The sequence below is a fragment of the Oceanobacter sp. 5_MG-2023 genome, from assembly GCF_030548165.1.
GTDB lineage: Bacteria > Pseudomonadota > Gammaproteobacteria > Pseudomonadales > Oceanobacteraceae > Oceanobacter.
This window is the reverse complement of record NZ_JAUORS010000003.1, coordinates 115,343-173,013: the sequence shown is the minus strand read 5'-3', so window position 1 is coordinate 173,013 and position 57,671 is coordinate 115,343. Positions and strand designations below refer to the sequence as shown.

Below are 57,671 nucleotides of genomic sequence, written 5' to 3'. Positions count from 1 at the left end.
ACGCGCCTGGGGGTGTAATTGACGCACCGAGCGGATAAACGCCTCCGCTGCGGCCCGGTCACTGGCTTGCCCGACAAAGGTTATAAACTGGCTGCGCTTGATTTCCAGCTCAGAGATATGGGGCGTTGGGGTAACAGGGACAGCATATACGGAGGTCATAACAGAACTTATAGGCAAGGAAAACGAGGAAATTCTGACGCCTAATGGCATCAGTGTCGACGAGCAAGTCGCAGTTTCCTCAAGGGGACATATATTTATATCCGGTGCTCACTCTGGGCTACCGGATGGTTTCGAATCACGAAGCCGACTTGCAGGCCTGACGGGTCAAGTCAAACGTCGGCGACACCGAGTCGAGATCATCCGGCAGCCCCCGAAGGGCGCGGGCTACCGCCGTCCAGTGCGGTGTTGACGAATTTGAAAAGGACTCGTCATTTCGCTGCATTCGTCGCCTTGCCCTGAACAACGGCAACACTCGCGCAGAGCCGTGCAGGATTAAGTAGATGTCCCCTCAAGTATTGCCCGTTCCAGAGCCTAGAACGACAGCATCAAACCGGCAGAGACTGCTTGTGGCGACCGGCCTGGCAAGGTGGCCAGCTCATCACCGTGGGTACCGTCAACCCCCTGGAAGCTGGCATTATCTTCGTTATTGGTGCGGGTATAAACGGCGTAGGTTTTGATTTTTTTGGACAGTTTGCGTTCGACACCCAGCGATAACATCAAGGCACCCGTATCTTCGCTATGACGATAGCTGCCTGCTTTCATGACACTGCCAAGCCAGGTCAGCTGGCCGGATTTCCAGGCGCTCTGCAGTGCCCAGGCCTGACGGTCGAGAACGGTGACGCTGTGGTCGTCGGGCTGGTAGCGCAGGTTTTCCATCAAGCCTTGCAGGGTCCATTGCTCGCTCCGATAACGCGCCAGAAAACGCCAGCTGTCCGAGTCACCACTGGCCGAACCAATCGCCAGCTGCTGCCAGTGCTCCGTCGCGGCGGCCAGGGTCCAGTGCGCAGACGACCAGTCTGCCCGAGCACCCAGGTAGAGCCGCTGATTGTTATCGACGTAGCCAGATGACTTCACCGCATCCGGTGAATACTGCACCGCCAGTTTCATCAAACCACTCGCCAGCGGTGCCTGCCAGCGGCCCATCAGCATGTTTTCGACCCGCAGGTCCAGCACATTGCCCGTACCGGAACCGGCCCCCAGGATGGCCCCCCGATCAGCAACCGTATGCTTGAGCAGGCTGTAATCCAGCGCAATGCCCTTTACCAGGCTGTCGTGACGGCCTGCAAGCAACTCGCCCTTGCGTTTTTTATCCTCAGACCAACGCAGCCCCAGGTAAGTATTACGTGTCGCCCAGGTATTACTGCTGCTGCCATCCGGAGTAAGGTTCTGTTCAATCTGATAAAAGCCCGTCAGCCCATCGAGCTCGGTGGCTATTTCGCCTTTCAGGCCAATTTTTGAAGAGTTGAACGACAGGCTGACATCCCCCGACGACAGTTTGTCAGTATTGCTGGCAGAGGCTTCAGCCGCGGATACATCGGAATCGAGATAATCCAGCGAGGCATGCAGACTGCCATAAAAATTAATGGAAGGATCTTTGGATGCCATCGCCGTTACAGTCCATGTGGTACCAAGCAACATAACGCCGGCGGTGAAATACTGGCTTTTTTTCTTCATTTTACATCGTCCTGAATGTCAATTAGTGAGGGTAGAGCGATTTGCAGGCCGGTTTTTCCGGTTGCCTGATTCGCTATATAAGCTAATATACAGCGGACTTAATAACCATATTTTTTATAGGGGTATTTGGCATGATTGCTAAACGGACAGCTTTTTCAACACTCCTCAAGCCGGGTAATGCCCAGCCTGAGAGCCACCCGCAGCGGGCTTGGATCATCCGCCGCTCCGCCCTGATGCTGGCCCTGACGCTGGGGCTGTCGACCGTGCAGGCCGACACGGTATCGGTGGCGGTGGCGGCCAACTTCACAGCACCCATGAAGCAAATCGCGGCAGATTTTGAGAAAAAGACCGGCCATGTCACCCAGTTGTCATTCGGTTCATCCGGCAAGTTTGTGGCGCAAATCAAGAATGGTGCGCCTTTTGAGGTGTTTTTGTCCGCCGACCAGCAAAAACCGGTCGTACTGGAAAAAGCCGGTATCAGCGTTGCGAACAGCCGCTTCAGTTATGCGCTTGGACGTTTGGCGCTGTGGACCATAAAACCGGATACCGACCCCCTCGCCACCCTGCACAGTGGCAAGTTCAACAAACTGGCAATCGCCAATCCACGCCTGGCGCCGTATGGACTGGCAGCCACCCAGGTGCTTGAAGAACAAGGCCTGACCCAGAAAGTCAAAAGCAAATTGGTGCAAGGGGATAACATTGCCCAGACGTGGCAATTTGCCAGCACAGGCAATGCCGATCTCGGCTTTGTCGCGCTGTCGCAGATCAGTTATAAAGGCAACATAAAGGAAGGAAAGGCATGGGTCGTACCGCTCAAGCAACACGACCCGATTCGCCAGGATGCAGTGCTGCTGCAGAAAGGCGCAAACAACCAGGCAGCAAAAGAGTTATTGCAGTATCTGCAATCCGAGCCGGCCCATGTGATTATTCGCCAATACGGCTATGAGATTCCGCAATAAAGCCCGGCACAACCAGCACAGACCAACCTCGGCAACCGGCTTGCCGAGGCCAGCCACCGGCTTTCAGACATCGACCACCAGCACGACGCTGCTGGCTTCAAACAACGCACAAGCTGGTTGTTGTTGCTGCAATGCCAGTGCGTCGAGGCTGTGATTGGAAATCACCGCGCTGATGGTTTTGCCATCCGCCAAGGCCAGCACCACATCGGCATTGACTGCGCCTCGGGTAATGCGGGCCACGGTGCCCACCAACTTGTTACTGGTACTGAGTTGAATATCCAGGTCATTCGACAACATCACTGCCGGAGCCTTGATCAAGGCCACCAGCGTTTGACCCGGGGTAATCTCCAGGCTACTGAAACTTTCGGCGGTAATTTGCGCCGTCACCAGATGATCTGAGGTAATCCGCAGCAAGACATCGCTGTTGACAGCACCAGGAACCACCGCTTCCACGACGCCCCGGAACTGGTTACGGGCACTGGTTTTTAACTGCCCGGCTCGTAGCAAGTCACTGATATCGTCAGTGACATCCCCCAGCGACTGAACTCGCTGACGGATACGCTGCAAGAAGATTTCGTGTGCTTCCTGCAAGATCAAAAAACCGGCTAACATGCGTTCGCCATAATCGGTCAATACCGTACCGCCCCCTCGCGCTCCCCCGGCCGCTCGTGCCACCAGAGGCTGATCAGCCATATTGTTCATGGTATCAATACGATCCCAGGCGGTTTTATAACTGACGCCCACCTGTTTGCCAGCAGCCGAAATGGAACCGGTATCGGCAATGGCCTGCAACAGCTCGACCTGTTCACGGGCAAAGGGACGTTCCTGCCCCTGCATCCAGATGCTGCCCTGCAAGGACGCCGACTGCAGTGGATTTGCCACAGCGCTCGCTGGCTGATCGGAGGTTTTATCAGAAGATTGATCGGGGGATTTCATAGGCGGGATACTATCGGGTAAGGGATTACACGTTATGCAAGACAGTAACATCCGGCGAAGCCATCACCAGAGTCAGCATGCGGGACAGAAGGATGTCCCGCTGCAATCAAATCGCTCGGTCCGAGCGTTTGATAATGTCTTACTCTGAAATGGGCACGGCGTTGGAATTGGTTACATTCGCAAACACGGTATCAAACTCGGCATACGCCTTGCGCATCCAGACCTTGGTGCGCTGACGTTCCATCAGGCTCAGGCTGGCACCGGAGGCATCGCTCTGGTTCACAGCGGCCCAGAAGGACATTTCACGCTTGTTGATCTTGAACATGGTGGGGGCATGCAAGGCTGGCAAGGTCATGCTGATAATACGCGCCAGATCATCCTCTTCGTTCAGGGCTGGCAGTGCTTCCACATCACGGAATACCGTTCCCCGGCCTTCATTCTTGACCACCACACAGTTCATGTAGTACTTGTACTTATCGAGAAATTTTTCCAGCAACTCCAGAGAATCCGGGCTATCGTCCACCACATTCCAGAAGACGATTGGAATATTCATCTCTTCACACATATCCAGCACGCCGTTATCGTCAATCCAGCGATCCAGAAAACGCTGGCTCTGGGCGGGCAAATCCACCACGACCTGTTGATCGGCTTCCAACGCACACTCCATGATGGCATCGGTACTTTCAAACTGATCCAGCGTCAGAGCCTGAGTAAATTCCTTGTAATAACGAGTTGTCGTGGCGTGTGACTGGTCGGCATCCAGACCGGCGTAATGCAGCCCCTTGTCCAGACAATATTGAGATAATAAACGGGCAACGACGGATTTTCCGACACCGCCTTTCTCGCCACCGACAAAGTGAATCATGCTCATGATGAGTTCCTTACAAAAAATGGGTCAGAGCTAACATTTATACCACAGTCGGGCTGTCACACAGCAGACTGGCCATCCGGTTGGCCACATTTCTATAATGTCGCCTTCATTCCTTGATCTGCCCCGGCGACTCCCGGTTGCAGTCAGTCTAACCGGACGAATCCATGAGCAAGAAAAACCGCCGCGCTGTGCCCGAATATCACCGCCCGATTATCGAAACACATTTTCATCTCGACTACCTCAAAGAGGCACCGGCAGACACTATTCTGGCGGAAGCCCGCGCCATTGGGGTTGAACGTTTTATGACAATCAGCGTTCAGCCCGACAATATGCCAACGGCTCTGGCACTGGCGCTGGCCCACGACGATGTCTACGCCACTCTGGGGGTTCACCCCCACGAAGCCGCCTTGTTTGATGACGCCACCGTCGCCTATATGCGTGACCACGCAGCCAATCACAAAGTGGTTGCCGTTGGCGAAATTGGCCTGGACTATTACTACGACCACTGTGACCGCAGCGTGCAACGCCAGGTATTTTGCCGTCAACTGGAACTGGCGATCGAGTTCGACCAACCCGTTGTTATCCATACACGGGAAGCCGATGCCGACAGCATGGCCATTCTGCAGGAGTACGCCCCGCAGATGCGCCGCAAAGGCGTTATTCACAGCTTCACCTCCGGGCTTGAGCTGGGCCAGCTGGCAGTGGAGCTGGGTTTTAATCTCGGCATCAATGGCATTGTCACTTTTAACAAGGCGGTTAATGTTCGCGAAGTGGTCGCCGCCACCCCGCTTGAGCGGCTGCTGCTCGAAACCGATTCGCCTTATCTGACTCCCATGCCGTACCGAGGAATCGAGAACGCTCCCAAATATCTGCCTTTCGTTGCCGAAAAAATTGCCGACGTCAAAGGCCTGCCTGTCGAAACCGTGCTGGAGCAAACCTGGCAGAATGCCATGGCGACGTTCTTTCCAGCAGAGCTGAGCTAACCCTCTGCCCAAGTAATAAACTGACCCAGCAAATATCTGCGGGTCAGTCTTGTCGAGCCGTCACTATTGGCACATGATAACCAACGGCGACTCCAACTATGTATCCCGACGACAGAGTGGCCGCTGGCATACGTTTCCATCGTGTGGCTGACAGCGTTGTTTTATCAATAGCGCGGTATAAACCTGACAGTCACTCCACAATCCCATCATGAAGACATTGAACTGTGGTGCACCCTCTGGCACTCTGGTTCGTTAATTGCCCACGTGCAAGAGCTAGACATGAAACGACCCACCAAAAAGGAAATACGCCAGCAGCTGAACGACGAGGTTGAACAGTATCTGCAAAAAGGCGGAGAGGTCAGCGAAGTGGTTCGCGGAGCGACGGGACTACAAAACGGGCGCTATGACGAACGCAGCATGGCTTTCGAAAAACCCAAAGAAGAACGCACTCCGGTACCCGAGGTCATGCAGGCCATCGACCAGCGCCGGGATTCCCAGCGCAAGCCTGGCCGGTCAGTAACCGCCACCAGCCAACCCCGTCGACGATTACGTAAAAAGATCATTTACGATGATTTTGGCGAACCATTACGTATTATCTGGGAATAACGGCCTTACTCCCCAACGTCCCGGATTCCAGTCTCTTCACGGATAGCCAGCAGAACCATGAGTAACCATTCACTGCTACTGACTCTGGCAGCTACCCTGCTGTTCTACAGTGCCTTTTCAAAACGCATCGACCAATCCGGTATCAGCGCTCCAATGCTGGTCACCCTGATGGGGATTATCGTCGGACCACAACTGCTCGACTGGGTGCCCGCCGATATCCAGGCCAACGAACTGACCATGCTGGCGGAGTTGACGCTGGCCCTGATTCTGTTTACCGATGCCAGCCAGATCAAGCGTGCCCAGCTGGTGCGTTTCGAAATATTGCCGATTCGCCTGCTGGCTGTCGGTTTGCCACTCACCATGCTGGCGGGCTGGCTACTGGCAGTTCCTGTGCTGGAGTTGGCCTGGCTGCCTGCCGCCTGGCTGGCAATTATGTTATCCCCTACCGATGCCGCGCTGGCGCAAGCCATTTTTTCCGACAAACGTATCAGCTTGCCGTTACGCCATACCATCACCGTTGAGAGTGGCCTGAACGACGGCCTGGCATTACCAGTGCTGCTGTTTGTACTGGCGGTAATGAACGCAGGGGATTACGCCTTTCTCGACTCGATGCAGTGGCCGGTATTTGTCACACAGCAGTTTGTGGTCGGCGTATTGGCAGGGATTGTCGTTGGCCGCTGGGGGGGCCGACTGGTGCAATGGGCCGTCGATGCCCACGAAATGATGCCGCTGTTCCAGCGCCTGTCATCCTTGTCTCTGGCATTTCTGGCTTACTCTGGTGCAGAGTCTCTCGGCGGTAATGGGTTTATTGCCGCGTTTATTGCCGGATTGTTTCTGGAGCCGCAACGGATAACCGTCATGAGCCGTTTGCGCGAATTTGGCAAGGCCGAAGGAGAAATGCTGAGCCTGCTGATGTTTTTCCTCTTCGGGTTGATTTTTGTCGCCGAAGCCTGGCCGTTGTTCAGTTGGCCTATGTTGGTATACGCGCTGTTAAGCCTGACTCTGGTGCGGATGATTCCGGTGCTGATTTCGCTGACAGGCAGTGGCTTGTCGTTTGGGCAACGGGTGTTTCTTGCCTGGTTTGGGCCCAGGGGCATCGCCAGTATTCTGTATCTGATGCTGGCGATCCAGCAAATGGGGTATGCCAACCGTATTGCCGCTTACGAGACGGTGTTTGGTACCACGGTGCTGACGGTGCTGCTGAGTATTTTTATTCATGGCATTTCCACCCATGTCTGGAAACGCTGGCCGGGCTAGCCAATCCCTGCTCAACCGGTGGCTTGCCCACATAATGACATCACAGCAACCGGTTTTTGGCCTCGATCCACTGCGACATATAACGGGTGCTTTTCAGGGTATGGTGCCGCAGCATGGCGCCGTAAAAGCCACTCAATCGATGTGCTTCCAGATTGGCTTCCAGCGTTTGCAGGCAAGCCAGCCAGCGCGGTGCATGTTCCGCAAAGGCGAAGCGTTCGGGAGCTAATTGTAATGCCGCCGTGGCACAAGCGTCCCACAAGCTGTCGTTCTGATACAGCCTGACCGCCGAGGTCACAAACGCCGTGGCAGACTCCGCCACCAGCACCCCCTGAGTACCTGGTGTTAACCCACAGCCCCCCTCACACTCGTACATGCCTTCAGCACCTACCGGAGTAGTCACTGCGGGGGTACCGGTAATGGCAGCATCCAGTAATTTGCCTTTAAGTCCGGCTCCAAACCGCAACGGTGCCAGCATTACACCGGCGGAACGCACCACTTCCAGTGCATCGTTTGCCCAGCCGGGCACATAAAAACCCAGTTTTTCATTCTGCAAACTGGTGGCTTTTTTGGGAGGATAAGCACCATACACATGCATTTCGGCCTGTGGTAACTGCTGACGAATCCCGGGCCAAATGGCTTCTCTGAGCCAGCGCACGGCATCCCAGTTGGGCTCGTGACGAAAGTTGCCGATACAGACAAAGTGCTGTCGCTGACTCCGTCGGGTAATGGGCTGCTGCCACTGCTCTGGCGACAACATAAACGGCAGGTAAATCAGCTGGGCCGCCGGTATCTGGAACTGCTGTTGCAGCCAGCGATATTCATATTCCGAGATCACCAACGTCTGGTCACAGCGCAAAATAGCCGCCACTTCCCGTATCGCCAGTTCGGAATAAACATGTTTCAGCCCCGGTTCAACGCCTTCTTTCAAAGCCTGGTGCCGGGCATGCCGCAAGCTGTGTACATCTTCCATATCCAGCACCCGCAGCGCGTTCGGGCAGTTTTCCTCGACCCGCCAGCCAAACTGTTCTTCCATCATAAAGCGGTCGAACATCACCAGGTCCGGCTGCAGCCCGGCGATATAGTGATCAAAGGTTGTGCTGTTAAGCTCCAGCCGGATGGCTTCAACGTTATAGTCTGCCAATGCCACGGCATGCTGGCTCCAATCGGCGGGAGATCCAAACACGATTTGGTAGCCCCCCGATTGCAACGCCGCCACCAGCTGCAACATCCGGCTACCGGCGGCCGATGACGCAGGTTCTGGCCAGACGTAGCCGATAATCAGAGCGGTTTTCATAAAGCATTCCCATAACAAGAAACCATCAACGATCCACCATAAAACGCGGCAGTATAGGCAGCCAATGGCTGGATTGACACAACCAGCGGGCATAACCGATGAACCGGATTACTGGCTATCTAACGGTCGTTGGTTGCCGCTGTTGTCGTCGCCAGATAGTTCTCCAGCTGTCGTTCTCCATCACTGCCAAACAACAGTTGACTGATCCGTGCCAAGGCCGGTGACTGTGCCAGCGCCGCTTTGCCCAGAGTCAGCTCCAGCATGGTACGGCGACGCAGAAAGTCTTCCAGCCGGGTGACCATTTCCAACCGCGCTGCCAGGCGCACTTCTGCCTCGCGCACGTCGTCACCATCCAGCATGGGCTGCAGCCATTCCGGATGGTCAGCCACATCCACCAGTAACTCAAAGGCATCGGTACCGTAACGTCGCCACCAGCGTTGTGGCAGGGTTTCCCGACCGTGTTCACACCAGTGCTGATCCAATCCCTGTGCGGTGGCCTGATGCCAGAAACCTTCCCGGCGGCGCTCGTCCGGTTCTCCAAACCAACGATCCGACAACGGTTGCAGTGATATGCCTAACGCGCACAGTCGCTCGTGAATTTCTTCGCCGACGTTAATACAGTCGGTCAGCTTGCCACCAAAAATACTGAGGTAGCTGGGATCTGCGCTGTGATCAATCGCATGTTTGCGTGACAGGTTCAGCCAGTCGTTATCCCCACGGTCGTCTTGCTGGCTTTCCGGGGAATCAGGAGCCGGACCAACCACCACCAGCGGCCGGACCCCGCAGCGTTCAGAGATGACATCGGCGATTGTCAGAGGCTGAGGCAGGTTCAAGCGTTGATTGACGTTATCCAGCACAAACTGGCGATCCGAATCAGTGACCACCGCCTCAGGCCGCTTAACCCGGGTATCCGTAGTACCCAGGCAGGTCTTGTTGCCCATGGGAATCATAAAAAACAGTCGGCCATCGCTGGCAAAAAATGCCAGTACCCGGTCTTCTTCCACCAACCGGGGAACAATCAAATGAATGCCTTTGGAATACACATGATGATGATTCATCGATTGCTGACTGTGCTGGTTATAATCATCCACCCACGGTCCTGTTGCATTCAACAGTACACGGGAGCGAACCCGTGTTTTCTCGCCACGGTACTGATCAACAGCCCAGGTGTGCCATTCGTCGCCCACTTTTTGCGAGCCTGCAGAAGCCGTATAGTTGGCCACCACAGCCCCTTGTCGAACGGCTGTTCGAATAAAATCAAATGTCAGGCGAGCGTCGTTATCCACCAGCCAGGCGTCGGAATATTCCAACCCACCTTGAGCAATATCGGTGTTGATCAGTGGCTGACGTTGCTGCAAACGCCGTCGGGACAGGTATTCCGGCTTTAATGTGACACCGCGTCCAAACCCCCAGTACAACAAGGCACCCAGATATACCATCCAGGCCGGTTTGCGGAATCCTTTGGGTACTGTTGTCAGAAAGCGGATTTCCCGAATACGGCTGGGAAATCGCTGCATCAGGCGATTGCGACTGCGGCACAGTTCGTTCACCAGCGCCACTTCACCACTTTCCAGATATTTGATCCCGCCCCATACCAGGTTGGAGCTGTTGGCACTGGTGGCACTGCCAACGTCATGGGCATCAATCAGTGCCACCCGCGCACCATGGCTGGCCAAGGCCGCTGCGGATACAGCACCGTTAATGCCACCGCCAACGATCAGTACATCAAAGCACTCACCATCCAGTTGTTTCAGAGTATCTTGTCGCAGGGTCACACGTTTTTCCTTATTGGCAGCAGGGCATTTATTCCAGCACCACACGCTGCACAGCTTTTTGCCAGCCAGCCAGCAGGGCCGTTCGCTGTGGCTCGCTCATGGTGGGTTTAAAGGTCGCGGTGCATTGCCACAAACGGGTAAATTCGTGGGTATCACCGTAGAGGCCGACAGCGCGTCCCGCCAGATACGCCGCTCCCAACGCGGTGGTTTCCAGCAGCGCCGGACGCAAGACTTCGGTATCCAGTACGTCGGCAAGAAATTGCAGCAACCAGTTGTTTGCCACCATACCGCCATCCACCCGCAATGACGTTGGCCGAATGCCTTCTTCTGCCATCACCGCAAACAGATCGGCGGTCTGGTAACACACGGCTTCCAGTGCCGCCCGGGCCAGTTCGGCCTTGCCGGCCCCACGGGTCAGACCAACAATGGCGGCACGGGCATCACTACGCCAGTAAGGTACACCCAACCCGGTAAAAGCGGGCACCAGGTAAACGCCTTTGTTGCCGTCCAGTGCGCTGGCCAATCGTTCGGTATCGGACGCCCGTTCGATAATACCCAGTTCATCTCGCAGCCATTGCACCGTTGCTCCGGCAACAAAAATGGCTCCTTCCAACGCGTAGGTACGCTGGCCATCCAGCTGCAAGGCAACCGTGGTCAGTAATCCATGACTGGAGCTCAGGGGTTGGGTACCGGTATTCAGCAGCACAAAACACCCAGTGCCGTAGGTGCTTTTGACTTGCCCCGGTTCAAAGCAACACTGGCCGACACTGGCGGCCTGCTGATCACCGGCCACACCGGTAATGGCAATGTCTTCAGCACCGGTAAAACACGCCAAGGCGGTGCCAAAATCGCCAGAGCAATCCTGTACCTGTGGCAGCATCGCCGCGGGAATACGAAACAGCTCGAGCAGTTCTTGATCCCACTCACCCCGATGAATATTAAACAGATTGGTACGGCTGGCGTTGGTGGCATCGGTTACGTGCCGCTGGCCACCGGTCAGCTTCCAGATCAGGTAACTGTCGACCGTCCCGAACAGCAGTTCACCGCGTTCGGCCCGTGCCCGGGCACCTTCCACATGATCCAGAATCCAGGCGGCCTTGGTGGCCGAAAAATAGGGGTCAAGGCGTAGGCCAGACCGCACCTGAACGTATTCATCCCCGACCTCTGCCCGCAGCTGATCACACAGCCGGGCGGTACGCCGGTCTTGCCAGACAATGGCCGGATAAACCGCTTCACCACTGTGCCTGTCCCATACCAGGGTGGTTTCGCGCTGATTGGTCATACCGATTGCGGCGACCTGGCAGCCTTGTTCTCTGGCAGCGGCCAGCGCTTGCTGTACCACCGCACAGGTACTCTGCCAAAGATCATCAGGATTGTGCTCAACCCAGCCATCATCCGGATAATGCTGGGGAAATTCCTGCTGTGCCGTGGCAAGGGTTTGCAACTGCTGGTCAAAGACAATGGCCCGCGTACTGGTGGTGCCCTGATCGATGGCAAGAATACCTAAACGGTTGCCCATGTCATTCTCCCGTAACACCTTATTATATTGATCATCTGACCATACCAGTCGCTGTCACCAGGATACAGCCTGAGTCCGCCGAACCGTGGCATGAAATCGGCTCGAAAATATAACAAGTATTTGATTTATAAAGATAATTCAAGAATCATCCTCACTTGATACGAAGCGACACAAGCGGACACTCCCGGCACCAACCCACCTCTGGCAATGCAACAGCCAGATACAAAAACGCCTCCCGAAGGAGGCGATTAGGTGGTGCGGCAATCACTGACAGATCAGATATGTTCAACCTGATCAATTTCATATTCCACAGTACCACTTGGAATCTTGACGACAACGGTGTCGCCTTCTTCCTTGCCAATCAACGCACGCGCTATCGGCGATGACACCGAAATACGGTTAGCCTTGATATCGGCTTCGTCATCACCAACAATTTTGTATTTCACTTCTTCATCGGTATCGACGTTAATAATGGTAACGGTCACACCAAACAGCACCTTGCCGGTACGAGGAATGGAGTGAATATCGATCACCTGGCAATTGGATAGCTTGCCTTCAATTTCCTGAATCCGGCCTTCAATAAAACCCTGCTGCTCACGGGCTGCGTGATACTCGGCATTCTCTTTGAGATCGCCGTGTTCACGGGCATCCGCAATCGCCTGGATAACGGTCGGACGATCAACACTTTTCAGGCGTTGCAACTCATCGCGCAATGCCTTTTCCCCTTCTAGGGTCATAGGAAACTTCTGCATTTGCATTGACTCCTGATAACTTGGTTTATTGGCCGATGCTGGCATGCAGATCTTGCAGACGATGAACGTCTTTCAGACCTTCTGAACGCAACGCTTCCACAATCGCTTCAGCACCTGCCAGTGTGGTGGTGTAATACACCTTGTGTTGCAATGCGCTGCGACGAATATCTGCTGAATCTGCAATAGCCTGGGCACCGTCTGTGGTATTGACGATCAGGTCGATGCCATCGTTCTTGATGGTGTCGACAATGTGCGGCCGGCCCTGGGTCACCTTGTTGATACGACTGGATGGCACTCCGGCCTCTTCCAGTACCCGTCGGGTACCGTCGGTACAGACCAGTTCAAAGCCGCATTCCACCAGCCCACGAGCAACCGCCACCAGACCGGCCTTGTCAGCTTCACGAACCGACAGGAAAGCAGTGCCACCTTCTGGCAAATCTGCTCCGGCTCCCAGCTGAGCCTTGAAGAAGGCTTCGCCAAAAGTGGTGCCCGCTCCCATGACTTCGCCGGTCGACTTCATTTCTGGCCCAAGAATCGGGTCAACACCCTGGAACTTGTTGAACGGGAATACGGCTTCCTTGACGGAGAAATACGGTGGAATAATTTCCTCCGTAAAGCCCAGTTCCGCCAATGTCCGCCCCATCATGACCTTGGCAGCAACAGCGGCCAGCGATACACCGATACACTTGGAGACAAAAGGCACGGTACGTGATGCGCGAGGGTTCACCTCAATCACGTAGATTTCACCATCCTGCCAGGCCAACTGGGTATTCATCAGACCGACAACTCCCAGTTCCAGCGCCATGGCTTTCACTTGTTCGCGCATCAGGTCTTGCACTTCAGCCGGCAAGCTGTAAGGCGGCAGTGAGCAGGCGGAATCCCCGGAGTGAATCCCGGCCTGTTCAATGTGTTGCATGATGGCACCAATCACGACCTGTTCGCCGTCACAAACGGCGTCAATGTCCACTTCAATGGCGCGATCCAGGAAGTAATCCAGCAGTACAGGGGAATCGTTGGAAACCCGTACTGCTTCGTTCATATAGCGGCGCAGGGATTTTTCGTTGCTGACGATTTCCATCGCACGGCCACCCAGAACATAGGATGGGCGCACAACCAATGGATAACCGATTTCGGCGGCACGGGTGACAGCTTCTTCCGGAGAAGTCACGGTGGCGTTAACCGGCTGTTTGAGACCCAGACGCTGGATCATTTGCTGGAAGCGCTCGCGGTCTTCTGCACGGTCAATGGCTTCCGGCGAGGTACCAATCACCGGCACACCACAGGCTTCCAGTTCGTTGGCCAGTTTCAATGGCGTTTGGCCACCGTACTGGACAATGACACCCTTGGGTTTTTCTTTCTCGACGATTTCCAGCACATCTTCCAGGGTTACCGGTTCAAAGTACAAACGGTCAGACGTGTCGTAGTCGGTCGATACGGTTTCCGGGTTACAGTTGACCATGATGGCCTCGTACCCTTCTTCCTTCGCTGCCAGCGCCGCGTGTACGCAGCAGTAGTCAAACTCGATCCCTTGGCCAATCCGGTTAGGCCCGCCACCGAGTACAATAATCTTGTCACGATCGGTCGGATTCGCTTCGCACTCTTCCTCGTAGGTCGAGTACATATAAGCGGTATCGGTCGAAAATTCAGCCGCACAGGTATCAACCCGCTTGTAAACCGGGCGAATATTCAATTTCTGGCGATGCTTGCGGAAGGCTTTTTCAGAAATGCCCAGCAAGGTTGCCAGACGTTGATCAGAAAAGCCTTTGCGTTTCAGGCGATAGACAGCGCTGGCATCCAACGCCGTCAGGCTGCTGGCAAAAACGGTGGCTTCGTCCTTGATCAGGTCTTCTATCTGTATCAGGAACCAGGGGTCGATTCCGGAATACTGGTAGATCTCATCAATGGTCAACCCCATGCGGAAAGCATCACCTACGTACCAGATACGTTCGGCACCCGGCGTGACCAGTTCGGAGATCACTTTGTCGCGAGCTCCTTCGTCTGCCGGGTTTACCTTGGGATCCAGGCCGGATGCGCCAACTTCGAGACCACGCAGGGCTTTTTGCAAGGATTCCTGCTGGGTACGGCCAATCGCCATCACTTCACCCACGGATTTCATCTGGGTGGTCAGACGGCCATCGGCCTGAGGGAATTTTTCAAAGGTAAAGCGAGGGATCTTGGTAACCACATAATCAATCGACGGCTCGAACGATGCCGGGGTTGCACCACCGGTAATATCATTCTGCAATTCGTCCAGGGTGTAGCCAATCGCCAACTTGGCCGCCACCTTGGCAATCGGGAAACCGGTTGCCTTGGACGCCAGTGCCGAAGACCGGGACACCCGTGGGTTCATCTCGATCACGACCATACGACCGGTTTTTGGATCCATACCAAACTGCACGTTGGAACCGCCAGTTTCAACGCCAATCTCACGCAGTACCGCCAACGAGGCGTCACGCATGATTTGATATTCTTTGTCCGTCAGGGTTTGTGCCGGTGCCACAGTAATGGAGTCACCAGTGTGAACCCCCATGGCATCAAAGTTCTCGATGGCACACACAATGATGCAGTTGTCGTTTTTGTCGCGCACGACTTCCATCTCGTACTCTTTCCAGCCAATCAGTGATTCATCAATCAACAGTTCGCTGGTTGGCGACAAGTCCAGACCACGGGTACAGATTTCTTCAAATTCTTCCTTGTTATAGGCGATACCGCCACCGGTGCCACCCATGGTAAAGGAAGGACGGATAATACAAGGGAAACCCAGTGATTGTTGTACTTCACGGGCTTCTTCCATGGTGTGGGCAATGCCCGCACGTGGACACGCCAGACCAATCTTTTTCATCGCCTGGTCAAAGCGATCACGGTCTTCTGCCTTGTCGATGGTATCGGCATTGGCACCGATCATTTCCACGCCGAACTGTTCCAGAACGCCGGCTTTTTCCAGGCCGAGGGCACAGTTCAAGGCGGTTTGACCACCCATGGTCGGCAACAACGCATCCGGGCGTTCTTTCTCGATAATTTTGGCCACCGCTTCCACGGTGATCGGTTCGATATAGGTCGCATCCGCCATCGATGGATCGGTCATGATGGTGGCGGGGTTTGAGTTGACCAGAATGACGCGGTAGCCCTCCTCGCGCAGGGCCTTACAGGCCTGGGCGCCGGAGTAGTCGAATTCGCACGCCTGGCCAATCACAATGGGGCCAGCGCCGATGATCAGAATGCTGTTGATATCAGTACGTTTTGGCATTACTCAGTCAGTCCTGTGGTTATCCGTTGGCCTTGGCTTTGGCGGTTTCAATCAGATCAATAAAGTGGTCGAACAGCGGTGCTACGTCACGAGGGCCAGGGCTGGCTTCAGGGTGTCCCTGAAAGCTGAACGCGGGCTTGTCGGTACGGGCAATGCCTTGCAGCGTGCCATCGAACAGTGACTTGTGGGTTGCCTTGAGGTTATCAGGCAACGAACTTTCATCGACCGCAAAGCCGTGGTTCTGACTGGTAATCATGACCTTGCCGGTGGCCAGATCCTGTACCGGGTGATTGGCACCGTGATGGCCATGACTCATTTTCAACGTGGTTGCACCGGAAGCCAGTGCCAGCAGTTGATGCCCCAGACAAATACCGAATACCGGGATGTCGGTTTCCAGGATTTCCCGGATCGCTTCTATGGCGTAGGTACAAGGCTCCGGGTCACCCGGGCCGTTGGACAAAAAGATGCCATCCGGATTCATCGCCAGTACATCGGCGGCTGACGTTTGTGCCGGTACAACGGTCAGTTCACAACCGCGCTCAGCCAACAGGCGCAAGATGTTGTACTTGACGCCAAAATCGTAAGCGACAACCTTGAATCGGGTTTCGCTCTGTTCGCCATAACCTTCTCCCAGAGTCCAGTCGGTCTGGGTCCACTGGAAGGGTTCACTGACTGTGACTTCCTTGGCCAGATCCATCCCTTTCAAACCCGGGAAAGCCTTGGCTTCGGTCAGAGCCTGTTGTTGGCTCTCGTCACTCCAGGCATCTTCCGCTGCAATCAGACAACCGTTCAGAGACCCTTTTTCACGCAGGATACGGGTCAGGCGGCGGGTATCGATATCCGCCAGTCCGACCACGTTGTTGGCGCGCAGGTATTCATCCAGTGCTTGTTCGCTGCGAAAGCTGGAGGCCATTAATGGCAAGTCGCGAATAATCAACCCTTTGGCGGCAATACCAGCGGACTCAACGTCTTCGCTGTTGGTTCCGTAGCTGCCAATATGTGGGTAAGTGAGTGTAACAATTTGATTGGTATAGGACGGGTCAGTCAGGATTTCCTGATAACCGGTCATGGACGTGTTGAAAACAACCTCTCCAACAGACGTTCCCAAAGCACCGATACTGGTGCCCTTAAACAAGCTGCCGTCTTCAAGAGCTAGAATGGCTGGCGTAGACAAAACTGTATCCCCGAGCAAAGAAAAACAGGCGAAGCGAGGTACTAGGCAGGTACCCCATGCGTAAAAAAGCGGAATGCTGATCCGCTCATCGGCATTCCGCTAATTTCAGAAATTTTGTAATGGTCGGTGACTTCTGCAGGAGAAGCTCCGAGCTTTGATTAACCGGGAATTATACGCAAAAGACGCTTTTATGTCCATGGCGCTGAAGGTGTTCCGGGCGGTGTTCAGGTTATCTGCCCGGAATTCCGATAAAGCCCTTTTACATAACCGGAAAACACACCAGCCAGAACTCGCTTACACATTGTTACATACAATTTGAAACGGTATTTTGCTTCCAGAAACAGGCGATTTATTTACATAGTGACTATGGGTAGCCAGTTGCTGAACAGCTTGTCAGTTTTTTGCCGCGTATTCACCCGTACGGTACAGGCATTCCTGTTTGGCTTCAGGCGCGTAATGATAGAACACAAGAATGAGGGATTTTCATGCCTGTTGCTGTTGATGGTCGCCGACGGCTTGCTCCGGAGGAGCGCAAACGGTTACTACTCACACACGCTGTTGAGGTTTTTTCCCGGCGCGGTATCGGTCGTGGAGGCCATACAGATATCGCCGAATTGGGAGGGGTATCGGTAGCCACTGTTTTTAATTATTTCAAAACCCGTGACTCCCTGGTTATCAGTGTCCTGGATGAAATCGCCCGCTTTATGCTGGCGATGGCAGAAGAGGCTTTTACTGCAGAAGCAACCCCTCTGGCGCGCATTCGTGACTACTTCCAGCGCTTTTTACAAGCGTGTGAAGAACAGCCGGATTACATCAAGGTCTGGCTGGAATGGAGTGCATCACCAAGAGAAGTCGTCTGGCCTCGCTATTTGACACTGCAGTCAGAGTTGCTGCAGCAGTTATCCACCCAGATAGAAGCTGCCATCAGACAGGGTGAGCTGGAGCAAGGGTTAGCCGCAACAGAACGGGCCCGTTGGTTATGGGGTAACAGCCAGATGCTGACCGGGATGATGTTTGACCCACAAGGAAAACCCGACGATATCCATCGCATCGTCGATCAGGCGCTGGATCATTTACTGCGAGTAAAACACCAGCGAACCGAAAAGACTGCCCGACCTGCCACGGCCGCCATGACGGCCTGAAAACCAGAGCCAGCCGAGTATCACAGGCAACCAACAACATCCGGTTGCCTGCTCTCACAGTCAGAAACCCAGCACATCCTGCATATCGTACAAACCAGCCCCCTGAGTGGGAATCCACAGAGCTGAACGCACCGCACCTCGAGCGAAGGTCATACGGCTCTGGGCTTTGTGAGTAACTTCAACCCGTTCACCTTCGGTAGCAAACATGACCGTATGATCCCCTACCACATCACCCCCACGAATGGTTTCAAAACCAATTTGCTTGTGCGGACGAGCACCGGTTTGGCCTTCCCGGCCGTAGCAGGCTACTTCTTTCAAATCCCAGCCCATGGTTTCTGCCACCACTTCTCCCATACGCAGAGCGGTACCGGATGGCGCATCGACCTTATGACGGTGGTGCATTTCAACCACTTCAATATCGCTCTCTTCGCCCATCACCTTGGCTGCCATACGCAGCAAATTCAGGCACAGGTTAACCCCTACCGAATAATTCGGGGCAAATACCACACCGGTGTGTTTTGCCGTGTCGGCCAGGATGGCTTTTTCAGCGTCACTGAAACCGGTTGTACCAATCACAATGCATTTGCCGTGGTGCTGGCAAAAGGCCAGGTTGGCCAGTGTCGCGACCGGAGTCGTAAAATCGATCAGCACATCAAACTGGTCAGCCACTTCGTCCAGGCTGGCGACGGCTGAAATACCCAGATCTTTCCCCAAACCGGCAATGGCGCCGGCATCAATGCCTAACATTGGGTCGTCGTGGCGTACAATTACGGCACCAATATCTGCGCCTTCCGCGGCATCAACAGCCTGAATCAGCACTCGTCCCATACGTCCGGCCGCACCGGTAATGGCAATTCGTGTCATGGTTGAATTCCTGATAAGAAAAAGCCCGAGGTGGCACAAGGTGCAACCGCGGGCTGTATTTGAATGTCAGCTTTTAATGGCCTCTAACGCCATTTCAAACGTCTTCGAAGAACCGTTTCACACCTTCAAACCAGCTCTTTTTTTGTGGCGCGTGTTTTTCGCCTGTCAGTGATTCCTGGAACTTCATCAGCAAGGCTTTTTGTTCATCGTTCAGGCTGACAGGCGTTTCAACCTGCACTCGACAGAGCAAATCACCGGCACCACCACCACGTACTGGCGCAACACCCTTGCCTTTCAGGCGGAACAATTTACCGCTTTGGGTTTCAGCTGGAATCTTCAGGCGTACCCGTCCATCCAGTGTCGGCACTTCCATTTCGCCACCCAATGCCGCATCCACAATACTGATCGGCACGTCGCAATAAAGATTGCGGCCGTCGCGATGAAACAGTGCATGTTCGCGCACACTGACCTGAACATACAGGTCACCAGCGGGTCCACCCATGGCGCCAGCTTCGCCTTCGCCCGACAGGCGAATACGGTCACCGGTATCCACACCTGGAGGAATCTTAACCGACAGGGTTTTGGTTTCTTCTTTTACACCACGGCCATGACAGCTGGTACACGGATCTTCAATGATTGTGCCCTGGCCATGACAGGTCGGACAGGTTTGCTGCACCGAAAAGAAACCTTGCTGCATCCGCACCTGGCCAACCCCATTACAGGTAGGACAGTGTTTCGGAGTGGTACCTGGTTTGGCACCACTGCCGTGACAAACTTCACAGCTGACCAGTGTTGGAATCCGCACTTTCTTTTCGACACCGCGAACGGCTTCTTCCAGCGATAATTCCATGGTGTAGCGCAGGTCAGAACCACGCTGCGGACCACCACGGCCACCGCCGCCAGCACCACCAAAAATATCGCCAAACACATCGCCGAAGATATCGCCAAAGCCTGCAGCACCAGCACCGCCGTATCCGCCACCACCCGCATTGGGATCAACCCCGGCATGACCGTACTGGTCATACGCTGCGCGTTTCTGGCTATCATTCAGGATTTCGTAGGCTTCCGTTGCCTCTTTGAATTTGGCTTCGGCATCCTTGTCATCCGGGTTACGGTCCGGGTGGTATTTCATGGCCAATTTACGGTAGGCCTTCTTAAGATCCTTGGCATCAATATCTTTTGATACACCAAGAATCTCGTAATAATCTCGTTTGGACATCGTCTTTCTTGCCTCAGATGGGAGCTATTGATCCAGCCATGTGAGACGCAAGACGGGAGTCAGCCCACCAGAGGTTGGCTGACTCCCGTCTCCCATCTGTCGTCTTACTTGTCTTTGACTTCTTCAAATTCAGCATCAACGACATCGTCATCCGCTGAAGAAGAGCCTGCATCAGCAGCACCGGCTTTTTCAGCTTCGGCCTTCTCGGCATACAGCTTTTGCGCCAGCGTACCAGAAGCTTCTGTCAGAGTGGTGGTTTTAGCTTCAATGTCAGCCTTGTCATCACCTTTCAGTGCTGCTTCAAGTTCAGTAATCGCTGTTTCAATGGCTGTTTTTTCTTCTTCCGTTGCCTTGTCACCGGCTTCTTCCAGCGTTTTCTTGGTCGCGTGGATCATGCCATCGGCGGTATTACGAGCCTGAATCAGTTCTTCAAAATGTTTGTCCGCTTCCGCATTCGCTTCCGCGTCCTGAACCATTTGTTCAATCTCTTCATCGCTCAGGCCAGAAGAGGCCTTGATCACAATCGACTGCTCTTTGCCGGTCGCCTTATCTTTGGCGCTAACGTTCAGAATACCGTTTGCGTCGATGTCGAAGGTAACTTCGATTTGTGGCGTGCCACGTGGCGCAGGCGGAATATCAGCCAGGTCAAAACGACCCAGTGACTTGTTCTGGGCAGCCTGTTTACGCTCACCCTGTACTACATGGATCGTTACGGCAGTCTGGTTATCATCTGCAGTAGAGAACACTTGTGATTTCTTGGTAGGAATCGTGGTGTTCTTGTCGATAACCGGTGTTGCCACACCACCCATGGTTTCGATACCCAGAGTCAGAGGGGTAACATCCAGCAACAGTACATCTTTCACATCACCAGACAGAACCGCACCCTGAATCGCAGCACCAACGGCTACCGCTTCGTCCGGGTTAACGTCTTTACGTGGTTCTTTACCAAAGAAATCGGCAACGCTCTTCTGTACCAGCGGCATACGGGTCTGACCACCGACCAGAATCACTTCGTCAATTTCACTGGCACTCAGACCAGAGTCTTTCAGGGCCATGCGGCAAGGATCCAGTGAATTCTTGACCAGCTCTTCCACCAGGCTTTCCAACTTGGCACGCGTCACTTTGACGTTCAAGTGCTTGGGACCAGTGGCATCCGCCGTAATATAAGGCAAGTTCACATCGGTTTGCTGGCTGCTGGACAATTCAACCTTGGCTTTTTCAGCGCCTTCTTTCAGACGTTGCAGAGCCAATGGATCGTTGTTCAGGTCGATGCCGCTGTCTTTCTTGAATTCATCCGCCAGATATTCAATCAGGCGCATATCGAAATCTTCACCACCCAGGAAGGTGTCACCATTGGTGGCCAGCACTTCAAATTGTTTCTCGCCATCCACATCAGCGACTTCGATAATGGAGATATCGAAGGTACCACCACCCAGGTCATAGACAGCAACAGTCCGGTCGCCACCTTCCTTGTCGATGCCATAAGCCAGCGCCGCTGCGGTTGGTTCGTTGATAATACGCTTGACTTCCAGACCGGCAATTTTACCGGCGTCTTTGGTCGCCTGACGCTGGGAGTCGTTAAAGTAAGCAGGTACGGTAATCACTGCTTCGGTAACGCTTTCGCCGAGATAGTCTTCAGCGGTTTTTTTCATTTTTTTCAGGATTTCAGCAGACACCTGTGGGGGAGCAAACTGCTCGCCACGTACTTCAACCCAGGCATCACCATTGCTGGCTTCCATGATTTTGTACGGTACCATTTTGATGTCTTTCTGAACCACATCATCCTTGAAGCGACGACCGATCAGACGTTTGACCGCAAACAAGGTATTTTGTGGGTTTGTAACGGCCTGGCGCTTGGCAGATTGACCAACCAGTACTTCTTCGTCAGCGTAAGCGACGACAGACGGTGTAGTACGATCACCCTCTGCATTTTCAATAACTCTGGTCTTATCGCCATCCAGGATCGCCACACAGGAGTTGGTGGTTCCCAGGTCAATACCAATAATCTTACCCATGATAAATCTCTCCAAAACTCGAGCAGTGATCACTGCTTGCTTGTCTTTAACCGATTGCAACGAGGAACGTTGCGATGTATTTGCCTATGACTTGTATATGTGTCCGAAGCTGGCGCTTTCAAGGCATGCCATTAAATTTTTGCAACCTGCCATTCAGCTTGCAGAGCTGCCTTTACTCACAACAACCATTGCAGGACGTAACAAGCGACCGTTCATCAGGTAGCCTTTTTGCATCACAGCAACCACCGAATTGGGTTCGGCATCCGCGCTTTCGACCATGGTCATGGCCTGGTGGTGTTCAGGGTCAAACGGATGACCAACCGGATCGACCACATCGACATTAAACTTGGCCAGGGCCGACAGGAATCCGTTCAGCGTCATCTCGATGCCGTCACGAATGGCTTTGGTCGCCTCTTCTTCCGGTGCGGCCGCCAGGCCACGCTCCAGGTTATCCACGACGGTAACCATTTCGTTGGCAAATTTTTCCAGACCGAACTTGTGGGCTTTTTCCACGTCCAGTTCAGCACGACGACGTACATTTTGCATTTCGGCCTGAACGCGAAGAACCTGCTCTTTCAGATCAGCGATTTCTTGCTGGGCTGCTGCCAGCTGTGCTTCAACATCTGGCTGATCGGTGGCTGCCGCTTCTTCAGCCTCTCCGGTCTCAATACTGGCATCAGCTTGCTGATTTTCGTTTTGCAGGGCTTCGTCCTGATTTTTTTGCTCGTCTGACATGAAGTACTCCTCTCGTCGAAAAATGGCGCTCGCAGCTATATGGGGTTCCGCTCGTCGGATTCAAGGGTATAACCGTAAGAGAATTCAACTTGTCACTTGACAGTAACAAGTACTGTATATAAAAACACTGGTTATACATTCAGATAAAGGCGTTATTTTCATGCTCACCCATCTGTCTATTCATCAATTTGCCCTGGTTGAACATCTCGAACTGGAGTTTCAGCGCGGCATGGCCGTCATCACTGGAGAAACCGGTGCTGGCAAATCCATTCTGCTGGATGCTCTTGGTCTGGCGCTGGGTCAACGTGCCGATGCCGCCATGGTGCGACAAGGTGCTGAACGTGCGGAAATCTGCGCCAGTTTTTGCCCAACACCCAAGGCTCGTCAGTGGCTGGCTGGCCGCGATATTCCTGATGAAGAAGACCTTGTCTTGCTGCGGCGGGTTGTTTCGGCCGAGGGCCGCTCCCGCGGCTATATTAATGGCCGCCCCGCGTCTGCCAACGATTTGCGTGAGTTATCACAACATCTGATCGAGGTTCATTCCCAGCACGCCCACCAACGGCTGATGGAAAAAGACGCCCCTCGTGACATCGTCGATGCCTTTGGCAACCTGAAACCATTGGCCACCAGAGTCGCCAACTGTTTTCAGCAATGGCAACGTATGAAAAAACGCCTGCACAAGCTGCAGGAAGTCAGTAGTGAAGTCCAGGCTCAGCGTCAATTACTCAGCTATCAGGTAGAAGAATTACGAGAATTGTCTCTCGGCGTGACGGAGTTGGCGGATCTGGAGCTGGAGCATAAGCGCCTGGCCAATGCAGAATCCATGTTACTGGGCGGACAACAGGCACTGGCCGCCAGCACAGGTGACGACGGTGACAGCCAGGGAGCAGCCCAGATGGCCTGGGTTGCCTATCAGCAACTCTTGCGTATTGATGACCAGCACACCAGCCTGACAGAAGCACGTGACTTAATGCAGCAAGCCCAGATACTGCTCGAGGAAGCAGGTCACTCGTTACGTCGCTATCTGGAGCAGGTAGACATTAACCCCCACCGGCTACAGCAGGTAGAGCAACGTCTCAGTGATATTTTCAGCATGGCACGCAAGCATCAGATCCAACCGACTGAGCTGTACGATCACTGGCAGCAGCAAGAAGCCGCACTTGCCGAACTAAGCATGTCAGACGAAGACCTCGCAGATCTGCAAGAGCAAGTGATCGCACTGGAACAGCGCTACTTGACCGAAGCGCAGACATTGAGCCAGGCACGCATCCAGGCCGCCGCCAGGTTGGATGCCAACGTATGTGATCAATTTGATGCCATGGCACTGGGGCGCACCCGGTTTGAAACCCATATCAACCCGCTGTCACTGAGTGAAGCAGGCAAGCACGGCATCGACCAGATCCGTTTTATGGTTCAAACCAATCCGGGGATGCCTGCCGGGCCGCTGGCCAAAGTCGCCTCCGGAGGTGAGCTGTCACGAATCAGCCTGGCGATTCAGGTCGTCACCGCAGCCACCAGCGATATTGCCTGCCTGATTTTTGATGAAGTAGACGTTGGTATTGGCGGTGGCACCGCTGAGCGGGTGGGCCGCTTGATGCGTGCTCTTGGTGAACGCGGCCAGGTCATGTGCGTCACCCACCAGCCCCAGGTGGCGGCGCAAGCACATCAGCACTTTATGGTCAGTAAGATTTCTGGCGATGAGTACACTCACACGCGTATTACAGAACTCGGCGACACCCAACGGACTCAGGAAATTGCTCGTATGCTGGGAGGTGTTGATATCACACACAGCACCATGACTCATGCCAAAGAGATGCTGGCACTGGTCAAACAGGCGTAGCGCTGGCTGACAAAGCAATAAAATGATACGGCCCAGCATGAATATTCATTAACCGGGCAAGATCACAGCACCGCCAACCGTCAAATAACCAGAGCGGCAAACCACACAGAAGCGCTATCAGAGAAAGGAAAACAGACAGCAACGACGAATGTCGTCACCGATGTTACAGAGGCTTCGGCACAAAGGCACAAATCTGCCAACGGCCGACGTTGGTAAAAAGCGGCCAAGGCCGCCATATCTGGGGAGACACATCACAGCCCCCTCATCTCCCCTATAAAACCAATGTCATCATCTGACATTGGTCAATACGGATTACTTCTTCTTGCGGATATAAAGCACCAGGCTGTGATCAACCAGATCGTAACCGTGCTGTGCTGCAATTTCATGCTGCAACCGCTCGATTTCTTCATTGGTAAATTCAACCACTGTGCCAGAATCAACATCTACCATATGGTCGTGGTGACCTCCTTTATCCAGCTCAAACACAGAATGACCACCATCAAAATTATGGCGAGTCACCAGTCCAGCGCCCTCAAACTGGGTCAGCACCCGATAAACAGTTGCCAGCCCAACATCTTCACCTGCCTCAATCAATGATTTATAGACATCTTCAGCACTCAGATGCGCTTCCGGATTACATTCCAGAATGCTCAAGATTTTGATTCTTGGCAGAGTGACTTTCAGACCTGCTTTACGCAACTCCAGATTTTGATCGGACATTGCAACCCTCGAATATTTCACAGCGACTTGGTTCATCAGGTATCATCGCCCATCAATGCAAAAACGCAAACCTCCGGACGAGACAACAGCTGAATGATGCGAGCGACAATTCTGACTTTTTTACTTGGTTTTGCAACCCTTTCCGGCTGCGTTTTCCCAGGTGTACACAAGCTGAACATTCAGCAGGGCAATATCGTCACCCAGGATATGCTGGATCAGCTACATGCTGGCATGACGGCGCACCAGGTTGAATTCGTGATGGGCACCCCGGTACTGCAAAATCCATTCAACAGCCAACGCTGGGATTATATCTATACGCTGGAAGAGCGTGACGAAATCACCAAGCAATATCACATCCAGGTATTTTTTGATGATCAGGGCAATTATATGAACTACACCGGCACGCTGCCCAACGCGACGTTCTCAGAACAGAGCCAGCTGGATTCTCTGCCCCAGGAAGAAACCTCCGTCAATACCATCCCGGTCGAACTCACCCAGTAATGCGTCAAAATCACGCCAGGGCAAGCAGGCTACGCCTTTGCCTTGGCGGCACGATTGGCTCGCGCCTGCTTCGGGTCGATAATCAACGGACGGTAAATCTCAATGCGGTCGCCGTCCTGAACCGCCTCAGCCAAATTTCTCACCGCCTTGCCAAAAATACCCATTTTGGCGGACTCCAGATCCAATGAAGGAAATTCCCGCTGAATACCAGAGAGCCGGGCAGCTTCCAGCAAACTACTCCCGGCAGGGACTTGCACCACCAGAATCCGCTGTTTTTCCGGCAACGCGTACGCCACTTCAACCGTTATTGTGTCAGCCATACACCACCTGAGCTCGCTTCACAAACGAATCAACCATCATATTAGCCACCTGTTTGAAGGCGACCCCCAAAGCAACACCGGTCAGTTTGTTTGCCACTTCAAATTCCATATCCAGGGATACCTTGCAGGCTTCCTCCGACAATTTTTGAAAATGCCAAATACCATGAAAACGGGTAAATGGGCCGTCCAGCAGCTCCATTTCCATCCGCTCCGGCTTGACCAGACGATTGTGGGTACTAAAACTCTGATTAATGCCAGCCTTGGCGATCGTCAGCCGAGCCTTGATAAAATCCTCACCCTCGTCAATCACCTCAGTCTGTCGACAACCATCCAGAAACTCCGGATAGCGGCGAACGTCATTCACCAGATCGAACATCTGCTCTGCACTGAACATCACCAGCGCACTGCGCGTAATGGTGGTCATGATACCTCTTGAATAAAGTTGAAAAACCGCTGACTTAACCGCCGCCAAGGCAACATCGAGACCGTAAACCATTCATCAAAAACAGCCCAACAGCCACGGGCAACAGACAACCCAGCCAACAAAAACTGCACAAAGAATACCACTGAGTGGCAATAAAATGTTAGCTGAGAGAAAACCCTGCGTGTGGCCTTCCATTCTTCCACGCCAAAGCTCCTTGATAAAAAAACACGCCATAATGACCCGTTCACCACTGGCCAGCGAATGTTCCCCAGGCTGGCAACGCAGTCAGAATCCAGATCCCAATCAACACCTCACACCACTCATACCGGTTTTATCTGAATTCATGTTATTCTCCTGACCAACCTGTGGCTGTATTGTTAAAAATTCTTCAGCTGTATCAAGTTGAGAACAACATCAAAAACAGACGCTGATGCCACAGCATCCGACCAGACAAGTCCCACACCGCCCAGAGACATTCCTGTTGACAGTATGAGTACCAAAAAAAAGCCAAAAGCCGCCAGCTCGACCATCGCCTTGAACAAACGGGCTCGCCATGACTATTTCCTTGAAGACAAGCAAGAAGCTGGAGTGATGCTCAGCGGCTGGGAAGTCAAAGCACTGCGAGAAGGCAAGTGCCAGCTACTGGATTCATACGTCACCTTCCACAAAGGCGAAGTGTGGCTCACCGGCGCACTGATTACGCCGCTGAACCAGGCATCCAGCCACATCATTGCGGAACCCAGACGAGAGCGCAAACTGCTGCTCCACGCCCGAGAAATCGAACGGCTGGAGCAAAAAGTACTGGCCAAAGGCTATACCTGCGTCTGCACCGCCCTTTACTGGAAAGGCCATCGCGTCAAGGCCGAAATCGCCCTGGCCAAAGGCAAACAGTCCCACGACAAACGCGCCGCCAGCAAGGACCGCGACTGGGCCAAACAAAAAGAACGCATCATGAAACACTCGGTACGCTGATTTATCCTGTTTTCCAGGTACTGGTTCGATAGGTACTTGGCAAAACCCTCGGATAGACGTATAGTTCCGCTCTGGCTACGCGAAATACTGCGTTGCCACAACAGTCAGAACATTACCCGCAAGGGAACCTGGCCGATAAAAAAGCCTCTAAGTTTCTGACTGGACAGAAGGGCTGTTGCCCTGGGCTCACAAGCCTGAACAACACCGATTTTGGGGATGATCCGGATTCGACGTTGATTACAAAGCTAGTGGTGCATGCCGAGAGGGTAAGACGATCTCGTAAATCAAACGTTTTACATTTATATAGTCGCAAACGACGAAAACTACGCACTAGCTGCTTAATTGCAGCTTACCTCTGAACCCCGGTGCCTATAACAGGGGGACGAGGGCTAAGCCCTATAGGATCGCTTGGATGCTTCGCTCGGAGTTGAAGAGTTAAAACCAATCGAGCTCGTTCTGAACGCCCTGCCCCTCGGGCCGTGACGAACTAAATGAATAGAGACGGCTAAGCATGTAGATCTCCTAGTGGAGGATTGGCGGACGCGGGTTCAACTCCCGCCATCTCCACCAAATACGAAACCCCAACTGTTATCAGTTGGGGTTTTTTATTGCCTGTACCCCACGCTACAGGTCCCATATGGAAGGCCCAGAGCCTTTACGATAAAGAATGACCACTGCCAAACACCTTATTCAGAGCTAAGCAGTTTGCACAAAATATAACCCCTACGGAAAGAGTTTGTGTGGATCAGCCAACCAGAAAAAGGCAATACAAGCCCAAGCATCAGATCTCCGGCTCATGCTTGTGATTTCACGATTGCAATAGCCTTCCACGCAGCATAGCCATTGTCTTTGAATCTGACCTGTATCAAGACTGCCTTACTGGCCGGCGTTATTCTGAATGCAGTCACCAAGGAGATTTACATGCCGATAGAAGCCCATGACCTGCACCACGATTTTCCAGAGTTGAGTGAACAGATTCGTGATTTGAAGATGAATGACCGTCATTTCGCCAAGCTGTTCGAAGAATACGATGTGCTGGACAAGGAAATACGCCATATAGAAGAACAAAAAGAAGCTGCTTCTGATGAACGTCTTGAAACGCTGAAGGTGCGTCGTGTTGCACTGAAAGATGAGCTTTACACCATGCTGAATCAGGCCGTTGATAACGCCTGATAGTGCTGGCCCGCTCCCCGACTCTGACTGACGTATCTCTCAGTCTCCGACTAACGCCTCGCTCTTGCGGGGCGTTTTTGATGGTAACCCCAAACCAGATCCAAAATACCGGATGGCAGGCTTTTGCTGATACCTGTAGCTGCGCGCTTTATAAATAACGCCCAAATGCACTTTAACTTAACAAGCCGTCTCTCCGCCAGCATCGCAGCCTGACGGCTTGCCTGCATGATGGTCCGATGCATCCGGTTCCTCTTGAATGGGAGTGTCGGAAGTGTCCGGTTGTCGGGCAAGCGCTTTCAGGCGTTTGCGCGCCGCTCGCCGTGCAGCAAAGAAAGCCGACAACATCTGGCCACACTCTGCCGCCATCACACCACTCTCAATCTGGAAGGTATGGTTAAAGACAGGATTAGCGGCTAACGGTATGGCGCTGTGAACTGCACCGGATTTCGGTTCAGATGCCCCATACACCAGACGTTCGATACGACTGTGAACCAACAAGCCATAACACATGGTACAGGGTTCCAGGGTAACGTACAGGCAAGCACCACTGAGCCGGTAATTACCAATGGTGGCGGCAGCTTCGCGTATTGCCAGCATTTCGGCATGGGCACTGGGGTCAAGATCGGTAATCTGGCGATTACGTCCACGACCAATCACCTGACCATGCAGCACAACCACGGCACCGACCGGTACTTCACCATCGTCAGCAGCGGTTTGCGCCAAGGCCAGCGCCAGGGTCATGGCTTCTTCATCACTGCTGATCAGCGATTGTGATGACATCGGCCTATGACTCACTGATTTTGCCTGCGGCTGTTATTTCTCTCACGACGGTTATTAAACCCATGGTTTGGCGTCTGTACTGTTAAAACAGGCAGCATGATACCCACTGCCTAATCGAAAGCCAGTACCGTTTTGATGCGCCGTTTTTCGTGTTCAATAATCCGCCTCAAGACGGTTTGTGCCAGCAAGCCTGTGATCGCGCCCACCATACCGGCAACCGTTGACAAGATGGCTTTGGAAATACCAGCCGCCATGGGTTTGGGGCTACCGGCACCGAGTTGCACCATGACATCAAATACTTCAATCATGCCTGTGACCGTCCCCAGTAAACCCAGTAGAGGACAAATAACAATAAACATCCGGATAGTAGTGAATCCTGCATCCAGCCCCATCGTCAAACTGGCCAGCAGTTCCTGATGAATCTGTCGAGAGATCCAGCTGTGTTTACAAGAACGGGAACACCATTCCTGCTGTGCAATGGCGCATCGGGCCGGATGCACTGCCACCACATACAAGGTGCGTTCGATCAGGTACGCCCAGAGTAAAAAGATAACCGCCATAATGGGGTAAATCACTTCACCGCCGCGTTCCAGAAACAAGCTGATTTCTTCCATTAGCGCAGACTCCGGCATGCTATTGAAGTCATCAGCTTATCGTGTTGGCAAAACAAATAATCAGGTTGTTGGGCCAGGTTTGAAGTACATCAAACCTGGTGGACAATTCATCAGATCGTCATTCGTTTGATGAAGCAGTGTCATGTATCGGGCTTATTATCCGCCAGATTTTTTCACCGTAAAACCACGCCGGGTCAGCTCAGACATCAGCAAATCACGCTGCTCCCCCTGAATTTCAATAACACCATCCTTGAGTACACCACCAACGCCACATTTCTTTTTCAGCTCTTTGGCCAGTGTCTTAAGCTCGGCTCCGATCAGCGGCACTCCGGTCACCAGAGTCACAACCTTGCCACCACGCCCTTTGGTTTCTCGTGCCAGACGCACAATCCCGTCGCCCTGGGGTTGCTCTGGCTCTCCGCAGCGACACTGTGCCACGGCTTCCCGACATGCAGGGCAGGTACGTCCAATTTCAGTGGAATAGACCAGTCCACCGCTGTTTTTTTGCTTGGCCATGTGATTCCTCATTGTTGCTACCGCAACGCTAAATCATTCACAGCCATTCGGCAAATCAACTTGCCGCAGAGCTGGCACTGCTCGATAACGTTGCCACAGGAAATGTCAGCATCACCTGGGTACCGACTCCCAACTCACTATCAATGGTCAAATCCCCACTATGATAAGCCATCACAATAGCGACCTCAGCCAACCCCAAGCCGTTTTCCGGCACTCCCCAATCCGCATGGATCCAGCTGTTCACCGCGGTAGCATCCATGCCCTCCCCGGTATCCCGGATGGATACACATACCGTGTCGTTCACGGTTTCGAGGCGAATGGTTATCTTGCCCGGCTCACTTCCAAGGGCTTCACTGGCATTGGCAAGCAGCTGCCGAAATGCCAGACGAACCTGACTCTCAACACATTCAATTCCGGGGATAGGCGTTGTTTCAATTACCAGGTTGATACGTTCATTGAGCGACTGCTCCGCGACCACCTTCTGCATCAAGGCAGCCAGATCCAGGCTCTGTCGAGGCTCTGGACTGGCCAGAACATGTAGTTCGTTGATTCTCCGGTGGACTTGCTCCAGATTGGTTCTGAGCCTGACCAGCTGGCCCGGAGGATGATCGCGACCATCGGATGCCAGCCATTGCTTCACTTGCTGCTCAGACTCGGCCAGTGGCTGGTTGGATTCTTCTGTAATGGCCGCAACCAGATACCCCAACGATGCCATTTGCTGCGAGTGAGACAACAGTCGCTGGGTACGCTCCAGTTCATCAAAACGCTGCTGCAACTGGCTCTTGCTGTTTTTTAACGCCCTGTTACAAGCCTGCATCTCATGTTCCAGCACTTGCTGCTCTTGACGGGCGTTTTGCTCCTCCTGCTGGCAACGCCGCAGCTCCGCTGCTGTAGACGTTAACAAGTAATTGATCTTGCCCGTTAATGCCTGCAATTCACACAGCCTTTCCTGACATGTCACCGGGGGCTGCTCAGTACAACCTGGGACAATCCCCTGGAGTTGCCGAATCAGCTCACCCAGCGGGCGAGTCAGTCGCTGATAGAAAATCACCACCAGCGCCAGCACCAGCAAAAGGTTACGTACCACCTCCAGTGCCATGGTCATCGCTGCTCGTTCTCGAAACTCGGTATGAATTTCACGCTTATCAATCCAGACGGTCAAACTGCCTATTTTTTCAAAATGTGCTTCCACCAGATTATTGCCGAGCAGGTCGACTGTTTTTTCCAGCAAGTAAGGCTGCAGCAGATCATTTTTCAGATCATCAGCCGACAGTCCACGCCGCTGGCTATAACCAGACAAGTCATCGTCGACATACACTGACACAATGGAGCGATCCAGCATCAACCCTTCAAAAATCAGCTGAACGGCGGTGTTATGGTATTGCTGCAGTGCCAATGCCAGCTGATCGCTCTGATACACCAGCAAGGTATCCAGATTGGTCTGAAAACGTTCTTTTTCTATTAGATAATCGATGCGAATTTGTACTGCACTGAACAGCACACTGAGAACCAGGCTGCATATAAGAATGTAGCCTGTCAGTTTACTTGCTGCTGAAGGAAATTGAGGTATCACAGTTGCCATTGCCTGATTCCGCTGGTTCTACCTGAGTATAGCCGCCTCCGCTGCCGCTGTTTGGAGCGGACACTCGGCAAAAACGACACTGCATCACAACACTGGCCTGCTAATCCAGTGGCAAAGCACTGCGATCGACCACCTTACGCATTACAAAACTGGAATGAACACCGCTGACACCTTCAATACGAGTCAGCGTTCCAAGCAATAATTGCTGAAAGGCTTCCATATCACGGACAATAACCTTGAGTACATAGTCTGCCGACTGACCGGTAATCAGATAACACTCCAGTACTTCAGGGCAAGCATCCACCGCAGCCTCAAAGGTAGCAAATCGTTCCGGTGTATGTTTGTCCATATTAATATGTATCAACGCCAGCAAATCCAGGCCCAGTTTTCGGGCGCTGACATGAACACGATACCCTTCAATCACGCCGCTGTCCTGCAATGCCTTGACCCGGCGAGAACAGGGCGAGGGAGACAAGCCAACCTGATCAGCCAGCTCCAGGTTCGACAAGGCTCCATGCTGCTGCAACAGCGCCAGAATACGCCGATCGGTACGATCCAGAACAACCAGGTCACGAGCAGATCGACTCATGCAAATCTCTCCATCAATATATTTGAGGAAGCCGCAGAAAAAGCATCTTTTACCAAGCCTAAAAGTAACTCAGCAATTTATCACCAATAATTCAAGATATAGAACAATATTCACAAAAACAACCGTGCAAAACCACAACAATTAACAATCTTTCATCCCGTACTTCACTTTACACTGTACCCAGTTTCAACACAGCAATCTGAATACCAGTACGGAGCCACCATGAGTCATCATAAATACAGCAACCCGGACTTCAATCCGGAAAAATACCCGCGTTTTCCTGTTATCCGGAAAAGCGATCGCCGCTGGCCCAATGCGGAAATCAAGGCGGCTCCGCTGTGGTGCTCTGTCGACCTGCGTGATGGTAACCAGGCGTTGATTGAGCCCATGAACGTTAGCCAGAAACAGGCAATGTGGCACTTATTGGTTGATATGGGCTTCAAGGAAATTGAAGTCGGCTTCCCTGCTGCATCACAACCGGACTTCGACTTTGTCCGCTGGTTGATCGAAGAAAATCGTATTCCGGATGATGTCACGATTCAGGTGTTGGTACAGGCGCGTAATGATCTGATCGAACGCACCTACGAAGCCCTTGATGGTGTGCGCCGCGCCGTGGTCCACGTGTACAACTCAACCTCTCCGGTACAGCGCCAGAAAGTCTTTAACCTCGACAAGGCCGGTATCATCGATATTGCCCGCAAAGGCGCTGCCAAGGTACAGCAAGTCGCACGGGACTATCCGGCAACAGACTGGACCTTCCAATATTCACCAGAAAGCTTTTCCGGTACGGAAGTCGACTTCGCCGTCGAGGTGTGTAATGCCGTCATTGATGTTTGGCAGCCCACTCCCGAGAAAAAAATCATCCTCAACCTTCCTGCCACGGTTGAATCGGCCATGCCCAATGTATTTGCTGATCAAATTGAATGGTTTTGTGATCATGTTGAAAAACGCGATAGCCTGTTAATCAGCATCCACACCCATAACGACCGGGGTTGTGCCGTAGCCGCAGCGGAAATGGCCATTCTGGCCGGAGCCGATCGTATAGAAGGCACCTTGCTGGGCAATGGTGAGCGCACCGGGAATATGGATATCGTTACCATGGCCATGAACCTCTATAGCCAGGGTATCGACCCGCAGTTGGATATCAGCATGGCTGACGACATTATCAGCACCGTCGAAGCCTGTACCAATATCAAGACCCATCCGCGCCACCCCTGGCTTGGAGAACTGGTATATACCGCTTTTTCCGGTAGCCACCAGGATGCCATCCGTAAGTGCCTCGCCGTACAAACAGCGAGTGAACACTGGGATGTCGCTTATTTGCCAATCAATCCGGAAGATATCGGTCGCAGCTACCAGTCTGTCATCCGGGTCAACAGCCAGTCGGGCAAAGGAGGAGCCAGTTATTTGCTTGAGCAGGAAATGGCCATCACCTTGCCACGCTGGGTACAGATTGAACTGGCCCAACCTGTGCAGGCATTGGCTGAACGCAGTGCCAGCGAACTGCAAACCGACGATATCGTCAGCTTGTTCCGCCGCACCTTTATGACCAGCCATGGCCAGTTGCAACTCGACAGCTACACCCTTGAAGGCAGTGGCAGCCAGACCGCCGTTCAGGCTTGCCTTAACGACGGCAGCAACCTGATCAGCTTGCACGGGCACGGCAACGGTGCGATCAGTGCCTTTACTGACGCCATCCACCGCGCATTAGGTGTATCGGTCCAGATCGTGCAATTTGATGAGCAATCATCCGGTGAAGGTTCGGATGCCGGGGCTGTCGCCTTTATCCAGGCCAATATCAATGGCCAACGCTACACTGGCGCGGCAGAAGACGAAGACACATTAAGCGCCAGCATGAATGCCGTTTTGGCGGTGGTGAACCAGTCTATCGCCCAGTAGTCTTTGAGATAACAGCATCGGTGCAAAACTAACGACTGCAAGGCTTGCACCGGTGCTGTTCTCTACTGTCTTTTGAATAACTAACTAACTAACGTATCACCGACAGCCAATACCGCAACGTTATAAAATAAGCCCGCCCTGCCCTCAGCGTTTTACGCTTACAGCGGTATTTCCTGCCCGTTTTGCAAAAAAAACCACCTGACAATTATGTCATTTTACTCAACACACTGTTTTTATAGACTTAAGTCGATACCGAAAGATGGTACTTAGCACGCATAAAGCCATACTATTTGGCACGTATTGGCATAAAAAAGACATGAAATACGCCAATCGGATATTACTCTTTATATAACCGGGACTTTTCTATGGCTACAGATTCACGCATGCTCTGCACGGCACTCTCTGATCGACTTATGTCTGCCGAAGACGCCGCCGCACTGATACCTGCTGGCAGCACCGTTGGCATGAGCGGCTTTACTGGCGCAGGTTACCCTAAAGCCATTCCTGCTGCTTTGGCTGATCGTATAGAAAAACTGAACAACGCTGGCGAAGAATTCCGCATCAACATCTGGACTGGCGCGTCAACCGCACCGGAACTGGATGGTAAGCTGGCGGCCGTCAACGGCATCAATATGCGTTTGCCTTTCCAATCAGATCCAATCTGCCGTGAAAAAATCAATAACGGCAGCATGGATTACATCGATATCCACCTGTCCGAAGTATCCCAGTACGCCTGGTCCGGCTTCCTTGGCAAAATGAACATTGCCGTCATCGAAGTCACTGGTGTACTTGAAGATGGTCGCCTGATCCCTTCCTCTGCGGTTGGTAACAACAAGACCTGGATCGAACAAGCTGACCACATCATTCTGGAAGTCAACAGCGCTCAAAGTGCTGGTCTGGAAGGCATGCACGATATCTACTACGGTACTGCCTTGCCGCCGAACCGCAAACCTATCCAGATCAGCAAGCCGACCGACCGTATTGGCAAGCATTATCTGGATTGCCCAACCGAGAAAGTCATTGCGGTTGTTGAAAGCCACGCTCCCGATCGCAATTCAGCGTTTAACCCACCAGATGAAATTTCGCGCCGCATTGCCGGCCATATCCTCGAATTCTTCGAGCAGGAAATTGCTCTGGGACGTATGCCGAAAGAATTGCTGCCAATCCAATCCGGTGTGGGCAACATTCCTAACGCCGTACTGGAGGGTCTTGATGCCGGCCCATTCAAACAGCTGACTGCTTTTACGGAAGTAATCCAGGACGGCATGCTGGCCATGCTGAAATCCGGCACTCTGGCAGCCGCGTCTTCTACCGCTTTCTCACTCAGTCCGACCGCCATGGACGAGCTGAACAATAACATCGACTTCTACCGGGAACGGATCATCTTGCGTCAGCAAGACATCAGTAACCACCCGGAACTGATTCGTCGTTTGGGCGTGATCGCCATGAATGGCCTGATCGAAGCCGATATGTACGGCAACGTCAACTCTACCCACATTATGGGTAGCCGTATGATGAACGGTATTGGTGGTTCTGGTGACTTCGCCCGTAACGGTTATCTGTCGATTTTTGTAACGCCATCAACTGCCAAAAATGGTGCCATCTCTGCCATCGTGCCAATGGTTTCTCACGTTGACCACACGGAACACGACGTCAAGATTCTGGTTACCGAACACGGTCTGGCAGATTTGCGCGGTCTGTCTCCAAGACAGCGTGCACACGTCATTATAGAAAAATGTGCCGATCCAGCCTTCCGCCCAGCCTTGCGCGATTACTTTGATCGCGCCTGCGCCAGTGGTCGTGGCATGCATACTCCGCATTTGCTGGGTGAAGCATTAAGCTGGCACCAACGTTACGAAGAAACCGGCCATATGTAAGACGATGTAATATCGTTTTGATGGTTTCCAGCCATCAGGTGTCAGCTCCTGACCCTGATGGCTGATCTTCTTCAGATGCTGGCTATTCCGTTCTGATATCAAGCTTTCTATTCTTTTCCAGCCCTGCACTCAGACAGCCACAACACCAACCACAACACCAGTCACAATGACTGCAACCCCTTAACACCGTCCCGGTGTGTCAGATCAACGTTATCGCTGTAACGACTGCCATTCCGACTCCGTCAACCAGCTTGCTTCTGGCAACCCCAAAGATAACGCCAACCGAACCAGGCCGTGCAACCAGCTGCATGCATTCGCTTGTGGTATTTCGCCCAGCCGCGCCGCAGGGTGATTACTGAACCCCAGTACCTGACTGCTATCCAGATGCAGGCGACGACAATGCCCAATGAACACTTCCGGGCGCATATCACAGAAAACCAGACGCTGGCGTACAATCTCGGGGAACAGACCACTGATAATTTGATCGTCAACCTGACAACCGGCTTCGGCTGAATCCCTGGCGTGGCGAAACCGGCCAGGCTCCAGCAAGTACACCAATGAATGTGGCCGTTGATGCTGTTGCAAGCGCTCACTGATCTGTAATGCCTGCTGCAAAGACTGATAGCCACTGGCCACCAGCTGAATTTCCGCGGCACAATGCCCATGCAAACACACAGCCCCATGACTGACCAATTGCTCTGCCATCGCCGGTGTCATAATAGAGGCAACCGGGCCATCCGGAATGACTAGCTGCATCACCACTCCAGTCTCACCGTAGCAGCTCTTTAAAGCCGCCTGCGCAGTATTGCCATCCGGGATCAACAGCACCCGCATCTGGTCGGCACTTTGTGACAACAAGAGTTCTGTCATTTCAGGAGCGGCAGGGTCATGACGACAAACCAGTGGCAAGCCAGCCCAGGGGGCGGCTTCATCATCCAGCTTTTGCCGACGAGCAAAGGCAATCGCCTGTAACACCGGCTCCAGTATGGCAAGACCGGCAGACTCGTGTGTCACCAGCATATTGATGCCCATCTGATTGCCCAAGCAGGCATTGACCAGTAATTCACCATCGTGATGATGAAGCAAAGCTCCGGCTGTTCCGGCACTGCGAAGCCCCAACCGCTCACAGCTGATCGGCAATGTCTTTTGTACAGCACCAAGGTGGTTGGCCAGCCGAGGCCGTAATGCCGGATTAATTTCACAGATATCGGCGAAGTAACGATCCAGCACTGACAACACGTCATGCGGTTGTTGCGCACCTTGCCAATGCGGGTCTGGACGGTTCACCGTTACCATAAAAGGTCGTAATGGCTGACGCGGCTGTCGTAGTACTGCAGCCTTGGCAGGCCAACCGGTACTGGCTGCTGGCTCAATTGCGACTGCAATAACCGGCTGGCACACCAGCGTAAGCCAGGGCAACCAGTGTATATCGGCAGTCTGTCGCAACGGCCACTCCGCCTCAGCTTCCAGCAATGCACAAGCAATATTGACTGGTCTGGTATCGGTTAATAACAGCTCATCACTATCCACGGGCTGCTGACCATTGTCCGCAACCCAGACCGGAATCAATACACCGCTATCCTGCCGGGACCACCAAGCCAGAGTACGTCCCATTCGCTCTTTTAATTCGTCAATATCGCCATCCATCACCAGCAAGGCCACTTCTCCTGGTAACGGTTGATGGACAGCCTGAGTTACCAAGGTATCCAGCGGTGCTCTGGCTCCCATCAGTTCAGGCGAAATCCAGGGGCCAGGCAGAATCTGTTGCTCTGTATCCCGGCCAAATTCCTGTTCAAAACGAGTCCAGCCATCAAGAGTCAACGGATAACGCTGTTGGCGGGCACGGTTTGCACTGCCAGTAAGTAACTGCCAGATTTCCAGCGCCGCTCCCATGCCTGGCAGAGCCGATAACCAGTCGCGGCGCTTGCCCGTCAGGTGGTTGATCAACATACCCGCAGCGGCCAGTTGCATCAGTACCTGCCACTGAGCGGCGGAACCTGGCATGGATAAAAACCCGGCTTGTCGTTGCAGCGCCGGAATACGGTCATACAGCTGATCAGACAACCGCTCGGCCACCCACAAGGCTTCCGTCACCCGACTCATCGGCACAGAACAACCGGCCTGTGCCAGCGCACGAGACAACCGACCGGCGTCCGAGCTAACATCCAGACTGCCGCCGGTTTCTTTAAGTACCATTCGTTCACGTGCCATCACGCTCTCCAGACCAATCATTGCCAACAGTTAAAGACACATCCACCCGCTGCCAACACAAAAAACAGAATAAAACCCACCTGCGCCATCGTTTTAATGGATCCATACCCGGCGCAATCTGAACCGGTCATCGGCGAGCAGGCTGTTATTACTGCAGCGGATTTCAGCTACTTTATTAGTCTAGGAGCAGCCACTCTCTGGTGTCTTGCCGTGCATCAACCCCTGCCGTATCAATCACAGTGAGAGAGCAGCCATAAAAAAACCGCCCGAAGGCGGTTTCAGAAAGCAGTCAGTCCGTTTTCGTCAGCTAAAAATCAACGAAACCGGTGCACCGCTCAGATATCAAGCAGGTTGCTCGACACCCTTCATGGTCAGTTTGACACGACCTTTGGGATCAACATCCATTACGTGTACGTTAACCATTTGACCTTCTTTCAGGTAATCGGTCACGTTCTCAACACGCTCTTCGCTGATCTGAGAGATGTGCAACAGACCATCCTTGCCAGGCAGAACGGTGATGAAAGCACCAAAATCGACGATTTTGCTGACTTTACCTGTGTAGGTAGTTCCTACTTCGATATCCGCAGTGATTGCTTCAATCATGCTGCGCGCCAAATCAGAGGCTTCTTTACCAGCCGCAAAGATCTTGATTTCGCCATCATCATTGATGTCGATCGAAGCACCGGATTTTTCCGTAATATCACGAATGGTCGCGCCACCTTTACCAATCACTTCACGGATTTTATCGGAAGGAATCTTCATGGTGCTCATGGTCGGTGCGTTTTCAGCCAGTGTTGTACGTGGCTCAGCAATCACAGTGTTCATCTGACCCAGAATGTTCAGACGGGCTGCTTTGGCTTTTTCCAGAGCAATTTCCATGATTTGCTCGGTAATACCTTCGATCTTGATATCCATCTGCAAGGCAGTGATACCTTCATCAGTACCAGCCACTTTGAAGTCCATATCACCCAGGTGATCTTCGTCACCCAGAATGTCAGTCAGAACGGCAAACTGTTCGCCTTCCTTGATCAGTCCCATGGCGATACCAGCAACCGGGGCCTTGATCGGTACACCTGCGTCCATCAGTGCCAGGGAAGCACCACACACGGACGCCATGGAAGAAGAACCGTTGGATTCGGTGATTTCTGACACAATACGAATGGTATAAGGAAATTCGTCTGCTGTAGGCATCATTGCCTGGATACCACGACGGGCAAGGCGACCATGACCAATTTCACGACGGCCTGGCGTACCCAGACGGCCAGCTTCACCAACAGAATATGGAGGGAAGTTGTAGTGGAACAGGAACGGATCGTCCTTGGTGCCGTGCAGGAAGTCGATCATCTGTGCATCACGGGCAGAGCCCAGAGTGGTCACAACAATCGCCTGGGTTTCACCACGGGTGAACAGAGCTGAACCGTGCGTGGTGTTCAGTACACCGGTCTCGATGGTCAGAGGACGAACGGTATCGTTATCACGACCGTCAATACGTGGCTCGCCATCGATAATGCGTTTGCGCACAACTTCGTATTTCAGCTCGCCCATCATGTCAGCGATATCGTCAGCGGAGAAACCTTCTTCACCTTCTGCTGCAGCCAGTTTTGTAATCGCGTCAGCCTTGATCGCGTCCAGCTTGCCGTAACGCTCCATCTTGTCAGACGTAGTATAGGCTTCACCGATCGCAGCTGCAGTCTCTGCTTTTACTGCTTCGTACAGCTCAACGTTCTTGGCTTCAGCTGCCCAATCCCATTTGCTGACACCCAGTTCTTCAACCCACTCACTGATGGCCGTGATAGCAGGCTGGAAACCTTTGTGGGCAAACAGTACAGCACCCAGCATTTCGTCTTCAGTCAGTTCGTCGGCTTCGGATTCCACCATCAAGACGGCATCTTTGGTACCGGCAACGATCATATCCAGCAAGGAATCTTCCAGCTGAGTCTGAGTCGGGTTCAGGATGTAACCCTTGTCCTCAATAAAGGCAACCCGTGCACCACCGATTGGACCATTAAAAGGCACACCGGATACTGCCAAGGCAGCGGAGGTAGCAATCATGCCGCACATGTCTGGATCAACATCTTTTTCAGACGACATAACCGTGACGATGACCTGAACTTCGTTCATGAAGCCATCGGCAAACAAAGGACGGATCGGACGGTCAATCAGACGGGAAGTCAGTGTTTCTTTTTCTGAAGGGCGGCCTTCGCGCTTCAGGTAACCACCAGGAATACGGCCTGCAGCGTACATTTTTTCCTGATAATGAACCGACAGCGGGAAGAAATCCTGGCCGGGTTTGGTTTTCTTGGCAGCTACGACAGTAGCCAGCACCTGGGTTTTACCCATGGTAACCAGTACCGCACCATCGGCTTGACGGGCAATTCGGCCAGTTTCAAGCGTGATGGTGTCGTTACCGAGTTGGAACGTTTTGGTATTAGCGACAGGTTTGTTGCTCATGTATTCATTTTTCCTGTAAATCAAACGAAGCTGCATCACCGCCGGTGCTTCTAAGCATTGGCCGTTGCACGAGCCGGCTTCCCCCACGCTGACAGCAGAACGGGGATATCGGGTTCCCTGACGGGAACCAACGACAAATGGTTAGAAGCACCACCGCGTTCTTGCGGGGCTGGCACCACAGTGATAACAGAATTTAGAGGGAGTATAGACAGCCGCACAAGCGAGCTACAGAAACAACAAAAGCCCCGGAGGGCTTTTGCTGCAAGCGAGATTAGCGACGCAGACCCAAACGCTGGATCAGATCCAGGTAACGGTTAGCATCTTTACGCTTCAGATAGTCCAGCAGCTTACGACGCTGGTTAACCATGCGAATCAGACCGCGACGGGAGTGGTGATCTTTGCCATGCTCCTTGAAGTGACCTTGCAAACCCAGAATGTTATGGGTCAGCAGGGCAACCTGAACTTCCGGTGAACCGGTGTCGCCTTCGGCAGTTTGATACTCTGTAACGATCTCAGCTTTTTTCTCAGCAGATAATGCCATGTATAACTCCAACATAATGTGCATCAGGTAAACCTGACGTTAAAAAAGACATCGCTACCGTGCACATTAACAGTAGTATGCCGTTGCAGACCTGACCAACCACGAGAAGGTCAAATGCTGCAGATACTGGCCATAACCAAGGCTTGATCAGCCTTGTACCGGCACTTGTAATTGTACTGAAGGTGCTGCATTGAGGCTAGTATTAAGTGCTTGCCGCAGCAGGTCTTTATACGGTAGTACCTCAGCGTCGCCACCCCAGCCGCCTTTATGCGTCGTCGTCTTCAGCAGAAGCCTGATTGGCCTTGTCCTGATCACGGGCCTGACGAATCAAACCAGTCAGGTGGTGTCCCCGATCCATGCTTTCATCGTAGTGGAAACGTAACATCGGCGTCACACGAGTCGTCAGAATACGGGCCAGTTCGGAGCGCAGATAACCGGCGGCGTCATTTAAAATGGCGACAGTCTGTGCCTGGATTTCCTGATCGGTTTCTCCCTTGGCACCCATCACGGTGAAATAGATATCGGCATAGCCGAGATCCTTAGCCACCCGCACGTCATTCAAAGTCACCATTCCCAGGCGCGGATCTTTCATTTCAAACTGGATTTTCAAGGCCAGTTCGCGCTGAATCTGTTCCGACAAACGGGAGGTTCGACTGTAATCTTTTGGCATGATATTTCTCTCTTGCTGCGGCTATGGGCGCAGGCTACAGACGCCAAAGCCCGGCAAGGCCGGGCTTTGTCAAAGGGTCAGACCCAAAGTACACAAGGTACTTGATGGATCACAGAGTACGAGCAACCTCACGGACGTCAAATACTTCAATCTGATCGCCAGGGCGAACATCCTGATAGTTTTTCACGCCAATACCACACTCCATACCCTGGCGAACATCAGCCACATCATCTTTATAACGACGTAACGATTCCAGCTCACCTTCATAAATCACCACGTTTTCACGCAGCACACGGATTTTCTTGTTCCGATGCACTGTGCCTTCGGTCACCATACAACCAGCAATCTGGCCGAATTTTGGTGAGTTGAAGACATCGCGAACTTCGGCGATACCAACGATTTCTTCGCGCAGCTCCGGCGCCAACAAACCAGCCATCGCCTGTTTCACGTCATCCAGCAGATCGTAGATCACGCTGTAATAACGCATATCCAGGCCGCTGTTTTCCACGATACGACGGGCAGCATTGTCAGCCCGTACGTTAAAGCCGAAAACAACCGCACTGGAAGCAACCGCAAGAGTCACGTCGGTTTCCGTAATACCACCCACTCCGGACGATACCACGTTTACTTTCACTTCATCGGTAGCCAGCTTCTGCAAGGAAGACACAATGGCTTCCAACGAACCCCGAACGTCGGTTTTCAAGACGATATTCAGTACCGCTGGAGCACCTTCGCCCATACCACTGAACAAGGCGTCCAGTTTTGCGGCTTGCTGACGTTGTTGTACCTGCTCTTTGGCCTTGTTCTCACGATATTCCGCTACTTCGCGGGCTTTCTTCTCGTTTTCAACCACCATGAAGCTGTCACCAGCATCCGGAGTGCCATTCAGACCCAGGATCGCAACCGGAATAGACGGGCCGGCTTCATCAACCGGCTTGCCGTTTTCGTCCAGCAGCGCACGGGCGCGGCCATAACATGTACCGGCAAGCACGATATCGCCTTTTTTCAGCGTACCGTTCTGCACCAGCATGGTTGCAACCGGACCACGTCCTTTATCAAGACGGGATTCCACAATAACACCACAGCCCGGGCCGTCGAAGTGTGCTTTCAGCTCCAGTACTTCGGCTTGCAGCAACACCGCTTCCAGCAGCTCGTCGATACCCAGACCGGTATGGGCAGAAACCGGGATAAAAGGTACATCGCCACCCCAGTCTTCTGGCAGTACGCCACGAGCGGACAATTCATTTTTGACACGGTCAACATCCGCGCCTTCCTTGTCCATTTTGTTGATCGCAACAACCAGAGGAACTCCGGCAGCATGGGCATGCTGTACGGCTTCTTCGGTTTGAGGCATCACGCCGTCATCGGCGGCAACCACCAGAATAACCACGTCGGTTGACTGGGCACCACGAGCACGCATGGCAGTAAACGCCGCGTGTCCCGGTGTATCCAGGAAGGACACCATGCCGTGATCTGTTTGCACATGGTAGGCACCAATATGCTGGGTAATACCACCGGCTTCTCCGGCCACCACTCGAGTACGACGAATGTGATCAAGCAACGACGTTTTACCATGGTCAACGTGACCCATAACCGTTACGACCGGCGCCCGGGTTTTTTCTTCACCCTCGTAAGATACGGAGTCTGTAACGTCTTCTTCCAGCTGATTGTCAGAGATCAGCTTCGCCACCTTGTGGCCCATATCTTCAACCAGCAGAGTCGCGGTGTCCTGATCCAGCGTCTGGTTGATGGTCGCCATAACGCCCATACCCATCAGACTCTTGATCACTTCACCGGCTTTAACACTCATACGGGAAGCCAGTTCGCCGACTGTAATCGCTTCTGGCAATTCAACTTCACGAATAACCGGTGCTGTTGGACGGGTAAAAGCGTGTTCGTTGTTGTTTTGCTGTTGCTGACGGCTACGGCTGCCCTTGCCTTTAGCCTTGCTGCGACGACGACCGCTATTCTGGCCACCCTCGGAATCCATATAGCGGCTGTTTTCGCGGGTATCGGAACGCTTCTTGTCGACCACCTTGCCTTTCTTGCGATGCTCTTCCTGACGTTGCTGAGCAGCTTCTGCCTCTGCACGTTTTTGCGCAGCATCTTCTTCAGCAGTCAGTGGCTTGGCCTTGACGCGAGCGGTAGCAACCGGCTTGCTGGGGCGTGCGGAACGATCATCACGGCGAGGCTGGGGTGCCGGCTCTGTTTTGGCTGCTGCAGGCTTGGCCTTGGCGGCAGCAGCGGCTTTGGCAGCCTTGGCAGCAGCCGCGGCTTTTTCGGCGGCAGCTTTTTCAGCAGCAGCCTTGGCAGCCAGCGCCGCCTTGGAGTCAGCACGCGGAGCAATACTGACCCGCGCGGTTTGTGTGATGGGCTTGCTAGCCGCCTCGGCCTGGGCACGAGATTCAGCTTCGGCTGCACTGCGCGCAGCACGTGCTGCCCGTTCTTCGGCAACACGACGTTCAGCAACACGAGCCGCTTCGTCAGCCGCCTTGGCTTCTGCAGCCAATCGTTCTGCTTCTGCCTGACGTGCTGTTTCAACGTCTTTATCCATTTCATCCCGTTTCACGTAAGTACGTTTTTTGCGTACTTCGATCGATACGGCTTTCTTGCCACCCTGACCGGTTTTCAACGTTGTGGTCACCTTGCGTTTCAGAGTGATTTTCTGGGGTGCCAGTTCATTGGCACCACCGTGGCTCTTTTTCAAAAAGGTCAACAGGCCGGCTTTTTCTTCATCCGACACTCTTTGTTCTGCTGCGGTCTGTGGCAGGCCCGCTTCTTTCATTTGGGACAACAAGCGATCTACGCTGGTCCCCACCACGTCGGCGAGTTCTTTAACTGTTACTTCTGCCATGCGTTTCTCCTATGCCGAGTGAGTGGATTAATCATTGCCCTCAAACCAGGGCTTGCGTGCGGTCATTATGAGGTCCGCCGCTTTCTCCTCGGTCATATCCTCAATGTCCATCAGGTCGTCAATGGATTGCTCGGCAAGATCTTCCATCGTACAAATACCTTTGCTGGCCAATACCAGCGCCAGATGTTTTTCCATGCCCTCCATTTCCAGCAGATCTTCTGCTGGCTGCGACTGTTCGAGCTTCTCTTCCGAGGCCAGAGCCCGGGTCAGTAGCACGTCTTTGGCGCGAGTACGGAGTTCATTAATCATGTCTTCATCCAGCTCTTCAATGTCCAGCATCTCGTCAATCGGGATGTAGGCAATTTCTTCCAGCGTGGTGAAGCCTTCTTCAACCAGCAACACCGCAAAATCTTCTTCGATGTCGAGAGTGTTAATAAAGTTATCAATATATGCCGACGCTTCCTGATCCTGCTTCGCAGCAGCATCTTCGATGGTCATGACATTGATTGTCCAGCCCGTCAGCTCGGATGCCAGGCGGACGTTTTGTCCACCACGCCCGATGGCCTGAGCCAGATTGTCGCTTTCTACCGCCACATCCATGGTGTTGGTTTCTTCATCCATGACAATGGATGCAACGTCTGCCGGAGCCATGGCATTGATAACCAGCTGTGCCGGGTTGTCATCCCAGAGCACGATATCAATCCGTTCGCTACCACCCAGTTCGTTGGTAACAGCCTGTACACGTGCTCCGCGCATACCAACACAGGCACCGACCGGATCTATACGCTTGTCATTGGTTTTGACAGCAATTTTGGCACGAGAACCGGGGTCACGCGAAGCCCCTTTGATTTCAATCACCTCTTCGGCGATTTCAGGTACTTCAATACGGAACAGCTCGATCAGCATCTCTGAAATGGTGCGACTCAACATCAATTGAGGGCCACGGTTTTCAGGGCGAACCGCATTCAGGATGGCGCGGACACGATCCCCCATGCGCATGATTTCCCGACCGATCAGCTGATCTTTGGGCAGCAAGCCTTCAGCGTTGTTGCCAAGATCAACGATAACATTGTCGCGAGTAACCTTTTTGACGGTACCGTTAACAATCTCGCCAACACGATCCTGATACTGCTCAACAATCTGGGCACGCTCAGCTTCACGTACTTTCTGAACAATAATTTGCTTGGCGGCCTGCGCAGCAATACGACCAAAATCCGGATTTTCAACCTTGACTTCGTAGGTGTCGCCGGGCTGGAGATTGGTGTCGATGTCATGCGCTTCCTGCAAGGTCAATTCATCTCCCAGACCCGGCACCACATCATTGCTAACAACCAGCCAGCTACGATAAGTATCGTAGTCACCGGTCTTGCGATCAATATCAACCCGAATGATCGCTTCTTCATCTTCGTAGCGTTTCTTCGCGGCGGCGGCCAGTGCCGATTCAATGGCCTCAAAAATAACGTCTCGCGATACGCCTTTTTCGTTGGAAACCGCTTCCGCGACCAGGAGAATTTCTTTACTCATCTTCCAGCCTCGCTGCTATGCAACCTTAGTTATCAAAATTGGGAACAATATGAGCCTTTTCTATCAGCTCGACAGGTAACAGGTATTCATGATTATCAACCAACAGCACAATATCCTGTTCCTCGATACCCTGAAGACGCCCCTTGAATTTGCGGCGTCCATCAAAGGGCATACGCAAACGCAGTTCGATTTCTTCACCGACTGATTGCACGTACTGATCCATGGTGAACAATGGACGATCCATACCAGGGGAAGAGACTTCCAGGGTGTAATCCTGAGAAATCGGATCTTCTACATCCAGTACGCTACCGATCTGACGGCTGACATCCGCACAATGGTCGACCGTAATGCCGTCTGCATGGTCAATGTACACCCGCAACAGCGTATGGCGCCCCTGAGCGACCAGCTCAAGACCCCAGAAGACAAACCCCATTGATTCAACAACAGGAGCCAACATTTCCAGCAAGCGGGCATCACGAGCCAATATTTTTTACCTCTCAGAAACAAAAACTGGGCACCTAGTGCCCAGCCCGATGTTGTTGCCTGATGACCAGACAACAGATCTGCCAAATCTTTACACCGAACGTTATCTATCATCCGGTATTCGTCACAAATCGGTGTTTGACTGTGACGACAGCTACTAAAAAGCCCCTGACATGAGGGGCTTTAGGGCAGCTTGAGTCGACGTATTATAGGGCGTTTCGACCGTAAAAGCGAACGACATCGCTTTTACTCAAGCTGGATTGGTGCGGATAGCGAGACTCGAACTCGCACGAGCATTGCTCACCACCCCCTCAAGATGGCGTGTCTACCAATTCCACCACATCCGCATCAAAGACTTGCCAGAGGATCAATCAGTCGTGTTATTCGACGCTTGGTTGATCACTCGCAGATGCATCCAATTCCGGTGCATCCACAGCAGGCGCGTATTCTTCCACAAGTGGGGTATCTTTCTCAAGCTTTTCAATCACTTCCTGGGCAGGAATACCTATATTCGATATTTTTTCGGCATTTTGCTTGGCATAAAGCCCCAATCCCAAGCTGGTAACAAAAAAAGCTGCCGCCAGATACGCCGTTGTATGGCTGAGGAAGTTACCGGAGCCGCCACTGCCAAAGACAGTTTGTGATGCACCAGCACCAAATGAAGCACCGGCGTCTGCACCCTTGCCTTGCTGTAACATCACAAAACCAACGATACCAAGAGCCAACAGGATGTGAACAATGAGAATGATAGATTCCATACTTTCCTAAGCCGTGCAAATTTTCAGAAATTGGTCAGCATCCAGTGAGGCACCGCCCACCAGACCACCATCGATATCAGGTTGAGAAAACAATTCTCCGGCGTTGTCTGCTTTTACGCTACCGCCATAGAGAATTTGAGTTGTGGCAGCCAGGCTGGCATCGCGCCCTGCCAACTGCTCACGTATAAACAAGTGTATTGCCTGGGCTTGTGCCGGAGTTGCCGTTTCACCGGTGCCTATCGCCCAAACCGGCTCATAGGCCACGATCACGGACTGCCATTCAGCATCACTCAAGGATGCCAGCAACAGTGACAGCTGTGTGCCAACCACCTGCTCGGCATTACCCGCCTGCCGTTCGGACAGTGTTTCGCCAACACAAACGATCGCTTTCATGCCGGCAGCCAGTACTCGACGGGTTTTCTCCAAGACCAGCGTATCAGTTTCGGCATACAGGGCACGACGCTCGGAATGACCGACAATAACGTAGCGGCAACCCATGTCTGCCAACATGCCGACCGACACTTCACCGGTGAAGGCACCTGCTTCTTCACTGGCACAATTTTGCGCGCCGACCTGAACCTGACTGTGTTCAAGTCCAGCGACCACCTGACCCAGATACGGAAACGGCGGACAAACCACCAGATCGCGCTCCGGTGCATTCACTGCGGCAACAGCATCAAGCCATGCAGCCGTTGTGTCGCTCGCAGCGTTCATTTTCCAGTTACCGGCAATCATCAAGCGACGCACAGGACACTCCCAAATTCAAAGAGCGCAGATACTATCCAAGAAGTGCCTGCGAAACAAGCCGAAGCGCATATTCACGAAGGATACACTCACTTCGACCACCTGTATTCCAACCATTTCAGATGTCCAGTTCTGCTTCGACGACATCTGCCAACTGTCTGGCCAGTGTTTGCGCCAATACTTCTGTCTCTGCTTCAATCATCACTCGCACCACGGGTTCTGTTCCGGAGGGGCGCAGCAACACCCGGCCTCGTCCTGCCAGAGTGGATTCGGCATCCATCACAGCATGACGGATAACATCCGATGTCTGAATATCTACCTCCCGGCGGCGGGGCACATTAATCATCACCTGAGGCATTTTAGCCATGCGCTTGTGCCAGTCATGCAGCGAAGTGCCTGTTTCCATCAGCGCGGTCAATACCTGCAAGGCAGCAACAATGCCGTCCCCAGTGGTCTGAACATCCAGCGCCAGCAAATGCCCGGAAGATTCCCCCCCAAGACGCCAGCCATGCTCATCCAGTTTCTGCATCACATAACGGTCACCGACTCTGGCTCGCACAAAAGGAATATCCAGCTCCTGCATCGCCAGCTCCAGCCCCATATTACTCATCAGGGTTCCGACCACTCCTCCCTGCAAACGACCGGATTGCTGTGCATAAGCCGCCATGATGTACAACAACTGGTCACCATCAACCAGTTCACCACGATGATCAACCATAACCACCCGGTCACCATCCCCATCAAACGCGATACCCAGATCAGCACTTTCTTCCAGCACCTTGCACCGCAATCGTTCCGGTTCAGTGGAGCCAGCTTCACGATTAATATTAAATCCGTCGGGCTGATTTCCCAACACCACAATATCAGCTCCCAGCTCGGAAAACACCGCAGGTGCGATCGCATAGGTAGCGCCATGTGCGCAATCCAGCACAATCTTCAAACCGCGCAAATTCAACGAACTGGCCGTTCCTTTACAGAATTCGGTATAGCGGCCAGCGGCATCGTTGATCCGGACAGCCTTACCTAGCTGCTGTGATTCCACACAGACCATGGGTTGCTGCAGATAATGCTCAATGGCACCTTCCGTCTCATCAGGCAGTTTTTGCCCAACGCCAGAGAAAAACTTGATGCCGTTATCGTAATAAGGGTTATGGGAAGCACTGATAACAATGCCAGCCTGGGCACGAAAAGTTCGGGTCAGATAGGCAATCCCCGGGGTTGGAATCGGCCCCAGCAAGGCAATATCCACCCCCGCCGCCGACAGCCCGGCTTCGAGCGCCGACTCAAACATATAGCCAGAAATACGGGTATCCTTGCCTATCAGGATTTTGCTTTTTCCTTGCCGAGAAAAGACCTTGCCAGCGGCCCAGCCGAGCCGCATGACAAAATCAGGAGTGATTGGTGACTCACCCACCCGGCCGCGGATACCATCGGTACCAAAATATTGTCTAGCCATGACGCACCCCCAGAGTTGCCGCTACTACCTGCATTGCCTCTACGGTCTCCCGTACATCGTGTACGCGTAAAATGCGCGCACCCTTCATGGCACAAATCACAGCTCCGGCAACACTGCCGATCATGCGCTGATCCGGCTCCGTCACACCGGTTACTTCTGCAATCATACGTTTCCGAGACAGGCCCGCTAACAATGGCAAGCCTAACCGGCTCAGTCGCTGCAGATGACACATCAACTCATAGTTATGGTCACAGGTTTTACCAAAACCAAAACCCGGATCAATCAGCAATTGGCTTTTATCTATTCCGGCTGCGACGCAAGCGGCAATGCGTTGTTCAAGAAAATGGCAGACTTCATCCACCACGGACTCATAGCGAGGGGCTTGCTGCATGGAATCAGGCTGCCCCTGCATATGCATCAGACACACAGGCAACCTGCTGGCTGCCGCCGCTTCGATAGCACCATGACGACTCAGTGCCCGCACATCATTGATCATATGGGCACCCGCCGTGGCGGATTCAGTGATCACCGCTGCGGTGCTGGTATCAACCGAAATCACCACATCCAGCTCTCTGGCTATCGCCTCAACGACCGGCACGACACGATCCAGCTCTTCCGCCGTAGACACCGGATCAGCCCCTGGGCGGGTAGACTCACCGCCAACATCGATTATCCCGGCACCTTCAAGAACCAGTCGCTCGGCCTGACGCAAAGCGGCATCCAGGCTGTTATAACAGCCACCATCAGAAAATGAATCCGGCGTTGTATTCACAATCCCCATCACCACCGGGCGAACCAGAGACAGTTGGCGTTTACCACATTGAAGAATCACTGCATTTTTATCCGTTCAGATAGTGGAGAAACATCCTGTTTTCCACACACTTGTCACCGAACCGGCGTATCCACCCCGGCCATCGCATTATCAGGCTGAATAATCAGCAAACATTATTGGCAATACCCAGAAACGGAAAGAGCGGCCATTGCCGCTCCTTGCCAAGCCTCACAGAGACGGTCAGCGATCGCTGACTGACTCTCCTTCGGCATCATCCTTTGGATCCTTTGCCATATCGCGACTTTCTTCGCTGGCAGGTGCGGATGGACCCGATGAGTTACGATCATCCCAGGACTTCGGTGGGCTAGGCTTGTGCCCTGCCATGATTTCACTGATTTGATCAGCATCAATCGTCTCGTATTCCATCAAGGCGTCTTTCATCAATTCAAGCTTGTCCCGATGCTCTTCCAGGATAGCCGCCGAACGCTTGTAACATGTATCCAGCAAATCCTTGATTTCAGCATCGATGACCCGGGCCGTTTCATCAGACAAGTGCGACAACTGGCCACCACCACCTGAACCCAGATAACCTTGCTGTTCTTCTTCGGTATACAGCTGTGCGCCGAGTTTCTCGGACAGACCCCACTTGGTGACATAATTACGCGCATACTTGGTCGCGCGCTCAATATCATTGGAAGCGCCAGTCGTCACGCCATCCTTGCCCAGTGTCATCTCTTCAGCAATACGGCCGCCATAGAGCGAGCAGATATTACTTTCAATACCTCGCTTGCTGATCGAATGTCGATCTTCCTCTGGCAAGAACATGGTGACACCCAATGCTCGTCCGCGAGGAATAATGGAAACCTTGTAAACCGGGTCATGCTCCGGCATCAGGCGTCCGACAATGGCATGACCAGCTTCATGATAGGCTGTATTGGTTTTTTCTTTCTCCGACATCACCATGGTCTTGCGTTCAGCACCCATAAGGATTTTGTCCTTGGCCTGCTCGAACTCTTCCATGGTGACGCGATTACTGTTGGCACGTGCAGCAAACAAGGCTGCCTCGTTTACCAGGTTGGCCAGATCCGCACCTGAAAATCCAGGTGTACCACGGGCAATCAAGGAAGCGTTGACGTTGTCAGCCACCGGTACTTTGCGCATGTGTACTTTGAGAATCTGCTCACGCCCCCGGATATCTGGCAAACCAACCACCACCTGGCGGTCAAAACGACCAGGACGCAGCAATGCAGGGTCCAGCACATCCGGACGGTTGGTTGCAGCAATAACGATAATACCGTCATTGACTTCAAAACCATCCATCTCAACCAGCAGCTGGTTCAGGGTCTGTTCACGCTCATCATTACCCCCACCAATGCCAACGCCACGGGAGCGGCCAACGGCATCGATTTCGTCAATAAAGATAATACAAGGAGCCTGCTTCTTGGCCTGATCAAACATATCCCGTACACGGGATGCACCAACACCAACAAACATTTCGACAAAGTCAGAACCGGAAATCGAAAAGAACGGCACCTTGGCTTCACCAGCAATGGCTTTCGCCAACAGGGTTTTACCTGTACCGGGTTGACCCACCATCAACACACCACGGGGAATCTTGCCTCCCAGCCGTTGGTACTTGCCTGGATCACGTAAAAACTCAACCAGTTCTTTGACGTCTTCCTTGGCTTCGTCGCAACCGGCGACATCTTCAAAAGTCGTCTTGATCTGATCTTCGCTCAGCAATTTGGCTTTGCTTTTACCGAAGGCCATCGGGCCGCCCCGACCAGAACCTCCACCTTGCATCTGCCGCATAAAAAACATGAATACCGCCAGAATGATCAGGATTGGCAAGGATGCCAGCAGCAGCTGGGTAAAGAAGCCTTGTTTCTCTGGCTTCTCACCCACTACCTTCACTTGATTATTCAGCAGGGTATCCATCAGCTTATCGTCGTACGCTGGCAGCACGGTTTCAAACGATTCACCATTGCTGCTGATGCCAGTAATGTTCTGACCCGCGATGGTGACGCGTTCAACCTGGCCGCTTTCAACAGCAGTGATAAATTCTGAATACGACAGTTCGTTACCACGTCCGACGTTCTGGAAGTTGTTAAACACCATCATCAGGACCGCAGCAATCACTGCCCACAGTACGAAATTCTTTGCCATGGGTGGCACTACCTCTCTATTACAGGCTTATGACGCCTTGATTCTTCTTAGCTTAGCAAGCATCTACTAGCCACGGAAACCTTTCGCAACAATATAGACTTCCCGAGACCGTGGCCTGGATGCCTTGGGCTTGCGAATCAGCACTTTGTCAAAGGATGAACGAAGATCTTTGAGGTAATCATCATACCCTTCTCCCTGAAATACCTTGGCAACAAAATTGCCGCCACGGCTCAACACTTGCCGCGCCATATCCAGCGCCAGCTCAACCAGATACATCGCACCGGGCTGATCAATCGAACTTACCCCACTCATGTTGGGGGCCATATCTGAAATTACAAGGCTCACCGGGTTGGAGCCAATGCGTTCCATCAACACATTAAATACTGATTCTTCAGTAAAATCGCCCTGAATAAAGTCAACACCGGCTATCGCATCCATAGATAAAATATCAGAGGCAATCACCACACCCCGCTCTCCCACCCGCTGCACCACCACCTGTGACCAACCACCCGGAGCCGATCCCAGATCGATCACCGTCATGCCGGGGCGAATCAGCTGGTCTTTTTCATCCAGCTCTATCAGTTTATAGCTGGCACGGGTTCGATAACCATCCTGCTGTGCTTTCTGGACATAAAAATCATCCACATGTTCCTTTAACCAGCCTGCACTGGATTTCGATCGCGCCATAGGGGTTTGCCTTCCGGTCAGATATACTCTTGTATCATGCCCTGCTTGTCAGGGGCCCCGCTACCGGGGCAAACTATTTTAACACTCTCATCCGAGGGCCGGACAAACAAATGCCGCTCACCAACGAACAAAAAAAAGCGTATCGCGCTATTGGACACAACCTGAACCCGATTGTTACCGTCGCCAGCAATGGCCTGAGCGAAAACGTACTCGATGAACTCAATCGGGCACTGGACGACCATGAACTGATCAAAATCAAGATTTCGGTCGGTGACAGGGATCTGAAAAAAGAAGTAATCGCCGAGCTGTTAAAGCTTAGTAAAGCCATACTGGTACAGCAAATCGGCAATACCGCCTTGCTGTTACGCCGTAACCCACGCGCCAAAATCAATTTGTCCAACCTGCAGCGTGGCGACCACAAACTGTAAATATCAAGGCTCCACTTCACACCCCGACCGAGACAAATGCTCACAGCACCGATCGGGGTGCAATCATGACCCAGACAACCCCCAGCACACACAGGGCATGCATCAACATCATCTGCAGCTTCCACCAGGGCATCAGGCCAAAATACGCCAATGACAGCAGCAGCATAGCCAGCAGTATCTGGGTCGTCCTTGATTGCGGGTGTAAAACACCATCAAACACAGCCAGAGCAATCATCAATAGCGCCACAGCGATACCCACCAGTATCATGCCATGCATTACCACCAAGCCATGCTGTGGAAAATACCCTTGCTGTCCCAGCAGCGGCCGCACCAACCAGGTACAGATCCAGAGACCACCCAACCAGACTGTCCGCAGCAACATCAAATAATCCCGAACCACAGAAGCCCCCATCAGACTGACTGGATTAATTCCCTTGTACTCACATGATCGATCACAGCAAAAAACGCCAGAGGAAAAACATTCGTGAAAATCTGGCATATAAATCCAATCTGTCGATAATAAGATAAAAACAAGGTAATCCTACATGACAGACATCCTGATCACAGGCACCGGCCTGTACACACCCAATGACAGCATCAGCAACGAGGAGTTGGTAAGCGCTTATAACACCTGGGCAGAGCAGCACAACCAACGTAATGCCGACGCCATTACCGCAGGCCAAGCCACCGAAGCTCCTCTCTCCAGTGCCGCTTTTATTGAAAAAGCCTCCGGCATCCAACATCGTTACACCATGCACAAACAAGGGATGCTGGACCCATCACGCATGCGGCCAACCTTTACAGCCACCCAGCCAGGAGAACCACCAGAGGCTGTTATTATGGGCATGGCAGCCGCTCGCGATGCCTTGGCTGCTGCCAAGCTGCGAGCCGCTGATATCGACCTGCTGATCGTCGCCTGCACAAACCACCAACGTGCTTACCCTTCCATCGCTGTAGAAATCCAGCACAGACTTGGCTGCTCAGGTTACGCCTACGACATGGGCATTGCCTGCTCATCGGCTACCTTTGGGCTGATTAGCGCTTACAACGCCCTCAAAGCAGGAACTGCCAAACGTGCATTATTGGTAAACCCGGAATTTGTAACACCTCAGGTCGACCTGACTTCACGTGACAGCCACTTTATTTTTGGTGATGTCGCCACAGCCGCCGTTCTCGAACCGGCTGATGCGGCCTACCCCAAATCCGGCTTCAAAATTCTCGACACCCAACAACTCACATCTTTTTCCGACAACATTCGCTGTGATGGCAACTACACCGACCACTGTCAGGATGCCCTGCCGGAGAGCCGACCCTACTTCAAACAGGAAGGTCGCAAGGTATTCAAGGAATTGCTGCCACTGGTAACCGACCTGATTGAAAACCAGCTGACGCACAATCACCTGCAAGCCAGCGAACTGAAACGGATGTGGTTACACCAGGCCAATATCAATATGAACCTGTTTGCAGCCAAAAAGCTGCTTGGTCGACTCCCGGAACCACATGAAGCTCCAATTGTACTGGATGAGTTTGCCAATACCGCCTCTGCCGGTTCAGTTATTGCTTTTCACCGCCATCATGATGATTTTAACCCGGGCGACAAAGGGCTGATTTGCTCCTTCGGGGCAGGCTACTCCATTGGCAGCCTGTTGATTGAGAAATGCTGACACCACACCACACCCCATACCGAAAATACGTCAGCGCAGATGTAAACACCAACTAACAGGAATTGACTCATGTCTTCACAAGAAGAAGTTGATTGTCATTATTTCCTTTATTTCAAGTAACCTTCATTAGCGTTAAACAAAACGCTGTGTCATCTTACCCGGCACTTTGAAGAACATGCCATAACAACGAGGAAGCGTGCATGACTCGCCAACATTCTTACGATCGCGAAGCCCTTTTAGCTTGCGGTCACGGTCAACTTTTTGGTGAAGGGAACGCCCGTTTGCCATTGCCTAACATGCTGATGATGGACCGCATAACCAACATCAGCAACGAAGGCGGACATTATGGCAAAGGTGAAATTGTTGCCGAATTGGATATTGACCCATCTCTGTGGTTTTTCGACTGTCATTTTGAAACAGACCCGGTTATGCCTGGCTGCCTTGGCCTGGACGCCATGTGGCAACTGGTTGGATTTTATCTGGGATGGCGTGGCAACCCGGGCCGAGGACGCGCACTGGGTAGCGGTGAGGTTAAATTTCGTGGCCAAGTACTGCCAACCGCCAAAAAAGTGACCTATCGCATCAGTATCAAACGTGTGATGGAGCAAAAACTGGTCATGGGTATTGCGGATGCCAGCATGGAAGTAGATGGTCGCGAAATTTATACCGCCAAAGACCTGCGTGTTGGGCTATTCACATCAACAGAGAATTTCTGAGGCTCGCCACAAGACTGATTCCACACCACGGTACGCCGTGGTGACAAACACACATCAGCACTACTTACTAATAACAGATATCCTTAGCAACACTCCACGGCAAAGTCGCACACAGCAAGGGCATTCGATTAACACTCCTGGCTGCTTTAATTGCCCGATTAAATGTATCACCACCAGGTAATTGAACCTGACGTATAATCCAGCGTTGCTGATCAGTGCGCAATTTCTCCCAGGCAATAAAAGCGTACCGGAACAGATTTCTGTATAAGCCGCGTTCATTTGGCGCTATGTGCATCAGCTGATCCAAGCGCATCTGAATGCGTTCTGCTGGAGCGTTATAGGCAATTTCTGCGGATAACGCAGACAAGGGGTAATAAGGCCAATCCGGTCGGATTTCTGCGGCCCTATCCCAATAAGCCGCCGACTGCATCAACATCTCGCTACGTGCTTCATCACTCAACAGCACTCCCTGTCGATGCAAAAAAGAACCTTTTGCCTCATAAATATCAGGAATACCCACGATATCCAGCTGCTCTGCAGTATCGAGCCAGCCATTACTTCCAGAGGCTGATACCTCCGCACGCTCCCCAATCAGTACAAGAGAATGTACAAACGATAAATAAATGCAGGCAACAACAACGGGAAGGGCTAAAAGCCAAAAGAAACGTCCGAACACACCCAGCCATGCGGGTGCGTTCGCAGTAGCAACCGCCCTGG

Annotated in this window: 50 protein-coding genes, 1 tRNA gene, 1 other RNA gene and 1 pseudogene (2 of these 53 running past the window's edge); 15 read left to right on the top strand and 38 right to left on the bottom strand. The window is 52.8% G+C overall.

Going from position 1 to position 57,671, the window contains the following annotated elements:
* Both Q4551_RS03755 and Q4551_RS03750 read right to left on the bottom strand, forming a co-directional pair.
* Positions 1–159 carry the 5' portion of a YigZ family protein gene (locus Q4551_RS03755; RefSeq protein ID WP_303431869.1) on the bottom strand. It extends 474 nt beyond the left edge of the window, so only the first 159 of its 633 coding nucleotides appear in the window; its start codon is at positions 157–159; the stop codon falls past the left edge of the window.
* A gap of 372 nt (positions 160–531) precedes the next feature.
* A complete protein-coding gene (locus Q4551_RS03750) occupies positions 532–1,674 on the bottom strand; it encodes a porin (RefSeq protein WP_303431868.1) in 1,143 nt (380 codons plus the stop codon).
* 131 nt (positions 1,675–1,805) lie between these two features.
* Here Q4551_RS03750 and modA point away from each other — a divergent pair, with 131 nt between their 5' ends.
* Complete coding sequence (gene modA, locus Q4551_RS03745) at positions 1,806–2,633, top strand: molybdate ABC transporter substrate-binding protein (protein ID WP_303431867.1); 828 nt, start codon at positions 1,806–1,808, stop codon at positions 2,631–2,633.
* A gap of 63 nt (positions 2,634–2,696) precedes the next feature.
* Here modA and Q4551_RS03740 read toward each other — a convergent pair whose 3' ends face one another.
* Together Q4551_RS03740 and Q4551_RS03735 are read right to left on the bottom strand one after the other, a co-directional pair.
* Complete coding sequence (locus Q4551_RS03740) at positions 2,697–3,515, bottom strand: TOBE domain-containing protein (RefSeq protein WP_303431866.1); 819 nt, start codon at positions 3,513–3,515, stop codon at positions 2,697–2,699.
* 193 nt (positions 3,516–3,708) lie between these two features.
* Positions 3,709–4,440 (bottom strand): division plane positioning ATPase MipZ, encoded by a 732-nt coding sequence (locus Q4551_RS03735; protein WP_303431865.1) that lies wholly within the window; start codon positions 4,438–4,440, stop codon positions 3,709–3,711.
* 164 nt (positions 4,441–4,604) lie between these two features.
* On the opposite strand from Q4551_RS03735, the gene Q4551_RS03730 reads away from it, so the two are divergent.
* From Q4551_RS03730 to Q4551_RS03720, 3 genes are all read left to right on the top strand, one after another.
* Entirely contained in the window at positions 4,605–5,423 is an 819-nt protein-coding gene (locus tag Q4551_RS03730) for a TatD family hydrolase (RefSeq protein WP_303431864.1), read from the top strand.
* Positions 5,424–5,702: 279 nt separating this feature from the next.
* Complete coding sequence (locus Q4551_RS03725) at positions 5,703–6,029, top strand: hypothetical protein (RefSeq protein ID WP_303431863.1); 327 nt, start codon at positions 5,703–5,705, stop codon at positions 6,027–6,029.
* Positions 6,030–6,086: 57 nt separating this feature from the next.
* Positions 6,087–7,286 (top strand): sodium:proton antiporter, encoded by a 1,200-nt coding sequence (locus Q4551_RS03720; protein WP_303431862.1) that lies wholly within the window; start codon positions 6,087–6,089, stop codon positions 7,284–7,286.
* 40 nt (positions 7,287–7,326) lie between these two features.
* Here the strand turns inward: Q4551_RS03720 and Q4551_RS03715 are convergent, their stop codons facing one another.
* The 6 genes from Q4551_RS03715 to carA form a co-directional block, all read right to left on the bottom strand.
* A complete protein-coding gene (locus Q4551_RS03715; RefSeq protein WP_303431861.1) occupies positions 7,327–8,580 on the bottom strand; it encodes a glycosyltransferase family 4 protein in 1,254 nt (417 codons plus the stop codon).
* A gap of 119 nt (positions 8,581–8,699) precedes the next feature.
* Positions 8,700–10,355 (bottom strand): glycerol-3-phosphate dehydrogenase/oxidase, encoded by a 1,656-nt coding sequence (locus Q4551_RS03710; protein WP_303431860.1) that lies wholly within the window; start codon positions 10,353–10,355, stop codon positions 8,700–8,702.
* 28 nt (positions 10,356–10,383) lie between these two features.
* Positions 10,384–11,874 carry a glycerol kinase GlpK gene (glpK, locus tag Q4551_RS03705; protein WP_303431859.1) on the bottom strand — a complete coding sequence of 497 codons (1,491 nt, stop codon included), beginning with the start codon at positions 11,872–11,874 and terminating at the stop codon, positions 10,384–10,386.
* Between the two features lie 275 nt (positions 11,875–12,149).
* Entirely contained in the window at positions 12,150–12,626 is a 477-nt protein-coding gene (gene greA, locus Q4551_RS03700) for a transcription elongation factor GreA (RefSeq protein WP_303431858.1), read from the bottom strand.
* Between the two features lie 25 nt (positions 12,627–12,651).
* Positions 12,652–15,873 carry a carbamoyl-phosphate synthase large subunit gene (carB, locus tag Q4551_RS03695; protein ID WP_303431857.1) on the bottom strand — a complete coding sequence of 1,074 codons (3,222 nt, stop codon included), beginning with the start codon at positions 15,871–15,873 and terminating at the stop codon, positions 12,652–12,654.
* Positions 15,874–15,892: 19 nt separating this feature from the next.
* Complete coding sequence (gene carA / locus Q4551_RS03690; protein ID WP_303431856.1) at positions 15,893–17,047, bottom strand: glutamine-hydrolyzing carbamoyl-phosphate synthase small subunit; 1,155 nt, start codon at positions 17,045–17,047, stop codon at positions 15,893–15,895.
* 485 nt (positions 17,048–17,532) lie between these two features.
* Here carA and Q4551_RS03685 point away from each other — a divergent pair, with 485 nt between their 5' ends.
* Positions 17,533–18,189 (top strand): TetR/AcrR family transcriptional regulator, encoded by a 657-nt coding sequence (locus tag Q4551_RS03685; RefSeq protein WP_303431855.1) that lies wholly within the window; start codon positions 17,533–17,535, stop codon positions 18,187–18,189.
* 60 nt (positions 18,190–18,249) lie between these two features.
* Here Q4551_RS03685 and dapB read toward each other — a convergent pair whose 3' ends face one another.
* From dapB to grpE, 4 genes are all read right to left on the bottom strand, one after another.
* Positions 18,250–19,053, bottom strand: coding sequence for a 4-hydroxy-tetrahydrodipicolinate reductase (dapB, locus tag Q4551_RS03680; protein WP_303431854.1), 804 nt, complete (start codon positions 19,051–19,053; stop codon positions 18,250–18,252).
* Between the two features lie 94 nt (positions 19,054–19,147).
* Entirely contained in the window at positions 19,148–20,272 is a 1,125-nt protein-coding gene (dnaJ, locus tag Q4551_RS03675; RefSeq protein ID WP_303431853.1) for a molecular chaperone DnaJ, read from the bottom strand.
* Between the two features lie 104 nt (positions 20,273–20,376).
* Positions 20,377–22,287: a molecular chaperone DnaK gene (dnaK, locus tag Q4551_RS03670; RefSeq protein ID WP_303431852.1), complete on the bottom strand. Its 1,911-nt coding sequence runs from the start codon at positions 22,285–22,287 to the stop codon at positions 20,377–20,379.
* A 153-nt stretch (positions 22,288–22,440) separates the two neighbouring features.
* Complete coding sequence (grpE, locus tag Q4551_RS03665; RefSeq protein WP_303431851.1) at positions 22,441–23,022, bottom strand: nucleotide exchange factor GrpE; 582 nt, start codon at positions 23,020–23,022, stop codon at positions 22,441–22,443.
* 160 nt (positions 23,023–23,182) lie between these two features.
* On the opposite strand from grpE, the gene recN reads away from it, so the two are divergent.
* Complete coding sequence (recN, locus tag Q4551_RS03660; protein ID WP_303431850.1) at positions 23,183–24,862, top strand: DNA repair protein RecN; 1,680 nt, start codon at positions 23,183–23,185, stop codon at positions 24,860–24,862.
* Between the two features lie 312 nt (positions 24,863–25,174).
* On the opposite strand, the gene fur is transcribed toward recN, so the two are convergent.
* Positions 25,175–25,582, bottom strand: a complete 408-nt coding sequence (gene fur, locus Q4551_RS03655; protein WP_303431849.1) for a ferric iron uptake transcriptional regulator — start codon at positions 25,580–25,582, stop codon at positions 25,175–25,177.
* Positions 25,583–25,675: 93 nt separating this feature from the next.
* On the opposite strand from fur, the gene Q4551_RS03650 reads away from it, so the two are divergent.
* Positions 25,676–26,083 (top strand): outer membrane protein assembly factor BamE, encoded by a 408-nt coding sequence (locus tag Q4551_RS03650; protein WP_303431848.1) that lies wholly within the window; start codon positions 25,676–25,678, stop codon positions 26,081–26,083.
* 29 nt (positions 26,084–26,112) lie between these two features.
* On the opposite strand, the gene Q4551_RS03645 is transcribed toward Q4551_RS03650, so the two are convergent.
* Both Q4551_RS03645 and Q4551_RS03640 read right to left on the bottom strand, forming a co-directional pair.
* Positions 26,113–26,403 carry an RnfH family protein gene (locus Q4551_RS03645; RefSeq protein WP_303431847.1) on the bottom strand — a complete coding sequence of 97 codons (291 nt, stop codon included), beginning with the start codon at positions 26,401–26,403 and terminating at the stop codon, positions 26,113–26,115.
* Complete coding sequence (locus tag Q4551_RS03640; RefSeq protein WP_303431846.1) at positions 26,396–26,827, bottom strand: type II toxin-antitoxin system RatA family toxin; 432 nt, start codon at positions 26,825–26,827, stop codon at positions 26,396–26,398. The genes Q4551_RS03645 and Q4551_RS03640 overlap by 8 nt, the downstream gene beginning before the upstream one ends.
* A gap of 489 nt (positions 26,828–27,316) precedes the next feature.
* Here Q4551_RS03640 and smpB point away from each other — a divergent pair, with 489 nt between their 5' ends.
* From smpB to Q4551_RS03625, 3 genes are all read left to right on the top strand, one after another.
* Complete coding sequence (gene smpB / locus Q4551_RS03635) at positions 27,317–27,799, top strand: SsrA-binding protein SmpB (RefSeq protein WP_303431845.1); 483 nt, start codon at positions 27,317–27,319, stop codon at positions 27,797–27,799.
* Between the two features lie 212 nt (positions 27,800–28,011).
* Positions 28,012–28,369, top strand: a transfer-messenger RNA (tmRNA) gene (ssrA, locus tag Q4551_RS03630).
* 351 nt (positions 28,370–28,720) lie between these two features.
* Positions 28,721–28,972, top strand: a complete 252-nt coding sequence (locus Q4551_RS03625) for a YdcH family protein (RefSeq protein ID WP_303431844.1) — start codon at positions 28,721–28,723, stop codon at positions 28,970–28,972.
* Between the two features lie 294 nt (positions 28,973–29,266).
* On the opposite strand, the pseudogene tadA reads toward Q4551_RS03625, so the two are convergent.
* The 5 genes and pseudogenes from tadA to Q4551_RS03600 form a co-directional block, all read right to left on the bottom strand.
* A pseudogene (tadA, locus tag Q4551_RS03620) lies at positions 29,267–29,752 on the bottom strand (tRNA adenosine(34) deaminase TadA); the annotation flags it as partial.
* Positions 29,753–29,862: 110 nt separating this feature from the next.
* Positions 29,863–30,366, bottom strand: coding sequence for a MotA/TolQ/ExbB proton channel family protein (locus tag Q4551_RS03615; protein WP_303431843.1), 504 nt, complete (start codon positions 30,364–30,366; stop codon positions 29,863–29,865).
* 156 nt (positions 30,367–30,522) lie between these two features.
* Positions 30,523–30,882 (bottom strand): translation initiation factor Sui1, encoded by a 360-nt coding sequence (locus tag Q4551_RS03610; protein WP_303431842.1) that lies wholly within the window; start codon positions 30,880–30,882, stop codon positions 30,523–30,525.
* 55 nt (positions 30,883–30,937) lie between these two features.
* Positions 30,938–32,464 (bottom strand): sensor histidine kinase, encoded by a 1,527-nt coding sequence (locus tag Q4551_RS03605; protein ID WP_303431841.1) that lies wholly within the window; start codon positions 32,462–32,464, stop codon positions 30,938–30,940.
* Between the two features lie 100 nt (positions 32,465–32,564).
* Positions 32,565–33,053 (bottom strand): Lrp/AsnC family transcriptional regulator, encoded by a 489-nt coding sequence (locus Q4551_RS03600; protein WP_303431840.1) that lies wholly within the window; start codon positions 33,051–33,053, stop codon positions 32,565–32,567.
* A 222-nt stretch (positions 33,054–33,275) separates the two neighbouring features.
* Here Q4551_RS03600 and Q4551_RS03595 point away from each other — a divergent pair, with 222 nt between their 5' ends.
* Both Q4551_RS03595 and Q4551_RS03590 read left to right on the top strand, forming a co-directional pair.
* Complete coding sequence (locus tag Q4551_RS03595) at positions 33,276–34,952, top strand: 2-isopropylmalate synthase (RefSeq protein WP_303431839.1); 1,677 nt, start codon at positions 33,276–33,278, stop codon at positions 34,950–34,952.
* Between the two features lie 365 nt (positions 34,953–35,317).
* Positions 35,318–36,829, top strand: a complete 1,512-nt coding sequence (locus Q4551_RS03590; RefSeq protein WP_303431838.1) for an acetyl-CoA hydrolase/transferase family protein — start codon at positions 35,318–35,320, stop codon at positions 36,827–36,829.
* Positions 36,830–37,039: 210 nt separating this feature from the next.
* Here the strand turns inward: Q4551_RS03590 and Q4551_RS03585 are convergent, their stop codons facing one another.
* The 14 genes from Q4551_RS03585 to rlmE form a co-directional block, all read right to left on the bottom strand.
* Positions 37,040–39,040 carry a hypothetical protein gene (locus tag Q4551_RS03585; protein WP_303431837.1) on the bottom strand — a complete coding sequence of 667 codons (2,001 nt, stop codon included), beginning with the start codon at positions 39,038–39,040 and terminating at the stop codon, positions 37,040–37,042.
* Between the two features lie 342 nt (positions 39,041–39,382).
* Positions 39,383–41,491 carry a polyribonucleotide nucleotidyltransferase gene (gene pnp, locus Q4551_RS03580; RefSeq protein WP_303431836.1) on the bottom strand — a complete coding sequence of 703 codons (2,109 nt, stop codon included), beginning with the start codon at positions 41,489–41,491 and terminating at the stop codon, positions 39,383–39,385.
* Between the two features lie 271 nt (positions 41,492–41,762).
* On the bottom strand, positions 41,763–42,032 hold the full coding sequence (gene rpsO, locus Q4551_RS03575) for a 30S ribosomal protein S15 (protein WP_303431835.1): 270 nt from the start codon (positions 42,030–42,032) through the stop codon (positions 41,763–41,765).
* A 265-nt stretch (positions 42,033–42,297) separates the two neighbouring features.
* On the bottom strand, positions 42,298–42,702 hold the full coding sequence (gene rbfA / locus Q4551_RS03570) for a 30S ribosome-binding factor RbfA (protein WP_303431834.1): 405 nt from the start codon (positions 42,700–42,702) through the stop codon (positions 42,298–42,300).
* 109 nt (positions 42,703–42,811) lie between these two features.
* Positions 42,812–45,556, bottom strand: coding sequence for a translation initiation factor IF-2 (gene infB, locus Q4551_RS03565; protein WP_303431833.1), 2,745 nt, complete (start codon positions 45,554–45,556; stop codon positions 42,812–42,814).
* Positions 45,557–45,583: 27 nt separating this feature from the next.
* On the bottom strand, positions 45,584–47,080 hold the full coding sequence (gene nusA, locus Q4551_RS03560) for a transcription termination factor NusA (protein WP_303431832.1): 1,497 nt from the start codon (positions 47,078–47,080) through the stop codon (positions 45,584–45,586).
* Between the two features lie 25 nt (positions 47,081–47,105).
* Positions 47,106–47,567, bottom strand: a complete 462-nt coding sequence (rimP, locus tag Q4551_RS03555; RefSeq protein WP_303431909.1) for a ribosome maturation factor RimP — start codon at positions 47,565–47,567, stop codon at positions 47,106–47,108.
* A 257-nt stretch (positions 47,568–47,824) separates the two neighbouring features.
* A tRNA-Leu gene (locus Q4551_RS03550) sits at positions 47,825–47,910 on the bottom strand.
* Positions 47,911–47,943: 33 nt separating this feature from the next.
* Positions 47,944–48,321 carry a preprotein translocase subunit SecG gene (gene secG / locus Q4551_RS03545; RefSeq protein ID WP_303431831.1) on the bottom strand — a complete coding sequence of 126 codons (378 nt, stop codon included), beginning with the start codon at positions 48,319–48,321 and terminating at the stop codon, positions 47,944–47,946.
* A gap of 6 nt (positions 48,322–48,327) precedes the next feature.
* Positions 48,328–49,068: a triose-phosphate isomerase gene (tpiA, locus tag Q4551_RS03540; protein WP_303431830.1), complete on the bottom strand. Its 741-nt coding sequence runs from the start codon at positions 49,066–49,068 to the stop codon at positions 48,328–48,330.
* 115 nt (positions 49,069–49,183) lie between these two features.
* The gene (gene glmM, locus Q4551_RS03535; protein WP_303431829.1) at positions 49,184–50,521 is read right to left on the bottom strand and encodes a phosphoglucosamine mutase; all 1,338 of its coding nucleotides are present in this window, start codon (positions 50,519–50,521) and stop codon (positions 49,184–49,186) included.
* Positions 50,514–51,353, bottom strand: coding sequence for a dihydropteroate synthase (gene folP / locus Q4551_RS03530; RefSeq protein WP_303431828.1), 840 nt, complete (start codon positions 51,351–51,353; stop codon positions 50,514–50,516). Before folP ends, glmM begins: the two co-directional genes overlap by 8 nt.
* Before the next feature lie 180 nt (positions 51,354–51,533).
* The gene (gene ftsH, locus Q4551_RS03525) at positions 51,534–53,459 is read right to left on the bottom strand and encodes an ATP-dependent zinc metalloprotease FtsH (RefSeq protein WP_303431827.1); all 1,926 of its coding nucleotides are present in this window, start codon (positions 53,457–53,459) and stop codon (positions 51,534–51,536) included.
* A gap of 66 nt (positions 53,460–53,525) precedes the next feature.
* A complete protein-coding gene (gene rlmE, locus Q4551_RS03520) occupies positions 53,526–54,146 on the bottom strand; it encodes a 23S rRNA (uridine(2552)-2'-O)-methyltransferase RlmE (RefSeq protein ID WP_303431826.1) in 621 nt (206 codons plus the stop codon).
* Positions 54,147–54,256: 110 nt separating this feature from the next.
* Here rlmE and Q4551_RS03515 point away from each other — a divergent pair, with 110 nt between their 5' ends.
* Positions 54,257–54,574, top strand: coding sequence for a YhbY family RNA-binding protein (locus Q4551_RS03515; RefSeq protein ID WP_303431825.1), 318 nt, complete (start codon positions 54,257–54,259; stop codon positions 54,572–54,574).
* 40 nt (positions 54,575–54,614) lie between these two features.
* Here the strand turns inward: Q4551_RS03515 and Q4551_RS03510 are convergent, their stop codons facing one another.
* Positions 54,615–54,956 carry a hypothetical protein gene (locus Q4551_RS03510; protein WP_303431824.1) on the bottom strand — a complete coding sequence of 114 codons (342 nt, stop codon included), beginning with the start codon at positions 54,954–54,956 and terminating at the stop codon, positions 54,615–54,617.
* Positions 54,957–55,119: 163 nt separating this feature from the next.
* Here Q4551_RS03510 and Q4551_RS03505 point away from each other — a divergent pair, with 163 nt between their 5' ends.
* Together Q4551_RS03505 and fabA are read left to right on the top strand one after the other, a co-directional pair.
* Positions 55,120–56,238 carry a beta-ketoacyl-ACP synthase III gene (locus Q4551_RS03505; RefSeq protein ID WP_303431823.1) on the top strand — a complete coding sequence of 373 codons (1,119 nt, stop codon included), beginning with the start codon at positions 55,120–55,122 and terminating at the stop codon, positions 56,236–56,238.
* Positions 56,239–56,438: 200 nt separating this feature from the next.
* Complete coding sequence (gene fabA / locus Q4551_RS03500; RefSeq protein ID WP_303431822.1) at positions 56,439–56,954, top strand: 3-hydroxyacyl-[acyl-carrier-protein] dehydratase FabA; 516 nt, start codon at positions 56,439–56,441, stop codon at positions 56,952–56,954.
* 67 nt (positions 56,955–57,021) lie between these two features.
* Here the strand turns inward: fabA and Q4551_RS03495 are convergent, their stop codons facing one another.
* A protein-coding gene (locus Q4551_RS03495; protein WP_303431821.1) for a hypothetical protein crosses the window boundary here: on the bottom strand, positions 57,022–57,671 show its 3' portion. It continues 40 nt past the right edge of the window; the window shows 650 of its 690 coding nt (coding positions 41–690); its start codon lies off the right edge, out of view; the stop codon is at positions 57,022–57,024.

What these genes read in the sequence shown, in the direction of transcription:
- dapB (WP_303431854.1), bottom strand. Translation starts at nt 19,053, where the DNA reads ATGACACGAATTGCCATTACCGGTGCGGCCGGACGTATGGGACGAGTG.
- smpB (WP_303431845.1), top strand. Translation starts at nt 27,317, where the DNA reads ATGAGTACCAAAAAAAAGCCAAAAGCCGCCAGCTCGACCATCGCCTTG.
- modA (WP_303431867.1), top strand. Translation starts at nt 1,806, where the DNA reads ATGATTGCTAAACGGACAGCTTTTTCAACACTCCTCAAGCCGGGTAAT.
- Q4551_RS03645 (WP_303431847.1), bottom strand. Translation starts at nt 26,403, where the DNA reads ATGGCTGACACAATAACGGTTGAAGTGGCGTACGCGTTGCCGGAAAAA.
- Q4551_RS03605 (WP_303431841.1), bottom strand. Translation starts at nt 32,464, where the DNA reads ATGGCAACTGTGATACCTCAATTTCCTTCAGCAGCAAGTAAACTGACA.
- Q4551_RS03585 (WP_303431837.1), bottom strand. Translation starts at nt 39,040, where the DNA reads ATGGCACGTGAACGAATGGTACTTAAAGAAACCGGCGGCAGTCTGGAT.
- secG (WP_303431831.1), bottom strand. Translation starts at nt 48,321, where the DNA reads ATGGAATCTATCATTCTCATTGTTCACATCCTGTTGGCTCTTGGTATC.
- Q4551_RS03590 (WP_303431838.1), top strand. Translation starts at nt 35,318, where the DNA reads ATGGCTACAGATTCACGCATGCTCTGCACGGCACTCTCTGATCGACTT.
- nusA (WP_303431832.1), bottom strand. Translation starts at nt 47,080, where the DNA reads ATGAGTAAAGAAATTCTCCTGGTCGCGGAAGCGGTTTCCAACGAAAAA.
- ftsH (WP_303431827.1), bottom strand. Translation starts at nt 53,459, where the DNA reads ATGGCAAAGAATTTCGTACTGTGGGCAGTGATTGCTGCGGTCCTGATG.
- Q4551_RS03750 (WP_303431868.1), bottom strand. Translation starts at nt 1,674, where the DNA reads ATGAAGAAAAAAAGCCAGTATTTCACCGCCGGCGTTATGTTGCTTGGT.
- Q4551_RS03715 (WP_303431861.1), bottom strand. Translation starts at nt 8,580, where the DNA reads ATGAAAACCGCTCTGATTATCGGCTACGTCTGGCCAGAACCTGCGTCA.
- glmM (WP_303431829.1), bottom strand. Translation starts at nt 50,521, where the DNA reads ATGGCTAGACAATATTTTGGTACCGATGGTATCCGCGGCCGGGTGGGT.
- Q4551_RS03720 (WP_303431862.1), top strand. Translation starts at nt 6,087, where the DNA reads ATGAGTAACCATTCACTGCTACTGACTCTGGCAGCTACCCTGCTGTTC.
- Q4551_RS03730 (WP_303431864.1), top strand. Translation starts at nt 4,605, where the DNA reads ATGAGCAAGAAAAACCGCCGCGCTGTGCCCGAATATCACCGCCCGATT.
- infB (WP_303431833.1), bottom strand. Translation starts at nt 45,556, where the DNA reads ATGGCAGAAGTAACAGTTAAAGAACTCGCCGACGTGGTGGGGACCAGC.
- Q4551_RS03685 (WP_303431855.1), top strand. Translation starts at nt 17,533, where the DNA reads ATGCCTGTTGCTGTTGATGGTCGCCGACGGCTTGCTCCGGAGGAGCGC.
- fabA (WP_303431822.1), top strand. Translation starts at nt 56,439, where the DNA reads ATGACTCGCCAACATTCTTACGATCGCGAAGCCCTTTTAGCTTGCGGT.
- pnp (WP_303431836.1), bottom strand. Translation starts at nt 41,491, where the DNA reads ATGAGCAACAAACCTGTCGCTAATACCAAAACGTTCCAACTCGGTAAC.
- recN (WP_303431850.1), top strand. Translation starts at nt 23,183, where the DNA reads ATGCTCACCCATCTGTCTATTCATCAATTTGCCCTGGTTGAACATCTC.
- Q4551_RS03640 (WP_303431846.1), bottom strand. Translation starts at nt 26,827, where the DNA reads ATGACCACCATTACGCGCAGTGCGCTGGTGATGTTCAGTGCAGAGCAG.
- glpK (WP_303431859.1), bottom strand. Translation starts at nt 11,874, where the DNA reads ATGGGCAACCGTTTAGGTATTCTTGCCATCGATCAGGGCACCACCAGT.
- carB (WP_303431857.1), bottom strand. Translation starts at nt 15,873, where the DNA reads ATGCCAAAACGTACTGATATCAACAGCATTCTGATCATCGGCGCTGGC.
- Q4551_RS03625 (WP_303431844.1), top strand. Translation starts at nt 28,721, where the DNA reads ATGCCGATAGAAGCCCATGACCTGCACCACGATTTTCCAGAGTTGAGT.
- dnaK (WP_303431852.1), bottom strand. Translation starts at nt 22,287, where the DNA reads ATGGGTAAGATTATTGGTATTGACCTGGGAACCACCAACTCCTGTGTG.
- rbfA (WP_303431834.1), bottom strand. Translation starts at nt 42,702, where the DNA reads ATGCCAAAAGATTACAGTCGAACCTCCCGTTTGTCGGAACAGATTCAG.
- fur (WP_303431849.1), bottom strand. Translation starts at nt 25,582, where the DNA reads ATGTCCGATCAAAATCTGGAGTTGCGTAAAGCAGGTCTGAAAGTCACT.
- greA (WP_303431858.1), bottom strand. Translation starts at nt 12,626, where the DNA reads ATGCAGAAGTTTCCTATGACCCTAGAAGGGGAAAAGGCATTGCGCGAT.
- Q4551_RS03515 (WP_303431825.1), top strand. Translation starts at nt 54,257, where the DNA reads ATGCCGCTCACCAACGAACAAAAAAAAGCGTATCGCGCTATTGGACAC.
- Q4551_RS03725 (WP_303431863.1), top strand. Translation starts at nt 5,703, where the DNA reads ATGAAACGACCCACCAAAAAGGAAATACGCCAGCAGCTGAACGACGAG.
- Q4551_RS03735 (WP_303431865.1), bottom strand. Translation starts at nt 4,440, where the DNA reads ATGAGCATGATTCACTTTGTCGGTGGCGAGAAAGGCGGTGTCGGAAAA.
- Q4551_RS03600 (WP_303431840.1), bottom strand. Translation starts at nt 33,053, where the DNA reads ATGAGTCGATCTGCTCGTGACCTGGTTGTTCTGGATCGTACCGATCGG.
- Q4551_RS03615 (WP_303431843.1), bottom strand. Translation starts at nt 30,366, where the DNA reads ATGGAAGAAATCAGCTTGTTTCTGGAACGCGGCGGTGAAGTGATTTAC.
- Q4551_RS03505 (WP_303431823.1), top strand. Translation starts at nt 55,120, where the DNA reads ATGACAGACATCCTGATCACAGGCACCGGCCTGTACACACCCAATGAC.
- grpE (WP_303431851.1), bottom strand. Translation starts at nt 23,022, where the DNA reads ATGTCAGACGAGCAAAAAAATCAGGACGAAGCCCTGCAAAACGAAAAT.
- rlmE (WP_303431826.1), bottom strand. Translation starts at nt 54,146, where the DNA reads ATGGCGCGATCGAAATCCAGTGCAGGCTGGTTAAAGGAACATGTGGAT.
- Q4551_RS03595 (WP_303431839.1), top strand. Translation starts at nt 33,276, where the DNA reads ATGAGTCATCATAAATACAGCAACCCGGACTTCAATCCGGAAAAATAC.
- rpsO (WP_303431835.1), bottom strand. Translation starts at nt 42,032, where the DNA reads ATGGCATTATCTGCTGAGAAAAAAGCTGAGATCGTTACAGAGTATCAA.
- Q4551_RS03510 (WP_303431824.1), bottom strand. Translation starts at nt 54,956, where the DNA reads ATGTTGCTGCGGACAGTCTGGTTGGGTGGTCTCTGGATCTGTACCTGG.
- dnaJ (WP_303431853.1), bottom strand. Translation starts at nt 20,272, where the DNA reads ATGTCCAAACGAGATTATTACGAGATTCTTGGTGTATCAAAAGATATT.
- Q4551_RS03650 (WP_303431848.1), top strand. Translation starts at nt 25,676, where the DNA reads ATGATGCGAGCGACAATTCTGACTTTTTTACTTGGTTTTGCAACCCTT.
- Q4551_RS03610 (WP_303431842.1), bottom strand. Translation starts at nt 30,882, where the DNA reads ATGGCCAAGCAAAAAAACAGCGGTGGACTGGTCTATTCCACTGAAATT.